This window comes from Streptomyces sp. NPDC104309 (assembly GCF_055584025.1).
Window position 1 is genome coordinate 454,342 of record NZ_JBVJMV010000003.1, and the last position, 47,826, is coordinate 502,167.

The following is a 47,826-nucleotide window of genomic DNA, read 5'->3' on the forward strand; positions in this document are numbered from 1 at the left end:
GACGCTACCTGTCGGCCGTGTCCGCGATCGTCTCGCTCGGCGTCGGACTCACCACCGTCTACCTCGGCACGCACTGGCTCAGCGATGTGCTGCTCGGCTGGGCCGCGGGGCTGCTGATCCTGCTGGCTCTGCCCTGGGTCGAGCCGCTGATCACCCGGGCCGAGGCCTGGATCTTCGCCCAGCGCGAGATCCTGCGGGGACGCGCCCTCCCCGTTCCCTCCCTGCCCGTCGCAGTGGGTGGGCCCCGGACCGCGCTGCCCGCGCAGCTGGACGGCGGCGACGCCGCCGCGGAGAGCCCGGCGCTGGAACCGGTCGCCGCGGGCACGGTCACGGGCCCCCGCCCGCGTACCCACCCGGCTCCGCCGTCGCATCCGACACATCTGGTGCGCTCGGAACGGACTCCGGCCACCCCGGCCGGGAGCCGGCGCCCGCCGCACGCGGACCGTACGCCCCGCGGCGGCACGGCCCCGGCCCGCCCGGTGTCCGGCGGCTGAACAACGCCAGGAGCCGGTACGCACAGCCGCTCCCCGCACGGCGAAGGCCCCGACTCCGGTCGGGGCCTTCGCCGTGCGGGGAGCCCGGAGCCCGGCCGCAGCGGCGCTCAGCCCACCCAGCAACGGGTGACGACGGCGTCGACGGCCTCGAAGTTGATCCGTCCGCCCCGGAACTCCATGGTGATGATCGCCCCCGGCGGCAGGGATCTGACAGTGGTCCAGCCATGGCTGCGCGCTCGCCGTTCGGCCGCGTCGACAGCGAGGCCGACGTACGCACCGGGTGCGTCTTCGGGCTGGACGGGAGGGGTCGGTATGGGTGCCATGTCTCTCACCGTAGGCTCCCTTGGACCGCGACGGAAGCCGGGGCAGGGACTGCCGCACAGCGTCCTCACGTCCCCTGCCTGTCACGCTTGTGTCACAGGATCTCGACACCTGAGCTGCCCGGATCACGCCGCCCGGACATGCGGCCCACGACCCGACACACAGTAATCACACAAGCCGGGAAACGATCATACGGAACGCCCGAAAACAAAACGAAATACATCGTATCGAGCAGTCGGAATTACCGTGCTGAATAACTCGCGTAAATGAGCATGCCACCGGGAATTCACGCTTCCTTATGGCACCCTTATCCTTTGGTCACAAAATCCGTGCCACGGACCGGCACTACCGCCCGCCACCGCCCGTATAGCGGACAAGCCGAACCTTCGCCGCGGGGGAACACCGGTGGAGGCGCTCAGCCAAGGGCCCTCGACAGCCGGTCCCTGACCGCCCTGATGGCGTCATTGAGCTCCGGGGGTTCGACGACCTCGAAGTCGATCCCCATGAGCACGACGTGGATGACCAGCACATCAAGACTCGTGGCCCCGGTGCGCAGCAGACAGCTGTCGGCGCCGTCCGCCTCCAGCACCCCGGCGGACGGCGGGATCCGTTCCGCCGCGCGCTCGATACCCGTCTTCAGCCGGATCACCGCACGGGTCGCGTACGCGCCGGTGGAGATGCCCTCCGAGACATAGGCGGCCAGATCCTCGGCCGGTGCGTCGCGCGGCACGAACCTCGGGCCGTGCGGCGGCGTGGGGGTGATCCGGTCCGCACGGAACGTACGCCAGTCCGCGCGGTCCAGGTCCCAGGCGACCAGATACCAGCGGCGTTCGGTGCACACCAGCCGGTGCGGTTCGACGGCCCGGCGCGATACGGAACCGGAGTGGTCCCGGTATGCGAAGCGCAGCCGCTCGCCGTCCCGGCAGGCTCCGGCCAGTTCGGTGAGCACACCCGGGTCGGCGGTGGACGCGCCGGGCCCGCGCAGCAACGGCACCGTGAAGGTGTTCAGCGCGTTCACCCGGCGCCGGAGCCGGTTCGGCAGCACCTGTTCCAGCTTGGCCAGGGCACGTACGGAGGTCTCGCCGATGCCCTCGACCCCGTTGCCCGCCGCGGTGCGCAGCCCGACGGCGACGGCTACGGCCTCCTCGTCGTCGAGGAGCAGCGGCGGCAACTGCGCACCGGCGCCGAGCCGGTATCCGCCGCCCGTGCCGGGGGCGGCGTCGACCGGGTAGCCCAGTTCGCGCAGCTTGTCGACATCGCGTCGGACAGTCCGTGGTGTGACTCCGAGCCGCTCGGCGAGATCGGCGCCCGACCAGTCCCGGTGCGCCTGGAGCAGTGAGAGCAGACGCAGCAGTCGTGCCGAGGTCCCCAACATGCGGCGAGTCTGCCAGGGATCGCGGACAGCCCGCGTCCGCGATCGGTTGCCGAGGCCTTACGGCCTCGCCCGCGATTGTCAGCGGCGTCGCGGTGTCCGGGACCTCCGCCTCCGGCGTTGTCGTCAGTCGCCGACGCTCCTTCCCCAAGCTCTCGGCTGCGTTCGAGCAGGGGAGGCCCCATCCGACTCCCTCCTCCGCCTTGGATTCGAAGGCCCCGGACACCGCTCCTTCTCCCACTGACAATCGTGGGCGAGGCCGTTACCGGGCCGGCGTCGGACCGGGTTCGATCCGGACGCAGAGGTCGTTCTCGGCCGAGTAGCAGGGGGTGGCTCGTGCGCCCTCCCCGACGCCGCGTCCCGGGTAGACGAAGATGTTCTTGCGGTCCCAGACGTCGTCGAGGAGGCGGGAGATCCGTACGCCGTCGGCCGGCTCACCGGTCGGCGTGCCGGGGATCAGCCAGAGCGTCCACAGCTGCTTCCCGGTGACCGGCCCGGCCGCCAGCCGGTCGAGGGGCAGCGTGAAGGAGAACGTGTCCCCCGTCCCGGTGACCGGCACCTGGCAGACCCGCTCGGTGGTACCGGCCGCTCGCGCCTCGACGCGGGCGTCGTCGCCGAGACCGGTCCCGTACAGCGTGCCCTCGACGGTCATCGCGTCCCGGTCGAAGGTGACCGGTCCGGCCTCGGCGTGCGGTGAGCGGATCCAGCAGTGCAGGGCGAGTCGGCCGTCGACGGTCGGATACGGGATACGGACCACGACCCGCCCGGTCCGCGGTGTGCGGTCCATGAGGAGCCGCAGATCCCTGATCCCGGGCTCGACGGCCACCTCCCCGTCGTCGCCCGCGCCCGGCTCGCGCAGATAGACGTCCCAGCGCCCCTCGGCGGGCTCCAGGGTGCTCGGCAGCTCCGCCCGCAGCCGTCCGTCACCGAGCGGGCTCAGCGGCAGCCGCAGGGTGCCGTCGGCGGCCCCCTTGCTGCCGCGCAGCCTCAGAAGCAGTTCGGGTGCCTTCCACTCCGCGCGGCGACCGGGGTCGAGGTCGAGGACGATCCCGCCGTCGGGGCCCGCGGTGCAGTCGGCTCGTGGTGTCAGTCGCTCTGCGGAGACGGTCATGCGGTCTTCCCCTTGCGGATGGCGTCGGCGGCCTTGTAGCGCAGGGCGTACGCCCCGTCGAGGACGGTGCCGCGGGCGCGGTGCAGTGTGGTGCGCAGAGCGCCGTGCGAACGGTCGCTCGGGGCCCGGGAGGCGAGTTCGGTGAAGAGCCGCTCATGGCGTTCGGCGATCCGCGACGGATCGAACCGCTGCGACGCGGCCAGCGCGGCGCGTCCCGCTCGGTGCCGTGCTTCGTCGTCGTCGATCAGACCGAGCAGGGCCGCCGCCACCGCCGCAGCGTCACCGACGGGCACCAGCCGCCCGTCCGTGCCGTCCTCGATGATCTCGCGGGGGCCGTGCGGGCAGTCGGTGGCGACGACCGGCAGGCCGCAGCGCATCGCCTCGACGATGGTCATGCCGAAGGACTCGCGGTCCGAAGTGACCGCGGCGATCGCCCCCTTGGGCCACTCGGCCTCCAGCGGGTTGACCGAACCCATCAGGAACACGTGGTTGTGCAGGCCGAGTTCACCGATGAGGGTGAGCAGCGCCTGCCGCTCGTTCCCGGTCGCGTCACCGCCGCCGTAGATGCGCAGCCGCCAGTCCGGACGGGCGGCGACCACGTCGGCGAAGGCCCGGACCAGCAGGTCGTACCGCTTGACCTTGTGCAACCGCCCCGCGGCGATCACCCACTTGCTGTCGCCGTCGGCGGGCGCGATCCCCGGCGCGGGCACGCTGTTGGGAATGGACTCGATCCGTACGCCGGGCAGCTTGAACCCCCTCCGGTAGGCACGGGCGTCGGCCTCGGTGACAGTGGTGATCGCGTCCAGCAGGGCGTAGCGGTGCCCGATCTCGCGGCGCAGCCGGTAGCCGTGGCTGTCGAGGGTGAGGTGCTCCTGACCGATCCGGACCGGACCGCGCCGGGTCTGCCTGCTGATCTGCACGTTGAGCCCGGGGCGGGTTCCGACCACGACGTCCGCGTCCAGCGACCGCAGATGGTCCGCCACCCGGGTGTCGGTCAGCCTGCTGTACTGCCGGTACCTGCTGTCGCCGCGCGGGAACACGGTTGCGGGACGTGCGTGTTCGGCCGCGTCGCCGTCGTACGTCGGGCTCTTCTTCCGCAGGTCGACGAGGTGGCCCAGCCGCACGCCCACGGGAGCGCCCAGCGCCGGGACGTCCCGGTGCCGGAAGACGGAGACGATCTCGACGTCATGGTGCTCGGCCAGCGCCCCGGCGAGATTGAACGTCGTGCGGATCGTGCCCCCGACTCCGTAGGCGTTGTGAAGCAGGAAAGAAATGTGCATAAAACGGTACATCTCCCGGTTCGGCCGACCAGTGGAGGGCGGTACTACCCATGACGACGCGGACCGGCCGGAGGTTCACTCCGAACATCGGCCAGTTCCGGCCATCTTCATATTCGCCTGTTTTCCCGATTTGTCGACGTATTGGCGAACCACCCCCTGGCCGAGTCGACCACAGCACCCCGCGACCAATCGGGACGAATAATCCGTAAACGGCCCTTCCGGTCCCGAGATTCACCCTCCGCGTCGAATGGTTCGATTACGTTCCCTTTCTCGCGTGACCCCGGCCGCGGATCGCCCGTTGTCTTCTTCATGAGCCGGGAACCGCTCGGCCCACGCAACGAGTTCGAGGAGCCACCCGTGCCGCGCATGCTCGACGTCAGCGAGGACGTACGCGCCGAGATCGGCGACGCCGAAGCCGACCGGCTGCTCGTCGGCGACAACACCCCAGGCAGCTACGACTGCACCTCCTGCCGCACTCCCGGCGACTCCGAGCAGGAACGCACCAGCACGGTGCTCTTCGTCGGTGACGAGACCGCCGTCCTCGCCTTCGCCCACGCGAGCTGCATCCCCTCGCAGGTCGTCCAGGTCGCCGAGGACCAGCTTCAGGGCGCGGTCCGCAGCATCACCGGCAGCGAGGCGGAGCACCCGGAGGGCCCGAGCACCGGACAGGCCGTCCTCGGGGTCACCAGCGGCCTCGTCCTGATCGACGACGAGCTCCATCCGGCCCTCGTCGTCGAGCCGACCGGCGCCATCGCCCGTCCGGGCACCGACGGCAGCCGGGGCGACGAGTTCCTGCAGCTGCTGCTGGAGCAGGGCTTCCATCCGGTCCACCAGGTGGACCGGATGCCCCCGGTGCTGCACGGCTGGTCGATCCTGCTCGCCATGGGCCGGCTGCACGCCGTGCTGCAGCCGGGCACCGGCGGCGCCCCCGTCGCCTGGTGGCAGGCACACGCGCCGCTCCAGGTCACCGAGGGCTGGCGAACGGCGGCCAACAAGTCGCAGACCGTGCTCGTCTTCGCCGCCCCGGCGGGAGCGATCGGCCAGCAGCCCCGCGAGGACCTGTTGCGCGACGCCCTGGACAAGGCCGCCGCCGCCGGGCTCCTGGTCGCCGCGGCGATGCCGCTGGCCGGGACCTGATCATGTCCGTCGGCTCCTCGCGCCTGCGGCGAACAGCTATTTCTCCGCCGGGCCCGCATCCGACGGACACCGGGGTCGTTGGCACATACGTGCACGCATACGACTCCTCCCACCAGCGCCCGAGCCCGATCCCTGCCATGCGTCCGTCGCAGGAACCCTCGGGCGGTCAGTCCCACACCCCGATCTACGACGCGCTGTACTCGGAGTACCGCCGGTCGTTCCGGGCGCTGCCGGGCGATCGGAGCGGCGAGGAGAATCTCGGCTTCTTGGCCTTCGGCAGCGGGCTCTTCGGCAGCCGCCTCCCGCTGAGCGGCCACTCCGGTCTCTCCACCGGCCTCTCCGCGCACAGCACGACAGCCGGACACGGCAGCGGCCCGAGCACACACACCGGCAGCCTGGGTTCCTGGCAGCGGGTGGGAAGGCACTCCGGGCGCACCCAGCCCGCGGCTCTGCCCCCGGGATCGCGAGGGGCCTGACCGTAGGAAAGAGCCCCGGACCGTTCCGTATCCGGAACGGTCCGGGGCTCTTTCATGGGCCCGTGCGTGCTACTTGTTGCGGCCGCGCTTCTCGCGGACCCGCACCGAGATGTGGATCGGGGTGCCCTCGAAGCCGAACTCCTCGCGCAGGCGGCGCTCGACGAAGCGCCGGTAGCCGTGCTCCAGGAAGCCCGAGGCGAACAGCACGAAGCGCGGCGGCTTGGTGCCCGCCTGGGTGCCGAAGAGGATCCTGGGCTGCTTGCCGCCGCGGACGGGGTGCGGGTGGGAGGCGACGATCTCACCGAGGAAGGCGTTCAGCCGACCGGTGGGGATGCGGGACTCCCAGCCGGCGAGGGCGGTCTCGATCGCCGGGACCAGCTTCTCCATGTGACGGCCGGTGACCGCTGAGACGTTGACCCGCGGGGCCCACGCGACCTGCGCGAGCTCCGTCTCGATCTCGCGCTCCAGGTAGTAACGGCGCTCCTCGTCGAGGGTGTCCCACTTGTTGTACGCGATCACCAGGGCACGCCCGGCCTCCACGGCCATGGTGATGATGCGCTGGTCCTGGACGCTGATGGACTCGGCGGCGTCGATCAGGACGACGGCGACCTCGGCCTTCTCCACGGCGGCGGCGGTACGCAGCGAGGCGTAGTAGTCCGCGCCCTCCTGGAGGTGGACGCGACGGCGGATACCGGCCGTGTCGATGAACTTCCAGGTGATGCCGCCCAGCTCGATCAGCTCGTCGACCGGGTCACGGGTGGTGCCCGCGAGCTCGTTGACGACGACGCGGTCCTCGTTCGCCACCTTGTTCAGCAGCGAGGACTTGCCGACGTTCGGTCGGCCGATGAGCGCGATCCGGCGCGGTCCGCCGATCACGGTGCCGAAGCGCTGCGCGGGGGCCTCCGGAAGCGCTTCGAGTACGGCGTCGAGCAGGTCGCCCGTGCCGCGCCCGTGCAGCGAGGAGACCGGGTGCGGCTCGCCGAGGCCCAGCGACCAGAGCGCGGTGGCGTCCGCCTCACCGCTCTGGCCGTCGACCTTGTTGGCGCACAGCACGACGGGCTTGCCTGCCCGGCGCAGCAGCTTGACGACGGCCTCGTCGGTGTCGGTGGCGCCGACGGTCGAGTCGACCACGAAGACGACCGCGTCGGAGGCCTCGATCGCGTACTCCGCCTGGGCGGCGACGGAGGCGTCGATGCCCAGCACGTCCTGCTCCCAGCCGCCGGTGTCGACGACCTTGAAGCGGCGGCCCGCCCACTCGGCCTCGTAGGTGACGCGGTCACGGGTGACACCGGGCTTGTCCTCGACGACCGCCTCGCGGCGGCCGATGATCCGGTTCACCAGCGTCGACTTGCCGACATTCGGGCGGCCGACGACGGCGAGCACGGGAAGCGGTCCGTGACCGGCCTCCCCGATCGCGCCCTCGACGTCTTCGGCGTCGAAGCCCTCCTCCGCGGCGAGCTCCATGAACTCCGCGTACTCGGCGTCGCCAAGCGCTCCGTGCTCGTGGTCCGAGCCGTCGGAGTGAATCTGGTCGTTCATGAAGTCCGTTCCTCTTTGCATCATCATCGATGGGCCACGACCACGCGGCCCACTACTCAAGTCTTACCTACGCCCGGTGAAACGCCTGGCCTCGTCCAGGTGGGCGGTCAACCGCGCCTGGATCCGCACCGTCGCCTCGTCCAGCGCCTTGCGCGTCCGCCGGCCGCCACCACCCTTGTCCGAGCCGCGCGCCCTCTCTTGCGCCTCGAAGGCATCACCGAAGACGACGTCGACCCGGCTGCGCAACGGCGGCAGTGCCGATATCAACCGTCCGCGACGCTCGGTGCTTCCCAGGACGGCCACGGGGACGATCGGGGCCCCGCTGCGTACCGCGAAGTACGCGAGCCCGGCACGCAGAGAGGCGAAGTCGCCCTCGCCCCTGGTGCCCTCGGGAAAGATCCCGAGCACCCCGCCGCCGTCCAGCACGCCGAGGGCGTCGATGATGGCGGTGCGGTCGGCGGTCGTACGGTCCACCTTCAGCTGACCGATGCCACGCAGGAACGGGTCGAGCGGGCCGACGAACGCCTCTTTCTTGATCAGGAAGTGGACGGGCCGGGGCGCGGTGCCCATCAGCATCGGACCGTCGATGTTGTGGGAGTGGTTCACCGCGAGTATGACGGGTCCGGAGGCGGGGACCTTCCACGCACCGAGGACGCGGGGCTTCCACAGCCCATACATCAGCCCGATGCCGATCCCGCGCCCGACCGCCGCACCGCGCGGCGTGGGCGAGCCCGTGGCTCGGGTCACTTCACGGCCCGCTTCTCCTCGACGAGGGTGACGACACACTCGATGACCTGCTGGAGGCTCAGCTCTGTGGTGTCCACCTCGACGGCGTCGTCCGCCTTGGCCAGCGGGGAGGTCTTGCGGCCGGAGTCGGCCGCGTCCCGCTTGATCAGCGCCTCCTTGGTGGCGACGAGATCGGAGCCCTTCACCTCCGAGCTGCGGCGGGCGGCACGCGCCTCCGGCGACGCGGTGAGGAAGATCTTCAGGTCGGCGTCGGGCAGCACGGTGGTGCCGATGTCGCGGCCCTCGACGACTATGCCCCGCTCGGCCGAGGCCGCGATCGTGCGCTGCAGCTCGGTGATCCGGGTGCGCACCTCGGGGACCGCGCTGACGGCACTGACCTTGGAGGTGACCTCCTGGGTACGGATCGGGCCCGAGGCGTCCTCGCCGTCGACGGTGATGGTCGGGGCGGCCGGGTCCGTGCCGGAGACGATGACCGGCTTGGCGGCGGCGGTCGCCACCTCCATCGCGTCCTGCACGTCGATGCCGTTGTTCAGCATCCACCAGGTGATCGCCCGGTACTGGGCGCCGGTGTCCAGGTAGCTCAGGCCGAGCTGGGCGGCGACGGCCTTGGACGTGCTGGACTTGCCGGTGCCGGAGGGCCCGTCGATGGCGACGATCACTGCGGCCGGGGCCGTCCGGGCGGCGGCGCTTGCGGTTTCCACGGTGGTGGACACCTTCCTGGTACTCGGGGTGGGCGGGACGGGGACGCGCGAACCCGCCCCGCACAAGGTTACCGAGTGCCGGAGGGGTCCTCTGCACCCCTGTGGACAACCTCCTCGCGGGCCCGCCGCCCGGGGCCTACTGGCGCAGCGACCAGCCCCGCTCGCGCAGCGCCGCGCTCAGCCCGGCAGCCGCGCTCGGCTCGACCATCAGCTGGACCAGGCCGGCCTGCTGCCCGGTGGCGTGCTCGATGCGGACGTCCTCGACGTTGACCCCGGCCCGTCCGGCGTCGGCGAAGATCCCGGCCAGTTCGCCGGGCCGGTCGCTGATGAGCACGGACACGATCTCGTACGAGGCGGGGGCCGTCCCGTGCTTGCCGGGCACCCGGACCCGTCCCGCGTTGCCGCGGCGCAGGACGTCCTCGATACCTTCGGTGCCTTCGCGGCGCCTGTCGTCGTCACCGGACTGCAGACCGCGCAGCGCCCGTACCGTCTCGTCCAGATCGGCGGCGACCCCGGCCAGTACGTCGGCGACCGGGCCGGGATTGGCGGAGAGGATCTCCACCCACATCCGGGGGTCGGACGCGGCGATCCGGGTGACGTCCCTGATGCCCTGGCCGCAGAGACGTACGGCGGTCTCGTCGGCCTCCTCCAGACGGGCGGCGACCATCGACGAGATCAGTTGCGGGGTGTGCGAGACCAGGGCGACGGCCCGGTCGTGCGCGTCGGCGTCCATGACGACGGGGACGGCGCGGCAGAGCGCGACCAGTTCCAGGGCGAGGTTCAGGACCTCGGTGTCGGTGTCACGGGTCGGAGTGAGGACCCAGGGACGGCCCTCGAAGAGGTCCGCGGTGGCGGCGAGGGGGCCGGATCGCTCCTTTCCGGCCATGGGGTGCGTACCGATGTAAGGGGTGAGGTCGACGCCGTGGGCCTCCAGCTCACGGCGCGGGCCGCCCTTGACGCTGGCGACGTCGAGGTAACCGCGGGCGACGCCGTCCCGCATGGCCGTGGCCAGGACCGAGGCCACATGCGCGGGCGGCACGGCGATGATCGCCAGGTCGACGGGGCCCTCGGGCGCCTCGTCCGTACCGGCACCGAGAGCGGCCGCGGTGCGGGCCGACTCGGGGTCGTGGTCGACGAGGTGGACATGGATGCCGCGCCCGGCCAGGGCGAGGGCCGCGGAGGTGCCGACGAGGCCCGTTCCGACGACGAGGGCGGTTCTCACTGGGCGATGTCCTTGCGAAGGGCAGCGGTGGCGCCGAGGTACACGTGTGCGATCTCGGACTTGGGGAGGTACGTCTCGACGTGCGCGAGGACGCGCACCACCCGGGGCATCGCGCCCACGACGTCCAGCTCCTGGGCGCAGATGAGCGGTACGTCGACGATACCGATCCCGCGCGCCGCGGCGGCCGGGAAGTCGCTGTGCAGATCGGGGGTGGCCGTGAACCAGATGCTGATCAGATCGTCCGCGACGAGGTGGTTGCGCTCCAGGACGGCGGTGAGCAGGGCACTGACCCGCTCACCCATGTGTCCGGCCTCGTCCTGTTCCAGCTGGACGGCTCCACGGACCGCTCGTACCGCCACGTCGTGCTCCTCGCTCATTCGTGCGTGTCGCGCCGGCTGTCCGCCTGCGTGATCTTTCCGCGTGATCAGCCTAGAGGGGCGGCGCGGCGGGCGGCCGGGGTGCTCCCTCAGTGAGACGGGCGGTGGCGGCTGAGGATGGGAGGGCGATCATCAGGTCCGCGGTGGCAGCCGCGTGCGCCGGAGCGCGTGCGGCCGGTGCGCGACGTGCACAGCGGCGGGTGGAACGCATCGGCCGGAGGGCTCCGCCGTGCCGGCGGGGCCCTCCGGCCGCGTGCGGTGTCCCGGCGGAACGTGTCTCTGCGCACGGTGGACGGTCCTTGGGGCCGCCCCGGTCTCAGAGCTGCTGCTCCCGGACCAGGTCCTCGATCGAGCGGCCCTCCGGGACCTCGCCCGACGGAGTCAGTCTGTCGACCGCCGTCGGCAGCGACCGGGCGATCTCGTCGGCCGCCTGTGCCGTGGTGACCCCGGTCTCGCGGGCGATCTGCCGCAGGGTCTCGTCCGGCAGCGCCTCGGCGATCTGGGCGCCACTCACCGTCTGGTTCTCACCCGTGCCGACCCAGGACTGCGCCTGGTCGACGAGGCCGGAGCGGGTGAGCATCCCGATCAGCCCTTCGAGCGCGTTGCCACCGCCGCCCGTGCCGCCGTGGCCGTTGCCCAGTGCGCCGAGCAGCGCGCCGAGGATGTTCCCGGCGCCGCCGGGGGCGCTACCCGAGCCGCCGCCCAGCAGACCGCCGAGGTCGTTTCCCGCCATGGTTCCGCCTTCCCGGAAGTGGTGATTCATCGACATGTCGATCAGAACCCGGGCTTCTGCCACTTGAGCGGGGCCGCGCCGCCGTCAACCGGCGGTCGTCGGACGACCCCGGCGGACATCGGCCAGAAGTGCCGCCTCCGCGACATCCGGATGCCCGCTGGCCTTCAGTGCGCACAGCTCGTCCGGCCAGGGATCCGCCCACCGGGTGTCCCCGCCCGCCCGGACCACCAGCTCCACCGCGGCCAGCTCCGCGACGGCCGATCCTCTCGCCCGCAGCGCCGCCACCACCGTGCCGATCGCCGCGATCGGCAGCCCCGGTCCCCGCCCCTCGTACCGGATGGCGTCGAGAGATCCCGGCCGCTCCCCCGCGAGGGCCAGCCACCGGTCCCATCGCTCGACCGTCGCCCCGGCCGTCCCCTCGTCCACCGGCGCCGGCTCGCCTTCCTCCCCCAGCGACGCAAGCGCCGCCGACAGCGCCACCTCCGACGCGGTGCGGACGAGCCCCGCTTCCCGGAGCGCCTCGGTGACGATGTCCAGGGCGGCGACCGGGCGCGGCAGGTGGTCCCGGTTCAGCGAGTCGAGGACCAGCAGCGCGTCCCGCCGCCCCTCCTCGTCCGCGGAACGGACCTGGTGCACCACCGCGTCGAGTGCGCCGCGGAGTGCCGACCGCCCCCCTCTGGTGGTCGCCCAGGCGCACAGCAGACGTACCGCCTCGCGGCGTACCTCGCCCGGGCGGCCGCTGTCGGCCACCACGGCGGCGACGGCACCGCGGACAGGGGCGGTTCCCGTCGTGCCGAGCAGCGCATGGGCGGCGGCCCTCGCGGACGGCGTCCCGCCCGTGGCCACCGTGTGCGCGAGGAAGCCGGCCAGGGCGGCGGCGGCCGCCGGCCGGCCGGGCCGCGCGGCCATCACCTGTTCACGCACCGCCGCATGGTGTATCTGCGCCGTGATCCGCTCCGCGACACCGGCGGCCTCCATGCGGGTCACGAGCACCCCGGCCATCGTGGCGTGGACGTCCCGGTGCTGACCGGGTGCGTCCCATCCGGCCAGCACGGCCGCAAACCCCTCCGGGGAGGGCAGTGCGGACAGCCCGCGCACCGCCGCCTTCCGGCTGCCGACGGACCCGGCGACATCCATGACCACCCGGCTGAACCGCGCCACGGCCTCGTCGTCGGGCACCGTACCGAGCAGGGCCCGCACGCCGGTCATCGCGGCCCGCCCCCGCACCCCTCCGTGCCCGGCGTGTCCGAGCAGGAAGTCCAGGGTCCCGGGATGGGCCGGTACGCCACCGCTGCCGGCGGCGCGCTCCCCGAGCGCGGTGAGTGCGGCCGCGGCGACGGGTTGCGGCGCCGTCCCCGCCAGCGCGCGCAGGCCGTCCGTCGCTCCCCACAGGACGGCGGCGTCGGCCCGTTCCAGCAGTGGCGCCTCCTCGTCGGCTGCGACGCGCGACAGGTGCGCGTCGAGTGCGGTGCGCTGGCGCGGCAGCCAGCGCCCCAGGACGCTCCGCCGCATCCGCGGCGCCCAGTGCGGTGGCAGCTCGTGGTCCAGGACCGTGTCGAGCAGATCGGTACGGCGACGGGCGAGCGTACGCCAGACGACCGGCACGGCGACCGACATGGGCACGGCGTCCAGGAGTTCGGCGCAGCGCTGCTCCCGGGTGACCGGGTCCGCGAGCCACAGTTCGGCCGCCTGCCGGGCGTGCTTTCCGAGCGACAGATCCCGCGCCGCCCGGCCGATCGCCTCGTCCAGGGCGGGCATGTGCGGCAGATGACGTACGAACAGGGCCGCGAACAGCACGAGCGGTCGCACTGCCATCGGGCTTCCGAGCTCCCACACACCCACGACCGCGTCCCTGCCCAGTGGCAGCGGCCGGACGGTTCCGGAGCCGCGCGGGTCGGCAAGGACCCGGACCAGCAGTCCGACGACTGCTTCGGCCCGGGGCAGGTCGCCCTTGCGGGCGGCGCTCACCGCTGTGCGCCGCAGCCACTCCTCGGCGGCCCGGAGCGACGCCCGGGTCGAGTCGCGGGACTGCACCGCGGTCATCGCGGCGTCCTGCAGGGCCGTGTACGGTGCCGCGTCCAGCAACGCCGCAGGGGCGGCTCCGGCCGCGGCCAGGGCTGCGTGGCGCACCGTCTCCTGGTCGTGCCAGGCCCGCTCGCAGGAGGTGAGGACGCGCGCGTACTCCTCTGGATCTGCGTGCCGCGCGGCGCAGTCCAGCAGTGCGGGCCAGGCGAGTGCCCGTTCGTACGGGCGGTGCGCGGCGGCCAGCTCCCGCAGGTGCGGCTCGCCGTCGGGCAGCGGGAGCAGGGCCGCGACGAAGCTGCGGAAGCGGGCCCGCCGCCCGGCCCGTCCGTTCAGCCACTGTGTGGCGATCTCCGCCCTGTCGGCGGGCGCGAGCGCGGCGACGCCGTCGAGTTCGCCCCGCCGGCCGGTGAGCCCGTCGCCCGACCGGGACTCGACCACGCGCCGCCGCCGCGCGGGGGGCAGCAGGGCGAGCAGCGGCTCCGGTGCCGCGTATGCCCCGAAGGGCCCCTGCCACTTCGGGGACTCGACGCGCAGGACGCCCGCGAGCAGGGCGATGTCCTCCTGCGCGCAGGAGGCGAGGGCGCTCAGCACCCGCCGTGGCAGGGGCTGCGGAGCCAGCGGCAGGTGTGTGGCGTCGGTGCGGCGCAGAGAGGCCAGTACGGCGGCGGGGTCGCGCAGCAGTGCGGCCATCGCCGTGCCGGTGACCAGATGAGGGGCCCGGTCGAGCAGCAGCATCCCGGCCGACGGATCGCGGGTGCCGAGGCGGGCCACCAGGAACCTGCTGCGTGCCCGCAGACCCCTGGGTTCGGAACGTTCGGCGCTCTTCGCGGGCAACCGGTCGGCGAGATGGGCGGCGAGTGCGACCGGTGCGGTCCGGGCGAGGCCGTGCAGGACCCCGGGCGGCACCTGGGCCAGCCGTGGCAGCCACTGTCCGGCCGCGCCGGGCGTGCAGGCGGGGAGCAGCCGGGCCGTGTCCTCGTCGCCGTGCCGTTCGTGGACCCGTGGAAGCAGCCGGTCGGCGAGCGCGGACCGGCCCGACAGCCGGAGGATCCGGTAGGTGTGATGGCGCACGGTCCTCAGATCGCCCAACGCCATGTCCGTCAGGACCTGTTCGTCGACCGGAAGTCTGATCGCGGCGGCCAGGGCGCGCGGTCTGAGGAGCGGATCGGTGAGTGCCCGCGCGACGGCGTCGAGGTCGCGTCGGACGACGGCCAGGAACAGCGCCAGCCGGCGTTCATCGGGGCTCCCGCCGTCGAGGCCCCGGTGCGCGGCGCGGTAGGCGGCGTCGTCCAGGGAGCGGGTGTGTTCGGCGATGGCCCGCATGCGGGCCGGGTACGGCAGGTGTTCGAACCTGGTGTACAGAGCGGTTACTTCTTCTCTGAGGTACGGAGGTGTCGTCATCGCGCTCATCGGAGGGGGGCGCGGCGTGCCTTTCCGATCATCGTCATGCCGGTGATCGTGACACCGGGAAATTTCCCCGGCAACCCCTTTTCGCCCACGTACCCTCGCGGGCATGACCACCCCTGCTCCCGAGGATCTCGTACGCGACCACACGGTCTACTCCTGTGTGATGGGCTCACGCGCCTTCGGGCTCGCCACGGACGACAGCGACACCGACCGGCGCGGTGTCTTCCTCGCGCCGACCCCGTTGTTCTGGCGGTTCGACAAGCCGCCGACGCATGTCGAAGGCCCGGCCCAGGAGCAGTTCTCCTGGGAGCTGGAGCGGTTCTGCGAGCTCGCCCTGCGCGCCAACCCCAATGTTCTGGAGTGCCTGCACTCGCCGCTGACGGAGCACGTTGACGCCGTCGGTCGTGAACTCCTATCCCTGCGGGCGGCGTTCCTGTCCCGGCTGGCCCATCGGACCTTCGTGCGGTACGCGTTGGGCCAGCGCAGGAAGCTGGAGGTGGACGTCCGGCAGTACGGGGCGCCGCGCTGGAAGCACGCCATGCATCTGCTGCGGCTGCTGGCGAGCGGCCGCGATCTGCTGCGCACGGGCGAGCTCACGATCGAGGTGGGTCCGGCCCGGGAAGAGCTGCTGGCGGTGAAGCGCGGCGAGGTGCCGTGGCCGGAGATCGAACGCCGCATGGACCGCCTCGCCGAGGAGAACGACGAGGCGGCGAAGTCCTCCCCGCTCCCCGCAGGTCCGGACCGGCCTCGCGTGGAGGACTTCCTGATCCGCACCCGCCGGGCGTCCGCGCTCGGGTCCGGGGAGAGCTGAACGGCCCGCCGTGTCGGCGGACGGGTATCCGTGGGCCCACGCGAACGGACCTCCGCAGGCCCCACGCGAACGGACCTCCGCAGGCCCCACGCGAACGGGTCTCCGCGGGCCCCACACCGAAGCCTGCGGCGGGAGCCCGCGTCTCGTGGACGAGCGCCGGGTCACGCCCGCCCGGCGTCCGAGGGCGAAGGCGCCCGCCCCCGCAACCGTGCACGCACCACGAGATCGTGCAGCCCGTCGAACCCGCCGGCCGCCTCGGGAAGCCCCGATCCCGCCTGTGCCTCGTCGAGCAGCCCGTGCAGCCTCTCGACGTCCCGGGACACCACCGTGCCGTCCGCACACCCCGCGGGCCCGTGCTCGGCCTCGGCCTTCGCGTCGATCAGCTCGGGCAGATACGCCGGAGCAGCCACCTCCCCGATGAGCGTCGGCAGATGTGCGCACACCTCACCGCTGCGCATCAGCTGGACACCGGTGAGCAGCGCCCGGAACGTGTACAGCAACGGCTTCAGTTCGCCGGACTTCTCGAAAAGCCGCCACTGGGTGCGGACGAATCCCCGGTAGTGGTGGGCGTGTCGCCGGGTGAGTACACCGGGCGCCAGGTCCACCAGTTCCGCGTGCAGGTCACTCGTGTGCACGACGAGCGGAGACAGCAGCTGCTCCAGCACGTAGCCGTTCGGCCTCAGCATCAGCTGGACGAACTTCCGCAGATCGTGGGTGACAAGGTCCATCTCGACCCCGACCCGGTCCCACATCCGCGAGCGCGTCTCCTCGGGCCGGCGCAGTCCGACGAGTTCCTCCGCGGGAAGGAGATGGACCCCCCGAAGGTCCACATCCGAGTCCCTGGACGGAAACCCGTACAGATGCGCCCCGGAGACCGTGGCGAACAGCAGCGGGTGGCGTTCCCCGGCGAGCACCGAGCCGAAGTCCGTGACCGGCAGCCCGGCCTCCTGGAGGCGCGTCGTTCCCGTACGCATGGATCAAGCGTCCCAGAGCGCCCCCAGCGAGAGCAGATCGCTCCGGTACTCGATCCGTTCCGCCCACTCCTTGGGCCAGGCCCCCGCCCCCAGGTGCGCACCGGCCAGCGCGCCGGTCAGACAGCCGAGGGAGTCCGAGTCGCCCCGGGTGCAGGCGGCCCGGCGCAGCGCGGTGACCGGTTCGTCGGGGAAGAGCAGGAAGCAGTGCAGGGCTGTGGCCAGGGCCTCCTCGGCGATCCAGCCGTCGCCGGTCGCCTCGCAGGGGTCGCTCTCCGGGGACGGGTCGCGCACGGCGTCCTGGACGCGGGCCAGGGCGGCAAGGCACTCGTCCCAGCCTCGCTGGATGTACAGCTCCGGCGAGGAGTCGCCCGCGTACCGCCAGAGGTCGCCGAGCCAGCGCGTGAGGTAGCGGCTGCTGTTCTCGTAGGCGTAACTGCGCAGCTGCCCGATCAGGCCCCCCGGCTCCGCCCCCTGTGCCAGCAGGTACACCGCTCGGGCCGTCAGATCGGACGCGGCGAGCGCCGTCGGGTGCCCATGGGTGAGGGCCGCCTGCAACTGGGCCGCGCCGGAGCGCTGTTCGTCGCTCAGCCCCGGCACGAGTCCGATCGGCGCGACCCGCATGTTGGCGCCGCAGCCCTTGGACCCGGTCTGGCTGGCCTCCTGCCAGAGCCGGTCGCTGTCGAGCAGGCGGCAGGCGGTCATGCAGGTGCGGCCGGGGGCACGGTTGTTGTCGGGCGAGTGGTACCAGTCGACGAACTCCTCACGGACCGGGCGGGTCAGCCGCAGCGGGGTGAGCGGTCCTCGGTCCATGGCGGTCCGGATGCCCCGCCCCAGGGCCAGCGTCATCTGGGTGTCGTCGGTGACGATCGCCGGCTTCGGCAGCCGCATCTGGCGCCACGGCCCGCACTTGGCGAGGATCGACGGCACGTTGTTGAACTCCGTCGGGAAGCCCAGTGCATCGCCGAGCGCGAGCCCGGTCAGTGCGCCGGTGGCGGCCTGTTTGGTGAGGGTCCTGGTCACGATCACGTGGTTCGTCCTTCCGGTCTCAGGAGTGGAGGGTGCAGGGCGGTGGCGGCGCCCGCCCGGTAGAGAGCGGCCGGCTTCCCCCGTCCGCCGGTGCGGCGCGGTGGTCCCTCCATGGCCTGGACGAAGCCGGGTGTGGTGAGGACCTTGCGCCGGAAGTTGGGCCGGTCCAGCTCGACTCCCCAGACCGTCTCGTACACCTGCTGGAGCTCTCCCAGGGTGAATTCGGGCGGGCAGAAGGCGGTGGCCAGGCAGCTGTATTCGAGTCTGGCGCCGATCCGGTCGTGTGCGTCGGCGAGGATGTGGTCGTGGTCGAAGGCGAGCGGGCCGGGATTTCGGGCGTCCCACCACTGGGCGCTGGCGGCGTCTCCGCCACCGCGGGGCTCGGGCAGGTCGGGTACGAGTGCGGCGTAGGCGACGGAAACGACCCGCATCCTCGGATCGCGGTCCGGCGCGCTGTAGGTGCGCAGCTGTTCCAGGTGGAGGGCCAGGACGGTGCCCTCGGTGAGGCCGGTCTCCTCGGCGAGTTCCCGGCGGGCGGCGTCCTCGGCCGACTCGCGGGGCAGGACGAAGCCGCCGGGCAGTGCCCAGTGGCCCTTGTAGGGATCCTCGCCCCGTTCGACGAGCAGGACGTGCAGCCGGGTGTCGCGGACCGTGAAGACGGCGAGGTCGACGGTGACCGCGAAGGGTTCGAAGGCGTACGGGTCGTAGCCTGCGGGGGCACCGGCGCTCATCGGTGCTCCGGGAGGGGGGCGGCGAAGTTCCAGCCGGCGGCGAGCAGGGTGTCGACAGCGGTGACGGCGGTGGCCAGGCGTTCCTCATGGGCCCCGGCGAGCTCGATGAACTCTCTTCCGGTACGGGTGAGTTCGGCCCGGAACCGATCGGTCATCCAGGGCCGCAGCTCCTCGCCGTCACGCAGCCCGTCGTCCTCGAAGGCGACCCCCTCGTGGTCGGTGAGCAGCCACAGATGGTGGGCGACGCGGTCGGCGGTCTCCTCGACGAGCGGGTTGCGCCCGCCGACGTACCGCTCGTGCCAGACGGTGGTGGCGAAGGAGTCGGTGTCACAGAAGAGCACCGGCGACCCGGTGCGCGCGGCCGCCTCCTCCTTGGAGTTCTGCGTCTCGGCGATCAGCGGGAAGTCGTCGGTGGTGAAGGCGACGTCCTCCCACTGGGCACCGGGCCACCGGGCGCGCAGCGCGGCCAGCTTCTGTTCGCTGAACTCCCGTCCGTACTCGGCGACGCAACCGGTCTGCGCCCAGACACCGCCGCGCCGCCGGTAGTGGTCGGCGAGGGCGCGGGCCATCGTCGTGGTGCCGGTGGATTCCGCGCCGAGGACGACGATCCGGCGGGTGAGCGCGGCCCGTACGGGCGGTTCGAGGAAGTCCCAGCAGCCGACCGGGTCCTTGCGGACGGCGGTGCCGGAGACCGGGAAGACCGTACGGTCGAGGTCGACACAGACGGACTCGGCACCGAACCTGCGGGCCAGTTCGTCCCCGTACGACTCCGAGGTGAAGACGGCGTCCACCGGTTCGGGCACGGCCTCGGTGAAGACGGCCATGTGCGCGTCCCAGATCGCCGGGTCGTGGAGGTCCATGCGGATGTCGTCGACGGCCCCCACGACCTGTGCGTCCGGGTGCACCTCCCGCATCCAGGCCACCCGGTCGGCGAGCGGTACGGATTCGACGGAGGCGGCACACACCAGGACGGTCAGCCGCTCGCAGCGGTCCTGCGCGGTGCGGACGAGGTGGTGGTGGCCGGCGTGCGGCGGGTAGAACTTGCCGAGGACGAGCCCGTGCGCGAAGCGCTTCACGCCATCACCTCCACGGGCCGCCGCACGGCGAGATCACGCCGCCAGTTGCGCAGGCCGATCAGGCACAGCGCCAGGAAGCCGACGTACAGCAGGGAGGTCAGATAGAGCTCCTTGTACGCGTACAGCGGGATGTACACCACATCGGCGGCGATCCAGAGCCACCACGACTCGACGAGCTTCCTGCACTGCCCGTACGTCGCCGTCAGGGACAACGCGGTCGTCAGGGCGTCCCAGAAGGGCACGGTCGAGTCGGTGGCGTGGTCCAGCAGGACGGTGAGGGCGAGGGCCCCCACCACCCCTGCCGCGAGCAGCCAGGTCCATTCGGTGCGCGAGGTGCGCCGCACCGGCAGGTCCGGCGTCCCTGGTCCACCCCCGTGGGTCCAGGTCCACCAGCCGTACGCGGCAAGGGCGATGAAGACGATCTGGAGTCCGGCGTCGGCGTACAGGCCGGACTGGGTGAACAGCAGGATGAAGAAGAGGTTGTTGGCGATGCCGATCGGCCAGTTGGCGAGATGCTGGCGGGCCACGAGCCACACGCACAACGCCCCGCTGCCGAAGCCGAGCACCTCGGTCCAGCCGACCGGGGTGTCGAGGACCGTCACCAGGGGCTGCTGCAGAGGATCGAGGACATCCGCGAGACTCACTCCCGTCTCCTTAATAGTCATCCTGACTATAAAGGCGGAACGGTCGCAGCAAAAGGCCCGCGGCCGATTCCTGTTCGAAAATCGAAAGCAGGAACCGGCCGCGGGCCGTGGAGCGGACGGAGCCGGGCCGACCGGGCAGGAGCGTCCGGGCGCTCCTACAGACCGACCTCGCGCATCAGCATGCCGACCTCGGTGTTGGTGAGCCGACGCAGCCAGCCGGACTTCTGGTCGCCCAGCGGGATCGGCCCGAAGGACGTCCGTACGAGCCGCTCGACCGGGAAGCCGGCCTCGGCCAGCATCCGGCGGACGATGTGCTTGCGACCCTCGTGGAGGGTCACCTCGACCAGGTAGTTCTTGCCGGTGTTCTCGACGACCCGGAAGTGGTCGGCGCGGGCGTAGCCGTCCTCCAGCTCGATGCCGTCCTTGAGCCGCTTGCCCAGGTCGCGCGGGAGCGGCCCCTGGATGGCGGCCAGGTAGGTCTTCTTCACCCCGTACTTGGGGTGGGTCAGGCGGTGGGCCAGCTCGCCGTGGTTGGTGAGCATGATGATGCCCTCGGTCTCGGTGTCCAGCCGGCCGACGTGGAAGAGCCGCGTCTCACGGTTGGTGACGTAGTCGCCGAGGCACTGACGGCCGTCCGGGTCCTCCATGGAGGAGACGACACCGGCGGGCTTGTTCAGCGCGAAGAAGAGATACGACTGCGCGGCGACGGTCAGACCGTCGACCTTGATCTCGTCCTTGTGCACATCCACGCGCATGCCCTGCTCGACGACGATCTCGCCGTTGACCTCGACGCGGGCCTGCTCGATCAGCTCCTCGCACGCGCGGCGCGAGCCCATGCCGGCCCGCGCGAGGACCTTCTGCAGCCGCTCGCCCTCCTCCTCGGCGCCCGGGAAGGTCTTGGGCGTCCTGATGTCGGGCTTGTTCGCGTACCTGTCCCGGTTGCGCTGCTCGATCTTGGCGTCGAGCTCACGCGGCCGGGACGGGGCGCCCTGGCGACGCGGGCCGCCGCTCCGTCCGCTACCGGCCTGCGCGGGCTTCGGACCGCCCTTGGCGCCGCCGCGGGCCGCGGCGCCGCGGCCCTTGCGGGGACCGTCGCCGCTCGTCTCCCCGGTGGAGCCCACGTCGTAGCGACGCTCCTCGGGCCGGGGCCGGCGGGGACGCTGCTCCTGCTTGCCGTCGCGCTCGGCGCCGGCACCCCGGGGATTCCGGTTGCCGCCGCTCCTGCCGCTGCCGCTTCCGCTGTTCCTGCCACTGCTTCGCATCAAAATTCCGTCTTGTCGTCTGCGTGAGTATCCGGGGTGTCCGGTGCGTCCGGATCGAACGACGGCACACCCTCTGGCGTCTCGGCCTCGATCGCGTCCGCCTCGGGGAGGAAGGGCGCGAGCTCCGGGAGCTCATCCAGGCCACGCAGGCCCATCCGCTCCAGAAAGTAGTTCGTCGTCCTGTACAGGATCGCACCTGTTTCGGGTTCCGCGCCCGCTTCCTCGACGAGGCCCCGCTGAAGGAGGGTCCGCATGACCCCGTCACAGTTCACACCGCGGACCGCGGAGACCCTCGACCGGCTGACCGGCTGGCGGTACGCGACCACCGCGAGGGTCTCCAGCGCCGCCTGCGTGAGACGGGCCTGCTGGCCGTCCAGGACGAAGCCCTCGACGGCCGCCGCGTACTCGGGGCGGGTGTAGAAGCGCCAGCCGCCCGCGACCAGCCGCAGGTCGAACCCGCGGCGCTGCACGGTGTACTCGTCGGCCAGCTCGCGCAGCGCGTCGGCGACGGCCCTGCGGGGCCGTTCCAGCACCTTGGCGAGGTGTTCCTCGGTGGCGGGCTCGTCGACGACCATGAGGACGGCCTCCAGCGCGGGCTTGAGATCGAGATCCGCGACGTCGGAACCCGTGGTGTCCTGCTGACTCATGCCTTCCCATCCTCCTGGTCGTCCTGCGCCTCGGTCACCTCGGTGTCGAACTCGTCCGTCACGACGGGCTCGGCCCCCGCTCCCCCGGCCCAGCGCACCAGGAGCTCCCCGAGCGCCTCGTCCTGGTCCAGCGCGACGGCCTTCTCCCGGTACAACTCCAGCAGCGCGAGGAAGCGGGCGACGACGGTGAGGGTGTCCGGGGCGTCCTCGGTGAGCACCCGGAAGCTGATCTCCCCGGCCTCGCGCAGCCGCGCCACCACGGTCTCGGCCTGTTCCCGCACACTGACCAGCGGCGCGTGGATGTGGTCGACGTACACCTGCGGCTCGGGCTTCGGCTGCATCGCCCGCACGGCCAGTCCGGCGAACTTCTCCGCCCCGATCCTGATGACGACCTCGGGCAGCAGCTCGGCGTGGTGCGGCTCCAGGCCCACGGTCCGCGGGAAGCGCCGCCCCTCCGACTCCAGCCGGTCGCTGAAGATCTCCGCGACGCGTTTGTACGCACGGTACTGGAGCAGCCGGGCGAAGAGCAGGTCGCGCGCTTCGAGCAGGGCCAGATCGGCCTCGTCCTCCACCTCCGCCGCGGGCAGCAGGCGGGCGGCCTTCAGGTCGAGCAGGGTGGCGGCGACGACGAGGAACTCGGTGGTCTGATCCAGGTCCCAGTCCGGCCCCATGGCGCGGATGTGGGCCATGAACTCGTCGGTGACCTTGGACAGCGCGACTTCGGTCACATCCAGCTTGTGCTTGGAGATGAGCTGCAGCAGCAGATCGAACGGCCCCTCGAAGTTCGCCAGCCGAACGGTGAACCGCCCGTCGTCGGCGGGCCCGGGGGACGGGCCCGGTGTCGCCGCCGCGACGGGCTCGGGAGGAGGTACGGGTTCCGGTGACCCGGCAGGCCCGGCCGTCGCCGCATCCGTCACCGGCGGGTCCGGGGACGCCTCACCGGTGCCGGGAAGCTGCGCGGCGGCGGATTCACCGCCGCCACCCCCGATCACCGCCGGTGCCGGAGCAGGCCGCCTGCCCGGACCTCGGCCCAAGGGGCGGCGAGGGGTACGGGCGGGCTCGTCGTTCGTCGGCATCAGGATCCAGGGGCAGAGCGGGACACGGGCGGCGGGCCGTGGCCCGTACGGGAGGGCCGGACCGCTCGTCCGGCAGTCGCCCACCGGGCAGGCTACCGGCGCCCCGCCCGTCAGCGGCCGCGCAGCCGCCGTACGAGGATGCTCGCGTCGCCCCGCGACTCCAGGTCCGCGAGAACCACCGCGACCGCCTCGCGGACGATCCGTCCGCGGTCGACAGCGAGCCCGTGCTCCCCGCGCAGCACGAGACGCGCGTGTTCGAGGTCCATCAGTTCCTCGGCGGAGACATAGACGGTGATCTTCTCGTCGTGGCGCTCACGGCCGCTGGGCCGCCGGTTCGCCCCGCGCCCGCCGCCCCGCCTGCGCTGCTGCTGGACGGTGGGGGCGGGCACCGCCTCCTGTGCGGACGACGGCGCCGACGACTGCGTGGACGGCGAGGATTGCTGAGGTCTGCGCCCCGGCTGCCCCGCCGGCGCGACCCGGTCGCCGCCGCGGCTGCGCGATTCCCCCGCGTCGGCGTCCGCCGCGGAGTGCTCCTCCCGCGCGGCGGCAGCGGTGCCGGTCTCCGTCGTACCCGCGGCCGGGCCGTCGGCCCCGGTGTCGCTCTCACCGGCCGGACCGGGCACCCGGGCCTCGCCGTTCGCCTTGCGCCGCCGGTCCGCGGGGGACGAGGCCTGCAGACCCATCCCTCCGGTGGTACGGAACAGTTCGTCGGCCCCGGGCAGACTCACTCGGCGTGACACCGGGCGAGCACCTCCCTGGCGAGCTGGCGATAGGCGGCGGCACCGACCGAGTTGGAGGCGTACGTGGTGATGGGCTCACCCGCGACCGTGGTCTCCGGGAAACGCACGGTGCGCCCGATGACCGTGTGGTAGACGTGGTCGTCGAAGGCCTCGACGACGCGCGCGAGGACCTCGCGGCTGTGCACCGTACGGGAGTCGTACATGGTGGCGAGGATGCCGTCGAGCTCCAGATCCGGGTTGAGCCTCTCCTGGACCTTCTCGATGGTCTCGGTGAGCAGGGCCACGCCGCGCAGCGCGAAGAACTCGCATTCGAGCGGCACTATGACCTTGTGGGCCGCCGTCAGGGCGTTCACGGTGAGCAGGCCCAGCGACGGCTGACAGTCGATCACAATGTAGTCGTAGTCGGCCATCAGCGGCTTCAGGGCGCGCTGCAGCGTGGACTCCCGGGCCACCTCGCTCACCAGCTGCACCTCCGCAGCCGACAGGTCGATGTTGCTGGGCAGCAGGTCCATGTTCGGGACCGCGGTCTTCAGCAGGACCTCGTCGGCCGACATGCCCCGCTCCATGAGCAGGTTGTAGACCGTGAGGTCGAGCTCCATCGGGTTGACGCCGAGCCCGACCGACAGGGCTCCCTGCGGGTCGAAGTCGACGAGCAGGACGCGGCGTCCGTACTCCGCGAGTGCGGCACCCAGGTTGATGGTCGACGTGGTCTTGCCGACGCCGCCCTTCTGGTTGCACATCGCGATGATCTTCGCGGGACCGTGATCGGTCAGCGGACCCGGGATCGGGAAGTAGGGCAGGGGCCGACCGGTCGGGCCGATCCGCTCGCGGCGCTGTCGGGCAGCGTCGGGCGCGAGGGTGGCCGCGTACTCCGGATCGGGCTCGTACTCGGCGTCGGGGTCGTAGAAGTGCCCCTGGGGCACCTCGTCGAAGTCGGCGAAGTGGGCGGTGTCTCGGCCACTCTCGTTGCCGGCCATGGCGTTCACGTGTAGGCCGTCCATCATCTGGGGGGCTGTCGTCATGTGCTGGTGGGTGGCGAAGGTGCGGACAGCGACGGAGCCGACAGCCTCCAGCCCGATCGGGCTCTGGCCCCGCGCAGGCATCCCTGGTTGAACACCCCCGGGAGTAAATGTCGACTCATTCACAAGTCGTCTTACCTCCTTGGACGTGACCAGGAAACTTATCGATAGGTCAGCGTGGCACCATGCCGACGATTGGCGACTCTATGGCGTGTCACCGCTCCGCAGCAACACAATCCGCCGGACCCGGCCCGATGTGTCGGCAATCGAACACCTCCCTGTCAAGGGCACGCAGCCACCGGCGCACACTTTTCACGGGTGCGCGAATCGGTTGAAGGGTTACGTTCGAGACGAGTTGTACGGGAACCCGCAGGGGCCCGACACGCGTCCGGCCGGACCTTGCTCGGCAAGGTCCGGCCGGACGCGTGAGGTTGACGGGAGATGTTGACCGGTCAGCCGAGGAGCGAGCTCAGCTCGACGTGCTGCAGGCCGTGCGCCTCGGCCACCTCGCGGTAAACGACCTGTCCGTCATGGGTGTTGAGACCCTTGGCCAGCGCGGCGTCACGGCGCAGCGCCTCGACCCAGCCACGGTTGGCGAGCTCCACGATGTACGGCAGCGTGGCGTTGGTGAGGGCGTACGTGGAGGTGTTCGGCACCGCGCCGGGCATGTTCGCGACGCAGTAGAAGACCGAGTTGTGCACCATGAAGGTCGGCTCGGCGTGGGTCGTCGGGTGGGAGTCCTCGAAGCAACCGCCCTGATCGATTGCAATGTCGACAAGTACACTTCCGGGCTTCATCTTGGCGACGAGCTCGTTGGTGACGAGCTTCGGGGCCTTCGCACCCGGGATGAGCACGGCACCGACGACGAGGTCGGCCTCGACGACGGCCTTCTCCAGCTCGAAGGCGTTGGAGACGACCGTCTGCACCCTGGTGCCGAAGATCTTGTCGGCCTCGCGCAGCTTGTTGATGTCCTTGTCGAGCAGCGTGACGTGGAAGCCGAGGCCGACGGCGATCTGCGTGGCGTTCCAGCCCGAGACACCGCCGCCGATAACGACGGCCTTGCCGGCCGCCGTGCCGGGAACCCCGCCCGGCAGCACACCGCGGCCGCCGGCCGAGCGCATCAGGTGGTAGGCGCCGACCTGGGGGGCCAGCCGGCCCGCGACCTCGGACATCGGGGCGAGCAGCGGCAGCGCGCGGTTCGCGGACTCGACCGTCTCGTACGCGATGGCCGTGGTGCCCGACTCCAGCAGCGCGTCCGTGCACTCGCGCGAGGCGGCGAGGTGCAGGTAGGTGAAGAGCGTCTGGCCCTTGCGGAGGCGGTGGTACTCCTCGGCGACCGGCTCCTTGACCTTGAGCAGCAGGTCGGCGGTGGCCCAGACCTCGTCGGCGGTGGCGAGTATCTGCGCTCCGGCGGCGACGTACTCCTGGTCCGTGATGGAGGAGCCGGCCCCGGCGTTCTCCTCGACGACGACCTGATGGCCGTGGCGGACGAGCTCGTTCACACCGGCAGGCGTGATCGCCACGCGGAACTCGTTGTTCTTGACTTCGCGGGGGATGCCGACCTTCACGTCGATCACGGTCCTTGGCTCAGAGGGTTACCCGGGCATAGCTACACATACCCGGATAGACACTGCGTAAATGGAGACACCGCGAACACACGCGGTAGAGCCAGTTTAATGAAGGACTTCTCACTGTCTAGCCTTACAAAGCATTATTTTTCAGTGATCACACTACGGATTTCGTAGGTTGCACCCTCCTCGCCCAGCAATCTGTCGGCCAGACCCCGGTGCAGCCGGGCCGCGGCCGGGTCGCCGAGCCGGTCGAGCGTGTCGGCCAGCCGCAGCTCCAGCGCCGCCTGCAGCCGTACGTCCCCGGCCTGCATGGCCCACTGAACGGCCTCCTGGCAGGTGTGCAGCGATTCGCGCGGGCGGCCCGCGTACTCCTGCACCCGGGCGGCCTCGCTCAGCGCCCGCGCCTGGGCCGGGACATCACCGAGCCTGCGGTACCCGGCGGCGGCGGCCCGCCAGTTCCGCAGCGCCTCGCCGTACCGCCCGGCATAGGTGTGGACGGCACCGAGCCGCCCGTACAGCCGCGCCTCGTCGGCCCGCTCGCCCTGGGTGAGCCGCTGCGCCAGCGCCCGGCCGTACCAGTCGGAGGCCCGCTGGAAGTCCCCCAGCTCGGCGTAGGCGCCGCCTACGGATTCCATCGCGCGGCCGGTGGCGTACGGATCCCTCGCGGCCCGTCCGGCGTCCAGCGCGGCGCGGTAGCGGGCCAGCGCCTCCCGCGTACGGCCGGTCCTGACATCGAGGTCGGCGAGGTTGAGCAGTGCGGCGGCCCGCTCGCGCGGCAGCTCGCGCCGCTCGGCGACGGCCAGGACCAGACCGTGCAGTCCGTACAGCTCGGGCGCGGCGGCCTCGGTGCCCTGATGCACGGCCAGCGCCCGCACCAGAGCCGCCACCAACCTCCTTGCCAGAGTGTCGAGTTCACCGTCCTCGACGGCGATCCTGGCCGAGGCCAGCAGCGCGGGCCGGCGGAGCCGCAGCCATGCGGCGGCCGCGTCGGGACCGGGGAAGCGCAGCGAGCGCGGCAGTCCGGCGAGCTTGCGGCGGGCGGGGGAGCCCTCGGGGTCGGTGACCGCCCGGCAGGACTGCAACAGCCGGACGGTGCGCTCCAGCATCCGGGCCCTGGCGAGCTGGATCTCCGTCGGCCGGTCCCTGGCCTCCAGGAGCGCCCGCAGCAACGGGGCGAGGCAGCCGGGCACCTCGTACTGCGGCTCATCCGCCCCGTCGGTACGCAGCAGTCCCAGGGCCACGAAGTCGTCGAGGGTCGTCCGGGCGGCCGAGACGGAGCAGCCGGCCAGCGCGGAGGCGGTCTGCGCGTCGGCGAGCCCTGCGGGAGCGAGGGCGAGCAGCCGCAGTATCCGGGCGGCGGTCGTCGGCAGGGAGTCGTGGACCAGCCGGAAGGCGCGGGCCAGCGGGCGGACACCGGTGGACTGCTCCGGCTCGTCCGGCAGTTCCCGCAGCTGTTTGGTGACATCGGCGACCGAGGCCATGGGACGGGCGGCGAGCCAGCCTCCGACCATCACCAGGGCCGCCGGCAGTCCACCGCACTCCTCGGCCAGGCTCTCGGCGGTCCGCGGGTCGACGGTGATCCTGACCTGGCCGATGACGCGGGCCAGCAGCCGGACCGCGGAGCCCGCGTCCAGACCGCCGAGGGTGCAGGGGCGGACGCCCGGGATGCCCGTCAGCGGGCCTTCGGCGGTGGCGACGACCAGGCAGTCGGGATTGTCCGGCAGCAGTGGGTCGACCTGTTCCGCGTCCACGGCGTCGTCGAGGAGCAGCAGGGCGCGGCGTCCGGCGAGCGCCTCGCGCACCAGCTCGGAGAGTTCGTCCCCGTCCGCGCCGGGCGGCCCCGTCACGCCCAGCTGGTCGAGCAGCTCCCGCGCGGTGCGCTCGGTGGGGACCGGCGCGCCGCCGGGATCGGTGAGCCGGGCCCTCAGCATTCCGTCCGCGTAGTCGTCGGTGGAGAGCAGTCGGCGGGTGAGTTCGCCGGCGAGCGCGGTGCGTCCGGAACCGGGGCGTCCGGCGATCAGCAGGACCCGGGCGCGGGCGGCCTTGCGACCGGCCAGGGTGTCCAGTCCGGCCCGCTCGATGTCGGCCCGCAGCGCCTTCAACTCACGTTCCCGGCCGAAGAATTGGGGTGGGGCGGTGCCGGACGGCTCCTCGGTTCCCGCTGCCTCGACCGGGCCGCTGGTGTGCACCGCCTGATCCGTCACGAGCCACGCTCCACTTCGCTGCACGCATCGCCCGCCGGGACTCCGGTCAGGGCATTCCGAGCGTAGTTCAGGCGTATGGACGAATTCCGTGGAGCATGGCGCAGAGGTCCCCCGATCGGATCAGCATCTTTTCCGATCGGAGGAGGTCGACGAACCGTTCAGCGGTCCGCCGAGCCGCCCGAGCAGGCTGCCGGTCGGACCACCGGGCCCCGGACGGCGCCCCGCAGACCACCCGGCCCCCGCACGACCCGGCCCCGTCGGACGGCCGGGCCCCGAACGGTCCTCGCGAATCGTCAGACCTCGAACGGGCGGGCCGGCCACGGCGCCTCGGCCGGACGCAGGGACTCGATTCCGTCACCGGCGCGCACCGCGGCGAGCGAGAGGACGCCCACCACGAGGCAGCTGTTGTGCAGATCCCCGGCGAGCACCCCGCGCACCAGCTCCTGGAGCGGCACCCGGGCCAGTTCCATGTCGGCCTCCTCCTCGGAGACCTCGTAGCGCTCCCCGTCGGCCTCGGAGAGATTCCGGGCCAGGAAGATCCGGACGGCTTCGTCGCAGCCGCCCGGTGTGGTGTAGACGTCCGTCAGCACCCGCCAGTCCTCGGCCTTGGCGTACGCCTCCTCGTAGAGCTCGCGCTGCGCCGCGTGCAGCGGGTTCTCACCGGGGATGTCGAGCAGTCCGGCCGGGATCTCCCAGAGCTTGTGGCGCACCGGGTGGCGGTACTGCCGCAGCACGAGGACCCGGTCCTCCTCGTCGATCGCGAGCACGGCGACCGACCCCGGGTGGACCTGGTAGTCGCGGCGTACGACCGTGCGGTCGGGCATCACCACTTCATCGGTGCGGACGCTGGTCTTGTTGCCGATGAAGGGCGTCTTGGTCGCGGTGACCTGCCACTCCTCGGGCGTGTCCTGGAAACCCATCTGCGTCCTCCCACGAAGAACAGGAACCGGGGCACGCATCCACAGTGGATCCGTACCCCGGTCAACGTTAACGCCTGCGTACCGCCGGACTACTTGCCCGACGCGGCGGTCTGCCCGGCCCCGGCGGCGGCGCCCGTCCTGCGCTCGACGGCGGCCTTCACCAGGCCCGCGAAGAGCGGGTGCGGGCGGGTCGGGCGGGAGCGGAGCTCCGGGTGCGCCTGGGTGGCGACCAGGTAGGGGTGGATCTCGCGCGGGTACTCGACGTACTCGACGAGCTTGTTGTCCGGGGAGGTGCCGGAGAAGACCAGACCGGCCTTCTTCTCCAGCTCGGCCCGGTAGGCGTTGTTGACCTCGTAGCGGTGGCGGTGACGCTCCTCCACGTACGGCTGGTCGTCGTACGCCTCACGGACCAGCGAGCCCTCGGCGAGCTTCGCCGGGTACAGGCCGAGCCGCATGGTGCCGCCGAGGTCGCCCGCGCCCTCGACGTACGCGAGCTGCTCCTCCATCGTCGAGATGACGGGGTGGGAGGTGGCGGCGTCGAACTCGGTGGAGTTGGCGTCGGGGATCTCGGCGAGGTTGCGCGCCGCCTCGATCACGATGCACTGGAGGCCGAGGCAGAGGCCGAGCAGCGGCACCTTGTTCTCACGGGCGTACTGGATGGCGCCGATCTTGCCGTTGACACCGCGGTCGCCGAAGCCGCCCGGGACGCAGATCGCGTCCACGTCGGAGAGCTGCCTGGCGGCGCCGGCCGGGGTCTTGCAGTCGTCGGAGGCGACCCACTTGACCTTGACCCGGGCCTTGTTCGCGAAGCCGCCGGCCCGGATGGCCTCGGTGACCGAGAGATAGGCGTCGGGCAGGTCGATGTACTTGCCGACGAGCGCGACGGTGACCTCGTGGTCGGGGTTGTGGACGCGGTCCAGCAGGTCGTCCCAGGTGGTCCAGTCGACGTCGCGGAACGGCAGGTCGAGCTTGCGCACGACGTAGGCGTCCAGGCCCTCGGTGTGCAGCACCTTGGGGATGTCGTAGATCGACTTGGCGTCCACGCAGGCCACCACGGCGGCCTCGTCGACGTCGCACATCAGCGAGATCTTGCGCTTGATGGCGGTCGGCACGTCACGGTCGGCGCGGAGCACGATGGCGTCGGGCTGGATGCCGATGTTGCGCAGCGCGGCGACGGAGTGCTGGGTCGGCTTGGTCTTGAGCTCGCCGGACGGGCCGATGTAGGGCAGCAGCGAGATGTGCACGACGAAGACGTTGTCCCGGCCGACCTCGTGGCGGACCTGGCGGACGGTCTCCAGGAACGGCAGCGACTCGATGTCACCGACCGTGCCGCCGACCTCGGTGATAACGACGTCGACGTCGTCGGTGGCCATGCGGCGGATGCGGTGCTTGATCTCGTTGGTGATGTGCGGGATGACCTGCACGGTGTCACCGAGGTACTCGCCGCGCCGCTCCTTGGCGATCACCTGGGAGTAGACCTGCCCGGTGGTGACGTTGGCGGAGCCGTCGAGGTCGACGTCGAGGAAGCGCTCGTAATGGCCGATGTCCAGGTCGGTCTCGGCGCCGTCGTTGGTGACGAACACCTCACCGTGCTGGAACGGGTTCATCGTGCCCGGGTCGACGTTCAGGTAGGGGTCGAGCTTCTGCATGGTGACCCGGAGTCCGCGCGCCTTGAGCAGGGCGCCGAGGCTGGAGGCAGTCAGACCCTTGCCGAGGGAAGAGGCGACACCCCCGGTGACGAAGATGTGCTTGGTCGTCGTGGATGTGGGCTGCATAGCCAAAGGGGGCTCCCGTGGTCGCGATCGTGAGGTGCGTACCGGCGTTGCCGTCCGGTCGTTCCGGAGGTGCCGTCGCTGCGGGTTCGGGGGCCTCGTCCGCTCTTGCGGACGACCACCGGTCCACGGGCTACCAGGGTATCAGCGACCCGGGGAGGCTGCTTCCGGCCACACCCCGCCCACTCACCACACAAGATCATCTCAAGCCCCTCACGCCCCACCCGTTCGGCGCAGACTCGTTGATGAGACGGGCGCGCAGATCACCCGGGTGCGTCGTATCCTGCTCGGACACTCGCTGCGGGCGAGGTTCCGAGCACGCAGGTTCCCCCACAACAACCCCTTGCGACGACCTCTTGACCCGCAGTAATGCCCTACGGGGTGACAAGGCCGTTCGACTGGAGATGCACGTGGCCGGGCGCATCGAGGATTACGCACTTATCGGAGACATGCAGACCGCCGCCCTGGTCTGCCGGGACGGCACAGTCGACTGGCTGTGCCTTCCCCGCTTCGATTCGCATGCCGTTTTTGCGGGACTTCTGGGTACTGAGGAGCACGGCTTCTGGCGCCTGGGACCAGCGCGGGAGGAGGGGGCCGAGCCGCCCTCCGCCGACCGCCGTCGCTACCGCGGGGATTCCCTGATCCTGGAATCGGAATGGGACACCCCGCGTGGAACGGTCCGAGTGACCGATTTCATGCCGCCGCGTGACGGTGCCCCGCAGGTGATCCGGATCGTGGAGGGAATCAGTGGCCGGGTGCCGATGCGCTCCGAGCTGCGCATGCGGTTCAGCTACGGGCGGGTCACGCCGTGGGTGCACAAGGTCGACGGCCGTACGGTCGCCGTCGCCGGCCCGGACTCCGTCTGGCTGGACACCCCCGCCGACACCTTCGGCGAGAACCTGACGACGTACTCCGATTTCACGGTCGCGCCGGGTGACCGGATCGCGTTCACGATCAGCTGGCAGCCCTCGCACCACGAGCCGCCGGGCCTGCCGGACCCGGAGGGTTCGCTGGACGCGACCGCGGACTTCTGGCGTGAATGGGTCGAACAGTGCACCTACCACGGGCCCTACCGCGAGGCCGTGGTCCGCTCCCTGATCACCCTCAAGGCCCTGACGTACGCGCCGACCGGCGGCATCGTCGCCGCGCCGACCACGTCGCTGCCCGAGGACATCGGCGGCTCCCGGAACTGGGACTACCGCTACACCTGGCTGCGCGACGCCGCGATCACCCTCTCCTCCCTGCTGCGCACCGGATACCGCGAGGAGGCCCGCGCCTGGCGGGAGTGGCTGCTGCGGGCGGTCGCCGGGGACCCGGAGAACCTGCAGATCATGTACGGCATCGCGGGCGAGCGCGAGCTGGGCGAGGCCGAGCTGGACTGGCTGCCCGGTTACGAGAACTCCGGCCCGGTCCGGGTCGGCAACGGCGCCGCGGGCCAGCTCCAGCTGGACGTGTACGGCGAGGTCACCGAGGCGCTGCATCTGGCCCACATGACGGGCCTGACCCGCAACGACTACGCCACGGGCCTCCAGCTCAAGCTGATCGAGTACCTGGAGAAGCACTGGGACGAGCCGGACGAGGGCATCTGGGAGGTGCGCGGCCCGCGCCGCCACTTCGTCCACTCCAAGGTGATGGCCTGGGTCGCCGTCGACCGCACCATCAAGCTGATCGAGTCCGGTGACGCGGAGGGACCCCTGGAACGGTGGCGCGCGCTGCGTGACGAAATCCACCGCGATGTCTGCGACCGGGGCTACGACAAGGAACGCAACACCTTCACGCAGTCCTACGGATCGCAGGAGCTGGACGCCTCCCTCCTGCTGATCCCCCAGATGGGATTCCTGCCGCCCGACGACAAGCGCGTGATCGGCACGATCGAGGCGATCCAGCGCGAGCTGTCCACCGAGGACGGCTTCGTGCTGCGCTACCCCACCAAGGGCGAGGACGCCGGCGTCGACGGTCTGGAGGGCGACGAGGGCGCGTTCCTGGCCTGCTCGTTCTGGCTGGCCGACGACCTGGCGATGATCGGCCGGGTCGACGAGGCACGCCAGCTCTTCGAGCGGCTGCTGTCCCTGCGCAACGATCTGGGGCTGCTCGCGGAGGAGTGGGATTCCCGTCTGCAGCGCCAGGTGGGGAACTTCCCGCAGGCGTTCAGCCACGTGCCGCTGATCGACACGGCGCTGCGCCTGACGGCGAGCGGAGCGTACGTCGGCTGACCTCGGGAAGGGGGCGGGCATCGCGCGAGCGGTGTCCGCCCCCCTTGCGTTCGGGCGGGCATCGCACGAGCGGTGTCCGCCCCCCTTGCGTTCGCCTCCGTTCGCCGGCAGGACCTGCCCTGCTCCGGTTCCGGGTGCGCCCAAAGGGGTGCGGCGAGCCCTGTCAGCGCGGCTGCCCGGCGCTCTCCGCCCCGGTCACGACGGGCAGCTCCGAAGGCCGCCCCCATTCGCTCCAGGACCCGTCGTACACGGCCGGCTCGCGGTACCCGGCCAGCTCCGCCCCGAGCGTCAGCACGCAGGCGGTGACGCCCGATCCGCAGCTGAAGAACAGCCGTTGCCGGTCCCCGGCGAGGGCGGCGAACACGGCGCGCAGCTCCTCCGCCGGGCGCATCCGGCCGTCGCGCTGGAGCTCGCCGAAGGGCAGATTGACCGCCCCCGGCATGTGGCCGGCGCGCAGTCCCGGCCGTGGCTCGGCGACCACGCCGGAGTACCGCTCCCCGGAGCGGGCGTCGAAGACCACCGCTGCGGGGTCGGCCAGGGCCGCCACCACCTCGTCGCTGCCCACGATCCGTCCCGCGCGCGGCCGGGCCGTGAAGTCGCCGCGCTCCACGGCAGGCGCGGACCGGGCGCTCTCCAGCGGCAGCCCGGCCTCCGCCCAGGCGGGCAGGCCGCCGTCGAGCACCGCGGCCCGGTCGAAGTCCATCGCGCGCAGCATCCACCAGGCACGCGGGCTGGAGTAGATGCCCGCCCCGTCGTAGACGACGACGGTGTCGGTGTCGTGGACGCCGAGGGAGCGCAGCTCCTCGGTGAACCGGCGGGCGTCGGGCATCGTGTGGGGCAGTGGTCCGGAGTGGTCGGACAGTGCCCCGTCGATGTCGAAGGGCCGCGCTCCCGGGATCCGCCGCCCGGAGCCCCGGTGCGCGCCCACGGAAGCGTCCAGGACCACCAGTCCCGGCTCGCCCAGCCGCGGCGCGAGCCAGTCGGCCCCGACCAGCGGGCCGGGAAGGTCCTCCCGGCCTGCGTACGCCGATACGTCGTCGCCCACGTCTGCTCCAGGTCCAGGTCCGGGTAGGAGAGCCACGCGGCCCGTACCGCGCGGCGGTCACAAGATCGCAGCGGCCCCGACCCGTGTCAACCGTGATTCCATGTCCCCGGGCAGGCCGAAAGCGGCAGATCAGGACCGCCGCTCCCGGTCGGCGAACTCCCCCGGCACCTCCCCGACCGCGCCTCCCTCGCCCGGGGCCGGTACCGTCCTGAATCAGGACGACCCCCCGTCCGACCCGAATGGAAACGCGAGGCCAGAGCCAGTGGAGACGCAAGGCGGAATCACCGTGCAGCGAGCCCTTGAGCTGCCGGGGCTGCGCAGCGGACTCCCGGAGGTGGTGGCCGGTGCGGACCGGCTGAACCGTACGGTGCGCTGGGTGCACGCGGGCGAGGTCCCGAACATCGCTTCGCTGCTCAAGGGCGGTGAGCTGCTGCTCACCACCGGACTGGGGCTCGGCACCCGACCCGCGGAGCAGCGCGCCTTCGTCCGCAGGCTCGCCGACCGCGGGATCGCCGCCCTGGTGGTGGAGCTCGGCCCGCGCTTCAGCAGACTGCCCGCATCGATCGTGGACGCCGCCCGCGCGGCCGGCCTGCCGCTGGTGCAGTTGCACCGCGAGGTGCCGTTCGTGACGGTGACCGAGGAGATACACACCGAGATCGTCAACGGCCACTACGCCCTGCTGCGGCAGGCCGAAGACGTGCACCGCAGGTGTACGGAGGCGCTCCTCGGCGGTGGCGGGGTGCCTCAGGTGCTGGGCATCCTGGCGGACTTCGCGGCCAACCCGGTCTTCCTGGAGACGGCGGACGGCCAACTGCTGTACGCGGCCGGCCCCGGGTCCGGCCCGGTGTCCGCCGATCCGCTCCAGGTGTGGGACGGAATGCGCGGCGGCCGGGCGGCCCGCGAGGCGCCGCCCACGGGTTCGGTGCTGGTGGACGTGCCGGGCGGCGGCCCGGGAACCGGTTCGGTACGGGCCAGGCTGGTGCTGCTGGCCGTGTCCGCACCGCTGGTGACGGTGCACCGGATGGCGGCGGAACGGGCGGCGGGGATCCTCGCCGTCGTGCTGATGCAGGCCCGTCAGGAGGAGGAGCTCGCGGCGCGTGGCCGGGGCGACTTCCTGACGGATCTCGCGGAGGGCCGGATCACTCCGGAGGACGCCCCGGCACAGGCCCGCGTGCTGGGCTTCAAACCGGGCGGGACGCCGCTGCTGCCGGTGGTGATGCGGCTGGCCCCCGAGCTGTCCGTGTCGGGGAACTGGGCGCTGCTGGCGCGGGCCGTGCTGGAGGAGCTCTCGTCGGTGGGCGTGCCGGTGCTGCTCGGCGTACGGCCCGTGGAAGGCCGGGTTCCGGTGTTGCTGGGGCTGCGGTCCGAGACGGAGCGCACGGCGGTCGCGGACCGGGTCGCGGCGGCGTTGCGGGCCGGTGTGGAACGCGCCGGTCTGGAGCGGGCCGGATCGCATCCGCCGGTCGTGGTGGTGGGCGTGGCCGGCGGCTGGGCCGCGGCCGGTGCCGGGCTGCGGCACGCCGCGGAGACGGCGACGGCCGCGCAGGGGCTCAGCGACCGGCCCTGGTACGACGCCCGGCGGCTGGACATCGATCTGCTGCTCTGGCGGCTGCGGGACCACCCGGATCTGGCCGCGTTCGTGGACCGGGCGATCGGCCCGCTGCGCGACCACGACCGCAGCTCGCGCCCTCCGCTGCTGCCGACGCTGGAGACGTACCTGGCCCACGCGGGCCGCAAGGCGGAGACGGCACGCGAACTCCATCTGAACCGGCAGACGTTGTACAACCGGCTGGCCCGCATCGGCGAGCTGCTCGGCACCGACCTCGACGACCCCCAGGCGGTCCTGGCCCTGAGCCTGGCACTCCGGGCCCGGCGCCACACGTCGTAGCCCCTGGCCCGCCGCCACACGTCGTAGCCCCGTGGCCCGGCACCACACCGTCGCAACCCCGTGGCCCGGCACCACACCGTCGCAACCCCATGGCCCGGACCGTAGGAGCGCGGCAGGGGAACGCTCACCGCGTCCGGGCCACCGCCAGCGGCTGCGTCAACTCGTCGTAGACGGCGAGGACTTGCGCGATCGTGTCGTCCTCCGTCGGCCAGTCGGCGGCCTGCGCGCGCCCCGCGGCCACCAACTGCTCACGCCGCTCCGGATCACCGAGCAGCCTGACGACCGCCCGCGCGAGCGCCTCCGCGTTGCCGCACGGCACCAGCTCCGCCCCGTCGCCGACGAGTTCGGGTACGCCTCCGACCGCGGTGGCGACCAGCGGGACGCCGAGCCTCAGCGCCCCCTGGGCCAGCACCGAGCGCGCCTCCCACCGGCTGGACAGCACGGCCAGATCGGCGACGGCGAGCAGTTCCGCGATGTCGTCACGGCTGCCGATGAGCCGGACGGGCAGCTCCTCGTCCCTGATCCGGCGCTGCAGGGCCGCCCGTTCCCGCCCCTCCCCCGCGATGACCAGCAGCGGTGCGGGGTCGAGCCGGCGCCACATCCGTGCGGCGTCGAGCAGCGTGTCGTACCCGTGGTGCGGCACGAGACTTCCGTGCGACACGATCAACGGACGTTCCGTCACGCCGAGTTCGGCCCGCACCTTGCCCTCGTGGACGACTGCGGGCAGCGGCGGCACGGGGGCCGAGACCGGCGAGAGCCGGGCGTCACGCGCTCCTCGGCGCCGCGCCCGGTCGACCAGGTCCGATGTCGTGCCGAGCACAACTGCCGCCGCACGGGCGGCTCTTCGCTCCATCAGATGCAGCAGTCGACTGCGGGCGCCTTCGGCATGCGCGCGGGCGTGCCAGGTGACCACCAGCGGGACGCGTCGGCCGCCGAGCGCGAGAGCGGCCCGTACTGCGGCGTGCAGACCGTGCGCGTGGACCACGTCCGCGGTCAGGCACGCGGTACGCAGCGCGGCGACGGCGGTGGGGTCACTGCGTCGCGGTACGGGGGCGAAGTCGGCTCCCGCACCGGAGAAGTCGTAGGCGTGGTCCAGTTCGGCCGGGGCGCAGACGGTGACGCGCACGCCTCTCGCCACCAGCCCCGCGGTGAGCGAGCTGACGTGGGCACTGCTGCCCGCGCTGCCGCCGCCCAGGACTTGGACCGTACGCAGCTGTGACACGTTGAATGGCTCCCGGGGCTCCCGAGTCGGCGGTGATGGCACGCCAAGGATGCCAGTCCGTACGCACGTTCCGGCACATTCGGGCCACTGTCCCGCTGCATACAACAGCAACCGGTCGCGACCTACCACTCGTACAGGTGAGACCGTGGCGCAATGTTGACGCGCCCGTGTCCCGGCCTCCTCCCTCAGCGATCCCACAGCACCCGGACGAGCCGGCTGACCCGGTCCCCGTGGACCGTCGCCACGACGAGCCCCACGGTGTGAGCGACGAGACAGGCCCGGCCGCGGCCTGCGGCGACGGCGACGCCGAGCGCGGCGCCCAGGGCATGCGCCCCGGTGTCCCCGATCATGGTGCGCTCCCCCAGGTCGTCGGCGCCGAGGGCCGCCGCGGCGCCCATCGGCGCGACGGCGAGCGCGGGCCCCGGCAGCCCCGGGGCCCCGAGTGCGAGCACGGTGGCGGCGGCAGCGGCGGGCCGTACGTCCGTCAGATTGACGAGGTGCGCGGTCGCGGCGATCACGACCCCGGCGAGGATCCGGTCGACGGGACGTTCCTTGAGCAGCGCGCCGGCCGCGAGCCCGGCGGTCCCGATCCCGAGAAGTTTCACCGCGCCGCTGGTCACCTCGCCGCCCCACAGCGCGCCCAGGTGGGCCCGGAACCCGCGGCGCGGATCGTCCGCACCGACGTGGTCGTCGTAGGCACCGCAGCCGCCGGCCGCGAGCACGGCGAGCGCGGCGGCGCACTTGGGGCGGGCAGGCAGCGGGAGGACGGCTGTTCCGGCCACGGCTCCGAGGGCGACGGCCGGGCCCGCGTACAGATCGACGGTACGGCCCGCGTAGTTGGTGCGCTGCCAGCGCCGGCGCGGCCGGGCCCGGAGCACCCGGTAGACACCCCCCGCGACGGCGGCGGCGACCGCACCGGACACCACGGCCCTGCTGCATGCTGCCCCCATACGGGCCAGGTTACGCAGCGGCCCGCCGGAGCCGTCCGACGGCCGTCCGGTACGCGAACCGCCGGGCGCCCCGGAAGGCGAGGACGCCCGGCGACCGGCCGCGAAGCCCCGGCTACCCGTCCGCCCGCGCCGCCGCCAGCAGCTCCTCCGCATGGGCCCGCGCCGTCTGCGAGTCCTCCTGCCCGGCGAGCATCCGGGACAGCTCCCGTACCCGGTCCTCGCCCTCCAGGACCGTGACCCCACTGCTGGTCACCGACCCGTCGACGGTCTTCTCGACCAGCAGCTGCCGGTCGGCGAAGGCCGCCACCTGCGGCAGGTGCGTGACGACGACGACCTGGGCGGACCTGGCGAGCTTCGCCAGCCGCCGCCCGACCTCCACGGCGGCCTTGCCGCCGACGCCCGCGTCCACCTCGTCGAAGAGGTACGTGGGGACGGGGTCGGAGCCGGCGAAGACCACCTCGACGGCGAGCATCACCCGGGACAGCTCACCGCCCGACGCGCCCTTGGCGATCGGCCGCGGCTGGGCTCCCGGGTGCGGGGCCAGCAGGAGCTCGACCTCGTCGGCGCCGGACGGACCGTAGACCACGCTCCGCCCACCGACCTCGATGCCGGAGGCCTCGTCGGCCGCCTCGGTCTGCCGGATGTCGAAGGAGACCCGGGCGTGCGGCATCGCGAGGGAGGCCAGCTCCGCAGTGACCGCCTCGGCGAAGCGCTCGGCCGCCCCCGTACGTGCATCGGTCAACGCCTGTCCGAGGCCCGAGAGTTCGGCCCGCAGCGCGTCGCGCTCCGCCGTCAGTTCGCCGATGCGGTCGTCGTCGCCCTCCAGCTCGGTGAGCCGGGCGGCGCCTTCCTGGGCCCAGGCGAGCACGGCGGTGATGTCCTCGCCGTACTTGCGGGTGAGCCCCGTGAGCGCGGCGCGCCGCTCCTCCACCGCCGCGAGCCGCAGCGGATCGGCGTCCAGCTGGTCGGCGTACCCGGCCAGTTCACCCCCCACGTCGGCGAGCAGGATCGAGATCTCGCCGATCCGGTCGGCGAGCGCGGCCAGCGCCGGATCGTGGGCCCGCACGGCGTCCAGGGACCGCCCGGCGGCCGCGACCACGGTCGTCGCGTCGACGCCCTCCGGGTCCTCCGGATTGCCCGCGAGCGCGGTGTGCGCGAGGGCCGCCGCGGAGGCGAGGGCTTCGGCGTGACCGAGCCGTTCGGCCTCGGCGGCCAGGTCACCGTCCTCGCCCGCCAACGGTTCGACCCCGGCGATCTCGCCCAGCCCGAAACGCAGCAGATCCGCTTCCTGGGCGCGTTCGCGGGCGCGCGTCGTCAGCTCGTCGAGCTCCGTGACGACGGCCCGCAGCCGCTGGTACGCCGTCGCGTACTCGGCGTGCGGCACGGCGACGCCGTCGCCCGCGTACCGGTCCAGGGCCTGTCGCTGCCGCGCGGGCTTGAGCAGCCCCTGCTGGTCGGTCTGGCCGTGCACGGCGACGAGTTCGTCGGCCAGTTCGGCGAGCACCCCCACCGGCACCGATCTCCCGCCGAGATGCGCCCGGGAGCGCCCCTCCGCGGAGACGGTACGGCTGATCAACAGCGCGCCGTCGTCGAATTCGGCCCCGGCCTCCTCGGCCCGCAGGGCCACGGCCTCGCCCTCGGACACCGTGATCCGTCCCTCGACGACGGCGGCCTTGGCCCCGATCCGTACGAGGGCGGGGTCGGCACGCCCGCCGAGCAACAGCGCCAGGCTGGTGACGACCATGGTCTTGCCCGCGCCGGTCTCACCCGTCACCGCGGTGAAACCGGGTGACAGCTCGACCACCGCGTCGTCGATGACTCCGAGCGACCGTATCCGCATCTCCTCCAACACGGACATGACCTTACGAGGTCCGGGCCGCGATGTGCGACGGACCCCGCCCCCAGGGGTTCACTCTCCCGTGTGCTCCTGAAGTATTCGCACCGCCTGCGCAGGCATGTCCGCCGGTCAGTGCGGCGCGCCCCGCCACCCCGAGACGGGCAGCGCGAACTTCGCCACCAGCCGGTCCGTGAACGAGGCGTGGTGCAGCCGCGCCAGCCGTACGGGCACCGCGCCGCGCCGCACCTCGACCCGCGCCCCCGAGGGCAGCTCCACGGTCCTGCGCCCGTCGCACCACAGCACCCCGTGCGGGGTGTGCTGCTGGACCTCGACGGCCAGCACCGAGTCCGGCGAGGTCACCAGCGGCTTGGCGAACAGCGCGTGGGCGCTGATCGGCACCATCAGCAGCGCCTCGACCTCGGGCCAGACGACGGGACCGCCCGCCGAGAAGGCGTAGGCGGTCGATCCGGTCGGCGTCGCGCAGACGATCCCGTCGCAGCCGAACCCGGTCACCGGCCGGCCGTCGATCTCCAGGACGACCTCCAGCATCCGCTCGGGCGACACCTTCTGCACGGCCGCTTCGTTGAGCGCCCAGTCGGTGTGGACGACGTCACCGTTGCTGTGCACGACGACATCGAGCGTCATGCGTTCCTCGACCTGGTACGCCCGGGTGACGACCCGGTCGACGACCTTGTCCAGGTCGTCCCGCTCGGCCTCGGCGAGGAAGCCGACCCGGCCGAGGTTGACGCCGAGCATCGGCACCCCGGAGGCACGGGAGAACTCGGCGCCGCGCAGCAGCGTCCCGTCCCCGCCGAGCACGATCAGCAACTCACAGCCGTCCACGGCCCTGGGCGTGGTGTCCGTGACCGTCTCGACGGACGGCGGCAGCGGCAGATCGGCCGCCTCGGTGGCCAGCACCCGCACACCGAGGCCGCTGCGCAGCAGTCCCTGTACGACGAGTTCGGCGCTGCGGATCGCGGCCGGGCGACCGGTGTGCGCCAGAAGAAAGACAGTTCGTGCCGCATTCGTCGTCAACGAGGCCCCTCCGCCACTGCACGGTCGACATCCGCCGGGTCGAGCTCGGGCGCTCCGGCCCGCAGCCACAGAAAGTACTCGACATTTCCGGCGGGCCCCGGCAGCGGGCTCGCCGTCACCCCCCGCACACCGAGGCCCAGCGCCCAGGCCCGTCGCGCCACCTCCCGTACCGCTTCGGCCCGCAGTTCGGGGCTGCGCACCACACCGCCGCTGCCGAGCCGCTCCTTGCCGACCTCGAACTGCGGCTTGACCATGAGGACCAGGTCGGCGTCGGGGGCCGCGCAGCCCGCCAGGGCGGGCAGGACCAGCCCCAGTGGGATGAACGACAGATCGCCGACCACCAGATCCACCGGCTGCCCGTCGATCGCCTCCAGGGTCAGCTCACGCACGTTGGTACGGTCCTTGACGGTGACGCGCTCGTCGGACTGCAGCGACCAGGCGAGCTGTCCGTAGCCGACGTCGACGGCGACGACATGACCGGCGCCGGCCCGCAGCAGTACGTCGGTGAAGCCGCCGGTCGACGCCCCGGCGTCCAGCGCCCGCCGCCCCTCGATCTTCAGCCCGAGGGGTACGAAGGCGGCGAGGGCCCCGGCGAGCTTGTGTCCGCCGCGCGAGACGTATTCGGGATCGCTGTCGTCCTTGATCACGACGACGGCGGCGCTGGTCTCCACCTGCGTCGCGGCTTTGGTCGCGGTGTTGCCGCCGACGGTCACCCGCCCCGCGGCGATCAGCTGGCTCGCATGCTCGCGCGAGCGGGCGAGCTCACGGCGTACCAGCTCGGCGTCGAGGCGGCGACGTGTCACTCCTGCCACGTTCGGTTCAGCTCCTGTGGTTGTACGAGGGCATCGTTGCGGGTGCGGGTGCGGCGTCCAGCGCGGTCAGCGCGTCGCGCAACCCACGGTGTACATCCTCGTACACCTCGATGTGCCCCTCCGCCGGGAGGTGGTCCGCATCGGCCAGACGCTCCAGCCGCGCGTCGACCTCGGCGTTGCCGGTGGGAGTGCGTCCGACACCGAGGGGGGCGGGTGCGGCGGGCTCGGACGCGGTCGCGGCGGCCGGGGCCGCGCCGTCGTCGGACCGGCCCTGCGCCGCTTCCCCGGGCCCCGCTCCGGGCGCTGTTCCGTATACCGCCCCGGGCCCCGGCATCGAGTCGCTCATGCGGGAAACGCTACCGCGAAGGGCTACGGTACCGTCGGTCACGATGGCGACCATGGCGGAGTGCCGCAGCGCACTCGACAAACTCTCCGGCAACCTCGCGGGGGCCGACGGCGACGTGCGCAGCGCGGCCGCCCTCGACCGCTCACTGAGCTGCCACATCAAGGACCTCGACATCACCTTCACCGGGCGGCTGGTCGATGGCCGGATCCAGGTCCTGGACACGGTCGACGGCCCGCCCCGGGAGAAGGCCGAGATCCGGCTCGCGATGTCCGGCGACGACCTGGTGGCCATGGTGGACGGCGAGCTGAACTTCGCCAAGGCATGGGGCACGGGCCGGGTCCGGCTGGAGGCCGGCCTCCGCGACCTGCTGAGGCTCAGGTCGCTGCTGTAGCCACCGCGCCGACCCCTCCCCCGGCCTGTGGCACGGCCGGGGCGGCCGCTCGTTCCGTCACCTTCGTTCCGTCAGCCCCCCGTCGAGGCCCCGGCGGACGCCTTGCCCCGTGTGCCCGCCCCGCCGCTCCGCGGCTTGCGCGCGGCCGGGACCACCAGCGGCGTACCGGTCTCCGGATCGTCGATGACCTGGCAGCGCAGCCCGAAGACCCGCTCCACCAGCTCCGCGGTGACGACCTCGCCCGGCGCCCCCTCGGCGATCACTTCGCCGTCCCGCATCGCGATGAGATGCGTGGCGTACCGCGCGGCGTGGTTCAGATCATGCAGGACGGCCACCAGGGTGCGCCCCTGCGCCTCGTGCAGTTCCGCGCAGAGGTCGAGGACATCGATCTGATGCTGGATGTCGAGGTACGTCGTCGGCTCGTCGAGCAGCAGGAGCGGCGTCTGCTGGGCGAGCGCCATGGCGATCCAGACACGCTGCCGCTGCCCACCGGACAATTCGTCGACATAGCGATCTGCGAGTGCGTCGACTCCGGTCGCCGCCATCGATTCCTCGACAATGCGCTCGTCGTCCGGCGACCACTGACGCAGCAGCCCCTGATGCGGATACCGGCCGCGCCCGACGAGGTCGGCGACGGTGATGCCGTCCGGCGCGACGGAGGACTGCGGCAGCAGTCCCAACGTCCTGGCCACCTTCTTCGCGGGCATCCCGTGGATCACCTGCCCGTCCAGGAGCACCCGTCCGCTGCTCGGCTTCAGCATCCGCGCGAGCGCGCGCAACAGGGTCGACTTGCCACAGGCGTTGGGACCGACGATCACCGTGAACGAGTGGTCGGGGATCTCGACGGAGAGATTCTCCGCGATGACCCGCTGGTCGTAGCCGAGGGTCACCGAGTCCGCGGTGAGGCGCTGCATGGTCGTACTCCCGGAGTCGGGGGTGATCGGGCGAGGGCCGTCCTTCACCACAGGCGGCGGGTGGGCCCGAGCCCGGCCCCACCCGCCGGGAACGGGCGGGTCGGCCGACCGGACAGCGGCACACCGAGCAGAACGAAGTTAGGTTAGCCTACCCTCCTTTGCCCTCGAAACGCCGGGAGCCGTTCCTACAGCCCCAGCCTGGCGACCGCCTTCGCGGCGTCCAGCCCGCACGAGCCGTCCCCGGCGTACGACCACGCCGCCCCACAGAGTGCCCGCAGCCCGTCGAGTACGTCCCCGTCCCCCTCGATCACCAGGTCGTCACCACGCACCGACGCCGTCCAGCCACCACAGCCGAATCCGTCGCCCGTCCGCGTCACCTCGGGCTGGCCGGTCAGCAGCCCCCGAAGGTCCGCGTCTACATACGTCGGCCGGTGCTTCGGCCCGGCGGCCAGCAACCGCGCCGCGTCCGTCACCCCGGTCAGCACCAGCAGTGAGTCCACACCGCCGTTGAAGGCACCCTCGATGTCCGTGTCCAGCCGGTCCCCCACCACCAGCGGACGCTCGGCCCCGGTGCGCAGCACCGTCTCCCGGTGCATCGGCGGCAACGGCTTCCCGGCGACCTGCGGCTCGGCCCCGGTCGCGATCCGTACGACCTCCACCGCCGCACCGTTCCCCGGCGCGATCCCCCGCGCACTCGGAATCGTCAGATCCGTGTTGGACGCGAACCACGGCACCCCCCGCGCGATCGCGTATGCCGCCTCGGCGAACCGCCCCCACGCCATGTCGGGCCCGCCGTACCCCTGCGCCACCGCGGCCGGCTCGTCGTCCGCCGATTCCACCGGCACCAGTCCGCGCTCGCGCAGTGCGACGCGCAGCCCCTCGCCCCCCACCACCAGCACCCGCGCCCCGGCAGGCAGCTGATCCGCCATCAGCCGCGCCACCGCCTGTGCCGAGGTGATCACATCGCCGGGCTCGGCCGGCACCCCGAGGTCGGTCAGGTGCTCGGCCACCGCGGCCGGGGTCCGCAGGGCGTTGTTGGTCACGTACGCCAGATGCATCCCGCCCTCCCGCGCCGCTCCCAGCGAGTCGACGGCGTGGACGATCGCATGACCGCCCGCGTACACCACCCCGTCGAGATCGAGCAGCGCCGTGTCGTACGCCTCGTTCAACGCGGTGCGGCTGCCGCTCGGCCTGGTCCTGCTCGCCTGACTCATTCTTTGCGCTCCTCATTCCATGCTTCTGTCCCGATCATCGCGCATCCCCGCAGCACACATACGATGCAGAAATGAACACATCAGGTCCGGCCGGCCAGGGACTGCGTCTGGCCCCGTTCCGTGGACTGCGTTACGTCCCCGAGCGGGTCGGCAGTCTCGCCGCGGTGACCTCGCCGCCGTACGACGTCGTCGTACGCCCCGACGGACTGCATCACCTGGAGTCGGCGGACCCGCACAACATCGTCCGGCTGATCCTGCCGCAGGCCGACACCGCCGCGGCCCGCCACAAGCAGGCCGCCGAGACCCTGGACCGCTGGCTGGCCGAGGGCGTGCTCGCTCCGGATGCCGAGCCCGCGCTGTACGTCTACGAGCAGCGCGACGCCGAGATCCTGCAACGCGGCATCGTCGGGGCACTGGCACTCTCCACGCCCGCCGAAGGCATCGTCCTGCCGCACGAGGACGTGATGGCCCACGTCGTCGAGGACCGGGCCAATTTGATGCGCACCACGGCCGCCCATCTCGAACCGCTGCTGCTCACCTACCGCGGCGACGAGGAAGTCTCGGGCACGACCGCCGTCATCGAGCGGACCATCGAGCATCCACCGCTGCTCGCCACCACCACCGAGGACGGCTACAGCCACCGGCTGTGGGCGGTCACCGATCCGGCCGAGCGAGCCGAGATCGAGGCCGATCTGGCCCACCACCAGGCCCTGATCGCCGACGGCCACCACCGCTGGGCCACCTATCTCCGGCTGCAACAGGAGCATTCCGCTCCCGGCCCCTGGGACTTCGGCCTGGTCCTCCTCGTCGACACGGCCCGCTACCCGCTCCGGGTCCGCGCCATCCACCGGCTGCTGCACCGCCTCCCCGTCGCCGACGCGCTCGCCGCGCTGAACGGCCTCTTCCGCGTCCGCGACATCGACGGCCCGCTTCCCCTGGCCCTGGAGGCACTCGCCGAGGCGGCCATCGAAGGCAACGCGTTCCTGCTCGCGGGCGACGGCCGCTTCCACCTCGCCGACCGCCCCGACGCCGCCCTGCTGGCACGTACGATTCCGGCCGATCGCCCGACCGCCTGGCAGACCCTCGACGCGACGGTCCTGCACGCGTCTCTGCTCGACCACGTCTGGCAGATCCCCGACGCCCCCGAACACATCGCGTACATCCACGACACCGCGGCCGCCGTCGAACAGGCCGAACGCCACAACGCCACGGCGGTCCTGATGCATCCGGTGCGCGAGGAAGTCGTCCGGGACCTCGCCCGACAGGGCGTCACCATGCCCCGCAAGTCGACCTCCTTCGGCCCCAAGCCGGCCACCGGACTGGTCCTGCGAAGCCTCGCTCTCGACTGACCCCGCAACGGCAAAAGGGCGGCACCCCCGCAGAGGTGCCGCCCTTTCTCATGCCTTACGCCTCGGACGTACCGCCCTGGTCCTTCTCCTGGTCGTCGTCCGCTGCGGCGGCCGAGGACCGGTCGCCGTCGTTCTCACCCTCGTCGTTCTCACCCTCGTCGTCCTCATCCAGAGCATCGACGAACTCGACACCATCCAGTTCGGCGAGCCGGTCCGACGCATCGGTGGCGCCGTCCTTGTCGGCCTCCAGCGCCTTCCCGAACCACTCACGCGCCTCGTCCTCGCGCCCCGCCGCCAGCAGCGCGTCCGCGTACGCGTAGCGCAGTCGCGGCGTCCACGGGTGCACGGCGTTCGAAGCCAGTTCGGGGCTCTGCAGCGTGACGATGGCCGCGTCGATCTGCCCCATGTCCCGACGGGCCCCGGCAGCCACCAGACGCATCTCGACCTGACCGGCCTTGTCCAGCTTCTGCACCTCGGGCTCGCCGGCCATCGCCATCGCCCGCTCGGGGCGCCCGAGTCCACGCTCGCAGTCGGCCATGACGGGCCACAGCTCCACGGAACCGGTCATCCGCTTGGCAGCGCGGAACTCGGCCAGCGCCTCCGAGTACTTCTGCGTCGCGTACGCGGCGAACCCGGCCGCCTCACGCACGGCCGCAACCCGCGAGGCCAGCCGCAGCGCGATCCGCGCGTACGCGTACGCCTGCTCGGGGTCCTCGTCGATCAGGCGGGCCACCATGACGAGGTTCCTGGCGACGTCCTCGGCCAGGGTCTTCGGCAGGCTCATCAGCTCCTGCCGCACATCCTTGTCGATCTCGTCGCCGGTGACGTCCTCCGGAATCGGAAGCCGCTTGATGGGCTCACGGTCCCGGTCGTCCCGCCGCTCGTACCCACCACGGTCGTCACGCCCGCGGTAACCGCCCCGGCCACCACGATCGTCCCGCTGGCCTCGGTAGCCTCCGCCACGGCTGTCGTCGCGCCGGTACCCGCCGCCGCCACGGCTGTCGTCGTCACGGCGCGGCCCACGATCACGGGTGTCGTCGTCACGGCGCGGCCCACGCGGCCGGTCGTCCCGCCGCTCGAACCCGCCCCCGGAACGCCCACCACGGTCGTCGTCGCGGCGCGGCCCACGGACCCCGCCACGGTCGTCGTCGCGGCGCGGCCCACGATCCCGGTCCCGGTCGTCCCGGCGGAACCC

Annotated in this window: 43 protein-coding genes (1 of these 43 only partly in view); 8 read left to right on the forward strand and 35 right to left on the reverse strand. The window is 72.1% G+C overall.

The features are described 5' to 3' along the window. Positions 1–494: the 3' portion of a phosphatase PAP2 family protein gene (locus ACZ68L_RS06105; RefSeq protein WP_469574501.1), read on the forward strand. It extends 526 nt beyond the left edge of the window; only the last 494 of its 1,020 coding nucleotides appear in the window; its start codon lies off the left edge, out of view; it ends in the stop codon at positions 492–494. A gap of 107 nt (positions 495–601) precedes the next feature. Here the strand turns inward: ACZ68L_RS06105 and ACZ68L_RS06110 are convergent, their stop codons facing one another. The 4 genes from ACZ68L_RS06110 to ACZ68L_RS06125 all read right to left on the reverse strand — a co-directional run bounded on the left by ACZ68L_RS06110 (position 602) and on the right by ACZ68L_RS06125 (position 4,578). Then, positions 602–817 carry an I78 family peptidase inhibitor gene (locus ACZ68L_RS06110; protein ID WP_469574502.1) on the reverse strand — a complete coding sequence of 72 codons (216 nt, stop codon included), beginning with the start codon at positions 815–817 and terminating at the stop codon, positions 602–604. A gap of 413 nt (positions 818–1,230) precedes the next feature. After that, positions 1,231–2,190 (reverse strand): helix-turn-helix transcriptional regulator, encoded by a 960-nt coding sequence (locus ACZ68L_RS06115; RefSeq protein WP_469574503.1) that lies wholly within the window; start codon positions 2,188–2,190, stop codon positions 1,231–1,233. 259 nt (positions 2,191–2,449) lie between these two features. Next, positions 2,450–3,298 (reverse strand): transferase, encoded by an 849-nt coding sequence (locus ACZ68L_RS06120; RefSeq protein ID WP_469574504.1) that lies wholly within the window; start codon positions 3,296–3,298, stop codon positions 2,450–2,452. Continuing rightward, a complete protein-coding gene (locus tag ACZ68L_RS06125) occupies positions 3,295–4,578 on the reverse strand; it encodes a glycosyltransferase family 4 protein (protein WP_469574506.1) in 1,284 nt (427 codons plus the stop codon). The genes ACZ68L_RS06120 and ACZ68L_RS06125 overlap by 4 nt, the downstream gene beginning before the upstream one ends. Before the next feature lie 357 nt (positions 4,579–4,935). Between ACZ68L_RS06125 and ACZ68L_RS06130 the strand changes: the two genes are divergently transcribed. Both ACZ68L_RS06130 and ACZ68L_RS06135 read left to right on the forward strand, forming a co-directional pair. Further along, the gene (locus ACZ68L_RS06130) at positions 4,936–5,715 is read left to right on the forward strand and encodes a hypothetical protein (protein ID WP_469574582.1); all 780 of its coding nucleotides are present in this window, start codon (positions 4,936–4,938) and stop codon (positions 5,713–5,715) included. A 137-nt stretch (positions 5,716–5,852) separates the two neighbouring features. Further along, the gene (locus ACZ68L_RS06135) at positions 5,853–6,191 is read left to right on the forward strand and encodes a hypothetical protein (protein WP_469574507.1); all 339 of its coding nucleotides are present in this window, start codon (positions 5,853–5,855) and stop codon (positions 6,189–6,191) included. Between the two features lie 69 nt (positions 6,192–6,260). Here the strand turns inward: ACZ68L_RS06135 and der are convergent, their stop codons facing one another. From der to ACZ68L_RS06170, 7 genes are all read right to left on the reverse strand, one after another. Then, positions 6,261–7,730 (reverse strand): ribosome biogenesis GTPase Der, encoded by a 1,470-nt coding sequence (gene der, locus ACZ68L_RS06140; RefSeq protein ID WP_469574509.1) that lies wholly within the window; start codon positions 7,728–7,730, stop codon positions 6,261–6,263. Positions 7,731–7,793: 63 nt separating this feature from the next. After that, a complete protein-coding gene (locus ACZ68L_RS06145) occupies positions 7,794–8,477 on the reverse strand; it encodes a lysophospholipid acyltransferase family protein (RefSeq protein WP_469574511.1) in 684 nt (227 codons plus the stop codon). Next, a complete protein-coding gene (gene cmk, locus ACZ68L_RS06150; protein WP_469574512.1) occupies positions 8,474–9,190 on the reverse strand; it encodes a (d)CMP kinase in 717 nt (238 codons plus the stop codon). The genes ACZ68L_RS06145 and cmk overlap by 4 nt, the downstream gene beginning before the upstream one ends. 124 nt (positions 9,191–9,314) lie before the next feature. Continuing rightward, entirely contained in the window at positions 9,315–10,400 is a 1,086-nt protein-coding gene (locus ACZ68L_RS06155; RefSeq protein WP_469574513.1) for a prephenate dehydrogenase, read from the reverse strand. Then, the gene (gene aroH, locus ACZ68L_RS06160; protein ID WP_469574515.1) at positions 10,397–10,759 is read right to left on the reverse strand and encodes a chorismate mutase; all 363 of its coding nucleotides are present in this window, start codon (positions 10,757–10,759) and stop codon (positions 10,397–10,399) included. The genes ACZ68L_RS06155 and aroH overlap by 4 nt, the downstream gene beginning before the upstream one ends. Before the next feature lie 334 nt (positions 10,760–11,093). Beyond that, positions 11,094–11,510 carry a YidB family protein gene (locus ACZ68L_RS06165; protein WP_469574516.1) on the reverse strand — a complete coding sequence of 139 codons (417 nt, stop codon included), beginning with the start codon at positions 11,508–11,510 and terminating at the stop codon, positions 11,094–11,096. 84 nt (positions 11,511–11,594) lie between these two features. Beyond that, positions 11,595–14,936 carry a hypothetical protein gene (locus ACZ68L_RS06170; RefSeq protein WP_469574517.1) on the reverse strand — a complete coding sequence of 1,114 codons (3,342 nt, stop codon included), beginning with the start codon at positions 14,934–14,936 and terminating at the stop codon, positions 11,595–11,597. A gap of 112 nt (positions 14,937–15,048) precedes the next feature. Here ACZ68L_RS06170 and ACZ68L_RS06175 point away from each other — a divergent pair, with 112 nt between their 5' ends. Then, positions 15,049–15,753 (forward strand): nucleotidyltransferase domain-containing protein, encoded by a 705-nt coding sequence (locus ACZ68L_RS06175; protein WP_469574519.1) that lies wholly within the window; start codon positions 15,049–15,051, stop codon positions 15,751–15,753. 161 nt (positions 15,754–15,914) lie between these two features. On the opposite strand, the gene ACZ68L_RS06180 is transcribed toward ACZ68L_RS06175, so the two are convergent. The 14 genes from ACZ68L_RS06180 to ACZ68L_RS06245 all read right to left on the reverse strand — a co-directional run bounded on the left by ACZ68L_RS06180 (position 15,915) and on the right by ACZ68L_RS06245 (position 31,418). Beyond that, on the reverse strand, positions 15,915–16,727 hold the full coding sequence (locus tag ACZ68L_RS06180) for a nucleotidyltransferase domain-containing protein (protein WP_469574521.1): 813 nt from the start codon (positions 16,725–16,727) through the stop codon (positions 15,915–15,917). A 3-nt stretch (positions 16,728–16,730) separates the two neighbouring features. After that, entirely contained in the window at positions 16,731–17,753 is a 1,023-nt protein-coding gene (locus tag ACZ68L_RS06185) for an ADP-ribosylglycohydrolase family protein (RefSeq protein WP_469574522.1), read from the reverse strand. Beyond that, positions 17,750–18,484 (reverse strand): NUDIX hydrolase, encoded by a 735-nt coding sequence (locus ACZ68L_RS06190; RefSeq protein ID WP_469574524.1) that lies wholly within the window; start codon positions 18,482–18,484, stop codon positions 17,750–17,752. The genes ACZ68L_RS06185 and ACZ68L_RS06190 overlap by 4 nt, the downstream gene beginning before the upstream one ends. Beyond that, positions 18,481–19,560 (reverse strand): AAA family ATPase, encoded by a 1,080-nt coding sequence (locus tag ACZ68L_RS06195; protein ID WP_469574526.1) that lies wholly within the window; start codon positions 19,558–19,560, stop codon positions 18,481–18,483. Before ACZ68L_RS06195 ends, ACZ68L_RS06190 begins: the two co-directional genes overlap by 4 nt. After that, entirely contained in the window at positions 19,557–20,204 is a 648-nt protein-coding gene (gene pnuC, locus ACZ68L_RS06200) for a nicotinamide riboside transporter PnuC (protein ID WP_469574527.1), read from the reverse strand. The genes ACZ68L_RS06195 and pnuC overlap by 4 nt, the downstream gene beginning before the upstream one ends. 155 nt (positions 20,205–20,359) lie before the next feature. Next, entirely contained in the window at positions 20,360–21,466 is a 1,107-nt protein-coding gene (locus tag ACZ68L_RS06205) for a pseudouridine synthase (RefSeq protein WP_469574529.1), read from the reverse strand. Next, positions 21,466–22,113 (reverse strand): SMC-Scp complex subunit ScpB, encoded by a 648-nt coding sequence (gene scpB, locus ACZ68L_RS06210; RefSeq protein ID WP_469574530.1) that lies wholly within the window; start codon positions 22,111–22,113, stop codon positions 21,466–21,468. The genes ACZ68L_RS06205 and scpB overlap by 1 nt, the downstream gene beginning before the upstream one ends. Then, entirely contained in the window at positions 22,110–23,189 is a 1,080-nt protein-coding gene (locus ACZ68L_RS06215) for a segregation and condensation protein A (protein WP_469574532.1), read from the reverse strand. The genes scpB and ACZ68L_RS06215 overlap by 4 nt, the downstream gene beginning before the upstream one ends. Before the next feature lie 110 nt (positions 23,190–23,299). Then, positions 23,300–23,917 carry a hypothetical protein gene (locus ACZ68L_RS06220; RefSeq protein ID WP_469574584.1) on the reverse strand — a complete coding sequence of 206 codons (618 nt, stop codon included), beginning with the start codon at positions 23,915–23,917 and terminating at the stop codon, positions 23,300–23,302. Further along, a complete protein-coding gene (locus ACZ68L_RS06225) occupies positions 23,914–25,032 on the reverse strand; it encodes a ParA family protein (RefSeq protein WP_469574534.1) in 1,119 nt (372 codons plus the stop codon). Before ACZ68L_RS06225 ends, ACZ68L_RS06220 begins: the two co-directional genes overlap by 4 nt. 368 nt (positions 25,033–25,400) lie before the next feature. Further along, positions 25,401–26,516, reverse strand: a complete 1,116-nt coding sequence (gene ald / locus ACZ68L_RS06230; RefSeq protein ID WP_469574585.1) for an alanine dehydrogenase — start codon at positions 26,514–26,516, stop codon at positions 25,401–25,403. A 143-nt stretch (positions 26,517–26,659) separates the two neighbouring features. Beyond that, positions 26,660–28,723, reverse strand: a complete 2,064-nt coding sequence (locus tag ACZ68L_RS06235) for a tetratricopeptide repeat protein (RefSeq protein WP_469574536.1) — start codon at positions 28,721–28,723, stop codon at positions 26,660–26,662. A gap of 293 nt (positions 28,724–29,016) precedes the next feature. Further along, the gene (locus ACZ68L_RS06240; protein WP_469574537.1) at positions 29,017–29,643 is read right to left on the reverse strand and encodes an NUDIX domain-containing protein; all 627 of its coding nucleotides are present in this window, start codon (positions 29,641–29,643) and stop codon (positions 29,017–29,019) included. Positions 29,644–29,732: 89 nt separating this feature from the next. Further along, positions 29,733–31,418, reverse strand: coding sequence for a CTP synthase (locus ACZ68L_RS06245; protein ID WP_469574539.1), 1,686 nt, complete (start codon positions 31,416–31,418; stop codon positions 29,733–29,735). 407 nt (positions 31,419–31,825) lie between these two features. Here ACZ68L_RS06245 and ACZ68L_RS06250 point away from each other — a divergent pair, with 407 nt between their 5' ends. Continuing rightward, entirely contained in the window at positions 31,826–33,628 is a 1,803-nt protein-coding gene (locus ACZ68L_RS06250; RefSeq protein WP_469574541.1) for a glycoside hydrolase family 15 protein, read from the forward strand. Positions 33,629–33,791: 163 nt separating this feature from the next. On the opposite strand, the gene ACZ68L_RS06255 is transcribed toward ACZ68L_RS06250, so the two are convergent. After that, positions 33,792–34,673, reverse strand: a complete 882-nt coding sequence (locus ACZ68L_RS06255; protein ID WP_469574542.1) for a sulfurtransferase — start codon at positions 34,671–34,673, stop codon at positions 33,792–33,794. A 262-nt stretch (positions 34,674–34,935) separates the two neighbouring features. On the opposite strand from ACZ68L_RS06255, the gene ACZ68L_RS06260 reads away from it, so the two are divergent. Continuing rightward, positions 34,936–36,561: a PucR family transcriptional regulator gene (locus ACZ68L_RS06260; RefSeq protein ID WP_469574543.1), complete on the forward strand. Its 1,626-nt coding sequence runs from the start codon at positions 34,936–34,938 to the stop codon at positions 36,559–36,561. A 124-nt stretch (positions 36,562–36,685) separates the two neighbouring features. On the opposite strand, the gene ACZ68L_RS06265 is transcribed toward ACZ68L_RS06260, so the two are convergent. The 6 genes from ACZ68L_RS06265 to ACZ68L_RS06290 all read right to left on the reverse strand — a co-directional run bounded on the left by ACZ68L_RS06265 (position 36,686) and on the right by ACZ68L_RS06290 (position 42,763). Further along, complete coding sequence (locus tag ACZ68L_RS06265) at positions 36,686–37,783, reverse strand: glycosyltransferase family 4 protein (protein WP_469574546.1); 1,098 nt, start codon at positions 37,781–37,783, stop codon at positions 36,686–36,688. Between the two features lie 185 nt (positions 37,784–37,968). Next, positions 37,969–38,733: a hypothetical protein gene (locus tag ACZ68L_RS06270; protein WP_469574547.1), complete on the reverse strand. Its 765-nt coding sequence runs from the start codon at positions 38,731–38,733 to the stop codon at positions 37,969–37,971. Positions 38,734–38,845: 112 nt separating this feature from the next. Further along, positions 38,846–40,591, reverse strand: a complete 1,746-nt coding sequence (gene recN, locus ACZ68L_RS06275; RefSeq protein ID WP_469574548.1) for a DNA repair protein RecN — start codon at positions 40,589–40,591, stop codon at positions 38,846–38,848. Between the two features lie 108 nt (positions 40,592–40,699). Next, positions 40,700–41,605: an NAD kinase gene (locus ACZ68L_RS06280; protein ID WP_469574549.1), complete on the reverse strand. Its 906-nt coding sequence runs from the start codon at positions 41,603–41,605 to the stop codon at positions 40,700–40,702. Continuing rightward, complete coding sequence (locus ACZ68L_RS06285; protein ID WP_361454207.1) at positions 41,602–42,417, reverse strand: TlyA family RNA methyltransferase; 816 nt, start codon at positions 42,415–42,417, stop codon at positions 41,602–41,604. Before ACZ68L_RS06285 ends, ACZ68L_RS06280 begins: the two co-directional genes overlap by 4 nt. A gap of 7 nt (positions 42,418–42,424) precedes the next feature. Then, positions 42,425–42,763 (reverse strand): hypothetical protein, encoded by a 339-nt coding sequence (locus ACZ68L_RS06290; RefSeq protein ID WP_469574551.1) that lies wholly within the window; start codon positions 42,761–42,763, stop codon positions 42,425–42,427. A gap of 43 nt (positions 42,764–42,806) precedes the next feature. Between ACZ68L_RS06290 and ACZ68L_RS06295 the strand changes: the two genes are divergently transcribed. Beyond that, a complete protein-coding gene (locus tag ACZ68L_RS06295) occupies positions 42,807–43,154 on the forward strand; it encodes an SCP2 sterol-binding domain-containing protein (RefSeq protein ID WP_469574552.1) in 348 nt (115 codons plus the stop codon). Between the two features lie 71 nt (positions 43,155–43,225). Here ACZ68L_RS06295 and ACZ68L_RS06300 read toward each other — a convergent pair whose 3' ends face one another. After that, positions 43,226–44,068 carry an ABC transporter ATP-binding protein gene (locus tag ACZ68L_RS06300; protein WP_469574554.1) on the reverse strand — a complete coding sequence of 281 codons (843 nt, stop codon included), beginning with the start codon at positions 44,066–44,068 and terminating at the stop codon, positions 43,226–43,228. Positions 44,069–44,253: 185 nt separating this feature from the next. Beyond that, complete coding sequence (locus tag ACZ68L_RS06305; RefSeq protein WP_469574555.1) at positions 44,254–45,282, reverse strand: HAD hydrolase-like protein; 1,029 nt, start codon at positions 45,280–45,282, stop codon at positions 44,254–44,256. 71 nt (positions 45,283–45,353) lie between these two features. Between ACZ68L_RS06305 and ACZ68L_RS06310 the strand changes: the two genes are divergently transcribed. Further along, entirely contained in the window at positions 45,354–46,631 is a 1,278-nt protein-coding gene (locus tag ACZ68L_RS06310) for a DUF1015 family protein (RefSeq protein WP_469574556.1), read from the forward strand. A 55-nt stretch (positions 46,632–46,686) separates the two neighbouring features. Here the strand turns inward: ACZ68L_RS06310 and ACZ68L_RS06315 are convergent, their stop codons facing one another. Further along, positions 46,687–47,415, reverse strand: coding sequence for a tetratricopeptide repeat protein (locus ACZ68L_RS06315; RefSeq protein WP_469574586.1), 729 nt, complete (start codon positions 47,413–47,415; stop codon positions 46,687–46,689). Positions 47,416–47,826 lie beyond the last annotated feature (411 nt).

Excerpts from the sequence above, each read along its gene's own strand:
- ACZ68L_RS06110 (WP_469574502.1), bottom strand. The coding sequence starts at position 817 with ATGGCACCCATACCGACCCCTCCCGTCCAGCCCGAAGACGCACCCGGT.
- ACZ68L_RS06115 (WP_469574503.1), bottom strand. The coding sequence starts at position 2,190 with ATGTTGGGGACCTCGGCACGACTGCTGCGTCTGCTCTCACTGCTCCAG.
- ACZ68L_RS06120 (WP_469574504.1), bottom strand. The coding sequence starts at position 3,298 with ATGACCGTCTCCGCAGAGCGACTGACACCACGAGCCGACTGCACCGCG.
- ACZ68L_RS06125 (WP_469574506.1), bottom strand. The coding sequence starts at position 4,578 with ATGCACATTTCTTTCCTGCTTCACAACGCCTACGGAGTCGGGGGCACG.
- ACZ68L_RS06135 (WP_469574507.1), top strand. The coding sequence starts at position 5,853 with ATGCGTCCGTCGCAGGAACCCTCGGGCGGTCAGTCCCACACCCCGATC.
- der (WP_469574509.1), bottom strand. The coding sequence starts at position 7,730 with ATGAACGACCAGATTCACTCCGACGGCTCGGACCACGAGCACGGAGCG.
- ACZ68L_RS06165 (WP_469574516.1), bottom strand. The coding sequence starts at position 11,510 with ATGGCGGGAAACGACCTCGGCGGTCTGCTGGGCGGCGGCTCGGGTAGC.
- ACZ68L_RS06170 (WP_469574517.1), bottom strand. The coding sequence starts at position 14,936 with ATGACGACACCTCCGTACCTCAGAGAAGAAGTAACCGCTCTGTACACC.
- ACZ68L_RS06175 (WP_469574519.1), top strand. The coding sequence starts at position 15,049 with ATGACCACCCCTGCTCCCGAGGATCTCGTACGCGACCACACGGTCTAC.
- ACZ68L_RS06180 (WP_469574521.1), bottom strand. The coding sequence starts at position 16,727 with ATGCGTACGGGAACGACGCGCCTCCAGGAGGCCGGGCTGCCGGTCACG.
- ACZ68L_RS06190 (WP_469574524.1), bottom strand. The coding sequence starts at position 18,484 with ATGAGCGCCGGTGCCCCCGCAGGCTACGACCCGTACGCCTTCGAACCC.
- ACZ68L_RS06205 (WP_469574529.1), bottom strand. The coding sequence starts at position 21,466 with ATGCGAAGCAGTGGCAGGAACAGCGGAAGCGGCAGCGGCAGGAGCGGC.
- scpB (WP_469574530.1), bottom strand. The coding sequence starts at position 22,113 with ATGAGTCAGCAGGACACCACGGGTTCCGACGTCGCGGATCTCGATCTC.
- ACZ68L_RS06215 (WP_469574532.1), bottom strand. The coding sequence starts at position 23,189 with ATGCCGACGAACGACGAGCCCGCCCGTACCCCTCGCCGCCCCTTGGGC.
- ACZ68L_RS06225 (WP_469574534.1), bottom strand. The coding sequence starts at position 25,032 with ATGCCTGCGCGGGGCCAGAGCCCGATCGGGCTGGAGGCTGTCGGCTCC.
- ACZ68L_RS06240 (WP_469574537.1), bottom strand. The coding sequence starts at position 29,643 with ATGGGTTTCCAGGACACGCCCGAGGAGTGGCAGGTCACCGCGACCAAG.
- ACZ68L_RS06245 (WP_469574539.1), bottom strand. The coding sequence starts at position 31,418 with ATGCAGCCCACATCCACGACGACCAAGCACATCTTCGTCACCGGGGGT.
- ACZ68L_RS06270 (WP_469574547.1), bottom strand. The coding sequence starts at position 38,733 with ATGGGGGCAGCATGCAGCAGGGCCGTGGTGTCCGGTGCGGTCGCCGCC.
- recN (WP_469574548.1), bottom strand. The coding sequence starts at position 40,591 with ATGTCCGTGTTGGAGGAGATGCGGATACGGTCGCTCGGAGTCATCGAC.
- ACZ68L_RS06290 (WP_469574551.1), bottom strand. The coding sequence starts at position 42,763 with ATGAGCGACTCGATGCCGGGGCCCGGGGCGGTATACGGAACAGCGCCC.
- ACZ68L_RS06295 (WP_469574552.1), top strand. The coding sequence starts at position 42,807 with ATGGCGACCATGGCGGAGTGCCGCAGCGCACTCGACAAACTCTCCGGC.
- ACZ68L_RS06300 (WP_469574554.1), bottom strand. The coding sequence starts at position 44,068 with ATGCAGCGCCTCACCGCGGACTCGGTGACCCTCGGCTACGACCAGCGG.
- ACZ68L_RS06305 (WP_469574555.1), bottom strand. The coding sequence starts at position 45,282 with ATGAGTCAGGCGAGCAGGACCAGGCCGAGCGGCAGCCGCACCGCGTTG.
- ACZ68L_RS06310 (WP_469574556.1), top strand. The coding sequence starts at position 45,354 with ATGAACACATCAGGTCCGGCCGGCCAGGGACTGCGTCTGGCCCCGTTC.
- ACZ68L_RS06315 (WP_469574586.1), bottom strand. The coding sequence starts at position 47,415 with ATGAGCCTGCCGAAGACCCTGGCCGAGGACGTCGCCAGGAACCTCGTC.